Source organism: Acidovorax sp. (assembly GCF_034519795.1).
Classification (GTDB): domain Bacteria; phylum Pseudomonadota; class Gammaproteobacteria; order Burkholderiales; family Burkholderiaceae_C; genus Acidovorax.
This window is the reverse complement of sequence record NZ_JAXHOB010000030.1, coordinates 223084-278890: the sequence shown is the minus strand read 5'-3', so window position 1 is coordinate 278890 and position 55807 is coordinate 223084. Positions and strand designations below refer to the sequence as shown.

Genomic DNA, 55807 nt, shown 5'->3' with positions numbered 1-55807 from the left:
GCTGGGCGCCGACCACCTGTCGGACGTGGTCTTCGTGGACCAGTCCCCCATCGGCAAGACGGCCCGCTCCAACCCCGTGAGCTATGTCGGCGCCTGGGACAGCATCCGCGAGCTGTTCGCCGTGGCACCCTTGTCCAGGCAGCGCAGCTACACGGCGGCCAAGTTCAGCTTCAACAGCGGCGACGGGCGCTGCCCGACCTGCGGCGGCTCGGGCTTCGAGCATGTGGAGATGCAGTTCCTGTCCGACGTGTACCTGCGCTGCCCCGATTGCGATGGCAAGCGCTACCGCCCCGAGATCCTGGAGATCACCATCGAGCGTGGTGGCCGCGCGCTCAACGTGGCCGACGTGCTGGCCCTCACGGTGGCCGAGGCGGCCGAGCTCTTCGCCAGCGACCGCGACGTGATCCGCGCACTGCAGCCCATCGTGGACGTGGGGCTCGAATATGTGGCCCTGGGCCAGCCTGTGCCCACGCTCTCGGGTGGCGAGGCGCAGCGCCTCAAGCTCGCGGGCTTTCTGGCCGAGGCGGCGCGCACGGCCGCCAAGTCGCGCCAGGCCATTGCGCGCAAGGGCACGCTGTTCCTGTTCGACGAGCCCACCACGGGCCTGCACTTCGACGACATCGCCAAGCTCATGCGCGCGCTGCGCAAGCTCATCGACGCCGGCCATTCGCTGATCGTGATCGAGCACAACCTGGACGTGATCCGCGCCAGCGACTGGCTCATCGACCTGGGCCCCGAGGGCGGCGACGGCGGCGGCCTGCTGGTGGCCGAGGGCACGCCCGAGGACGTGCGCCAGCACGCCACGTCCCATACCGGGCAGGCGCTGCGCGACTATGAGCTGACGCTGGGCGCAGGCGGCCACTCGGTGCACGAGAAGGCGGCGGTGCTGCGCAAGCAGCAGCGCCTGGCCCATGCCGGCCAGGCCAATACCGCCAAGAACGCCATCGAGATCATCAACGCCAAGGAGCACAACCTCAAGAACCTGAGCGTGGACATCCCGCGCGGCCGTTTCAACGTGGTGACCGGGGTCAGCGGCTCAGGCAAGTCCACGCTGGCGTTCGACATTTTGTTCAACGAAGGGCAGCGCCGCTACCTCGAATCGCTCAACGCCTATGCGCGCAGCATCGTGCAGCCCGCGGGCCGACCCGAGGTGGACGCGGTCTACGGCATCCCGCCCACGGTGGCCATCGAGCAGCGCCTGTCGCGCGGGGGGCGCAAGTCCACGGTGGGAACCACCACCGAGGTCTGGCACTTTTTGCGCCTTTTGTACGTCAAGCTCGGCACGCAGCACTGCGTGAAGGACGGCGCCGCCGTGCAGCCGCAGACGCCCGAAAGCATTGCCGCGCAGCTGTTGCGCAACTTCCGCGGTCAGCACATCGGCCTTCTGGCGCCGCTGGTGATGAACCGCAAGGGCGTCTACACCGAACTGGCCGACTGGGCGCGCCCGCGCGGCTTCACGCACCTGCGGGTGGATGGCAACTTTTTGCCGACCACGGGCTTTCCGCGCATCGACCGCTTCAAGGAGCACACCATCGAGCTGCCGGTGGCCAGCATCGATGTGTCGGCTGACAACGAGGCGTTGCTGCGCGAATCGCTCGCGCAGGCGCTCACCCACGGCAAGGGCGTGGTGCATGTGCTCAGCAGCCTCGAAGGCCTGCGCGAGGCCATGCTCGCGGGCACGCCCACGGCAGCCATCGGCACGCTGCAGGCCTTCTCGACCAAGCGCGCCTGCCCGGTGTGTGCCACCTCGTATGCCGAGCTCGATCCGCGCCTGTTCAGCTACAACAGCAAGCATGGCTGGTGCCCCGACTGCGTGGGCACCGGCGTCAAGCTGACCAAAGACCAGCGCAAGGTGTTCGACGACTCGGTGCAGGACGACAAGGAAAAAGGCCGCGAGCAGACCTTTGCCGAGCCCGAGGTCGAGGACCTGGCCGACACCGCCTGCCCCGGCTGCCTGGGCACGCGCCTGAACGCCACGGCGCGCGCCGTGCGCTTTGCGGGCATCGGCATCACCGACATCGCCGCCCTGTCGGTCACCGATGTGCGCCGCTGGGTCGAGACCCTGCAGATCGAGGGCGGCATGACCCGGCGCGAAGGCGACATCGCGCGCGACCTGGTGCCCGAGATCAAGAGCCGGCTCGAATTCCTCGAAGAGGTGGGCCTCGGTTACCTCACGCTGGACCGCGGCGCACCCACGCTCTCGGGCGGCGAGGCACAGCGCATCCGCCTGGCGGCGCAGCTGGGCAGCAACCTGCAGGGCGTGTGCTATGTGCTCGACGAGCCCACCATCGGCCTGCATGCGCGCGACAACCAGATTTTGCTCAACGCCCTGCACAAGCTCGGCGACAAGGGCAACACCCTGGTGGTGGTGGAGCACGACGAGGACACCATCCGCCGTGCCGACCACATCATCGACATCGGCCCGAGCGCCGGCAAGCGCGGCGGGCGCCTGGTGGCGCAGGGCAGCGTGGCCGACATCACTGCCGCCGCAGATTCGCAGACCGGCCGCTACCTGCTGCATGCCATGAAGCACCCGCTGCAGTTGCGCCGCAGCATGCTGCCGAGCGAGCTGAGCGCAGCCGACGCTGCCTTGGGCGAGCCCGTGGACGCCCCCAAGGGGCGGCAGAGCGCAGCGGTCAAGAAACGCGCCGCGCAGGCCGCAGCGCTCACGGCACAGGCACTTGACGATGCCAAGGCGCGCGCCGCCATCCGCTGGCTCACCGTGCATGGCGCGCACCTGCACAACCTGCAGAACGTGACGGCCACCGTGCCGCTGCACCGCCTGGTGGCTGTGACGGGCGTGAGCGGCTCGGGCAAGTCCACGCTGGCGCGCGACGTGCTGCTGACCAATGTGCAGGCCTGGGTGCAGCAACGTTCCACCAAGGCCGGGCGCGATGCCATGGACGCCGGCAAGGCCCCGGCCCTGGTGGGTTGCACCGGCCTGGCGGGCTTCGAGTCGGTGGACCGGGTGCTGGAAGTGGACCAGACCCCCATCGGCAAGACGCCGCGCTCCTGCCCTGCGACCTACATCGGCTTCTGGGACACCATCCGCAAGCTGTTTGCCGAGACGCTGGAGGCCAAGGCACGCGGCTATGCCGCCGGGCGCTTCAGCTTCAACACCGGCGAGGGCCGCTGCCCGACCTGCGAAGGCCAGGGCATACGCACCATCGCCATGAGCTTTCTGCCCGACGTGAAGGTGCCTTGCGAGGCCTGCCACGGCGCGCGTTTCAACCCCGAGACGCTGGCCGTGACCTGGCGCGGCAAGAGCATCGGCGACGTGCTGCAGATGGAGGTCGACGAAGCCGTGGACTTCTTCGCCGCCATGCCCAGCATTGCGCACCCGCTGCAACTGCTCAAGGACGTGGGCCTGGGCTACCTCACGCTGGGCCAGCCCTCGCCCACGCTGTCGGGTGGCGAGGCGCAGCGCATCAAGCTCGTGACCGAGCTGACCAAGGTGCGCGACGAGGTGGGCCGCCGGGGCCAGAAGGCACCGCACACGCTCTACGTGCTCGACGAACCCACCGTGGGCCTGCACATGGCCGACGTGGACAAGCTGATCCGCGTGCTGCACCGCCTGGTCGATGGCGGGCACAGCGTGGTGGTGATCGAGCACGACCTGGACGTGATCGCCGAGGCCGACTGGATCATCGACCTGGGGCCCGAAGGGGGCAAGGAAGGAGGGCGCATCGTGGCCGCCGCAGCACCGGAAACGGTGGTGCAACTGGGCACGCACACCGGCGTGGCGCTGGCGCCGGTGCTGGCGCGCTGAAGGGGTTGGGGGGACAGGGAGCGGGTCTCGACAGCGGGGCCCGGGCGGGGACAGGCGGCAAGGGGCATGGCCCACGTGGGCGTTGGGCAGAGTCCTACGGGAGGCGCGGAACTCGGCGCACGTGGCGGAAGAGGGGAAAAACCTACTCTTCGTTTCATGGGTTACGGCGAGAAGGCGCCAAGCCCAAAAGCCCTGATCCACCCCTAACTACCCGCCTACTGCCATGACCTCACACACCCCAACCCTGACTGCACTGGCCCTCGTATCGGTACTGCTCACCGCCTGCGGCGGTGGTGGCGGTGGCGGTGGTAGCGGCAGTTTCAGCACCACCAGTGCCAGCGAAGTGGCCTTCGTTGCCGACCCCGATCCCAGCACCGAGCCTGGTGTTCTGACCGTGACCGATGCAACCATCCCCAGCCTCAACGGCGTCTACGGGAATGGTCAGCTCACGCTGACCGAGGTGTACTACCAGGAAGCCATGGGCGGCAAGCCCGCCACATGCGCCTACAAGTTCATGGGGGCCGACAAGGTGGACGCTACTGCCACTGCCGGCACCACCACGGGCACGGCAGACACCGCAACGGTCGGCGCGACGACCACGCCTGTGTCCATCGTCGGCGCGTCCACCACGCCAGCCGCTGTGGTGGGCAACCTGAGCGCACCGGTCTCGCTGACCGGCGCGACCCTTGATGCGGCTGCCCAGGCAGTTCCTACCGCATCCGGCAAGATCACCTACCGTCCTTCGGCCACCGGCCTGTATTTCGCGTTTCTCACCTTCAACGGCAAGGAATACGCCAGCCTGGACTCCGTGGACACCCTGGTGGACCGCAGTGGCAATCTGGTGCGCTTCACCAGCAAGACCATGGGCGCCACCGATGGATCGACCGACACCCTCAAGCTGACGGCCATCATTCCCCTGCACGCCACCCGCAATGCCAATTGCTGACCCCGGGGCGCACGCAGCTCCTGCGCGCACCGGCATTCGCCGTTTTCCCCCTCGGCCGGTCCTCAATTTCCGACCGGTTCTTCGGCCCGCTTCTCCCTGGGAATCGGGCTTTTTACGCATGGCGCGTGCGCCGCGGTCCTGTAGGCGTCGGTCCTACGCACAGCAGGGGTGTTGGCGCACGCCACCGGCGGGAGCCGGCTCCTACGATGCGGCTTACCCCCATACGAAGAAGCCCATCGCCATGAACTCCCTGCTCAAGACCTGTTCCGCCATTGCCGCCGCCAGCGCGTTGCTCGTCGCCTGCGGTGGGGGCAACAGCGACGACCCCACGCCCAGCAACGAGCCGGGCGTGCTCACGGTGACCAATGCCACCCTGCCTGGGCTCAACGGGGTGTACGGCAACGGGGCGCTCAACCTCACCGAGGTCGACAAGAAGAACCCCATTGGTTCCGTACCCGAGCTGTGCACCTTCCGTTTCGATGGCGCGAACAAGGTCGGCTCCAGCGAAACGGCCTTTGGCGATGTGCGCTACCGCCCCGATGCCACCGGCCTGCACCAGATCTTCGTGACCTTCGCCGGCAAGGAATACAGCAACGGCGACACGGTGGACACGGTGGTCGCGCGTGACAGCAACCAGGTGCGCCTGACCAGCAAGACGCTCACGGCCACCGACGAGTCCGGCAACACCCTGCGGGTCAGCGGCGTGATTCCCATGCGTCCCAACCGTCCCCTGGGCTGCTGACGTCCCCTCCTGGGGGGCGCACCGCTCTTCCTCCCACCTGTTTCCCCCTCGGCCGGCGAGTCCCCTCCCACCGGTCATTGGCCCCGTCCATCCTGGTGATGGGCGGGGTCTCTTTTTTGCTGCGGCGCCGTCACAATGGAGTGGTTTCACCTTCACCATCCATGTCGCCCTTGCCCCCTTCGCCGCCCCAGGTGGTGTGGCTGCAACCCGAGGCGCCGCCCAAGCCGGCGCAGGGCGCGCCCTGCAACGGCTGCGGCCTGTGCTGCCTGGCGGAGCCCTGTCCTCTGGGCGTGCTGGTGTCGCGCCGGCGCACCGGGGCGTGCGCCGCGTTGCGCTGGAGCGATGGCGAGGGCCGCTATCTGTGCGGCATGCTGGCCGACCCCGGCGGGGTGACCGGCTTCACGCACCCCTGGCTGGTGCGCGCCATGGCGACCTGGGCCCGGCGCTCGATTGCTGCGGGGGTGGGCTGTGACGCGCAACTGGACGCACAGCTTCCGCCGCGCTGAACAGGCCCCGGGCGCTACCAGCCTGCTCCGGGGACGTCCACCCTGGTGGTCCAGATCGCGGCTTCGCGCGCAGCCTTGCGCGCATGCTCGGCAAAGTCGGGGGCTGTGCACAGGAACAGGGTCTTGCCGTCCGGCCCGCCCAGCGTGCAGGCGTAGACGCCCATGCCGCCGGTGGAGATCTCGGCCAGCACCTTGCCACCTTCGGCCACGCGCAGCACGCGGTGGCCCAGGGCGTCCGCCGCCCAGACGGCACCCTCGGCATCGAGCGTGGCGCCGTCGGGTGCCACCTTGAGTTGCCCCATCACGGCGGCCAGGTCCTGGCCCTCGGGTGCCGGGGCAAACGTGGCCCAGTCGCGGCGCGGGCCCAGGCTGCCGTCGGCCGCAATCGTGAAGGCCGAGAGCCGGTTGCCCAGCGTTTCCGCCACGATCAGGGTGCCGCCGTCGGGCGTGATCATGGCGCCATTGGGGAAGAACAGGCCCTCGGCCACCGCGCTCACGGTGCCATCGGGCGCCACCCGCGCCAGGCGCGCGGTGCTGACTGCGGCACCGCTCATCAGATCGAAGCCGAAATTGCCCACATAGGCATTACCCTGGGGGTCCACCACCATGTCGTTGGTGTTGGCCGTGGCAATGCCCGACAGGTCCGCGTGCTGCACCAGCGTGCCATCCGGCTCCAGGCGCATCAGTTGGCGGTCGCGCATGGAGACCACCAGCAGGCGCCCATCCGGCAGCCAGCCCAGGCCGGAGGGCTGTCCGGGTACCTCGGTGATCTTCTCCACCTGGCCGGCCATGTCGGTGGCAAGGACCTGGTGGGTGTAGAAGTCCGACAGCCACAGGCGGCCGTCGCGCCAGCGCGGCGCCTCCAGAAAGCTGTAGCCCGATATCAGGGTGGAAAAAGCAGTGGCCATGGTGTCGTGTCTCCTGCGGTCGTTGCGGTTGGGGCCGCCGATCCAGCGGCGCCGTTTATCCTAGACCGCGCGGTGCGCGAAGGTGTCACCTGCGCGCCAGCATGCGGCGCACGGAGCAGTTCGGGAATCCTCCCGGTAGTCGGCGCTACGCAATGGTCATCCAACGGATCAAAAGGTGCTGAAAATTGTCGCGTTGATACTTCGTTGATCGCCGTGAGCAACCGCACTCCCGTGGCTGGAGGCCTTCGACGTGGCGCAGTGCCGCATCCGCCTCACGCCGGACATCGGCATTGCCGAGACCTGCATCCTGCTGTTTACCCACAAGGCGTGACCGGGACTGCAGGATGGAGTGCCACATGCGCGACACCAGCTAGGGGGTTTCCTGCATGCCCATACAGTCGGGACTGCAGTCCAATGCAGGGATCTATGTCTTCCAAGGATTCCACCATGCAACGCCGCCGCAAGATCATCCAGTGGGGTGCCGCCGCAGTGGCCGCGCCCGCTTCTTTGCTGGCCCGTGCCCAGAGCTTTCCGAACAGGCCGATCAAGCTCGTGATCGCCTTCCCTGCAGGCGGGCCCACCGACATCACCATGCGCTCGCTGGCCGACAGCGCCGGCAAGATCCTGGGCCAGCCCGTGATCGTGGAGAACAAGCCCGGCGCCGGTGGCACGCTGCCCGCGCAGCAATTGCAAAGCGCGGCGCCCGATGGCTACACCGTCGCGCAGATTCCGCTGGGCGTGTTCCGCCTGCCTTACACCACCAAGATCAACTGGGACCCGGTCAAGGACATCTCCTACGTCCTCAACGTGACGGGTTACGCCTTCGGCCTGGTGGTGCCCGCCGATTCGCAGCTCAAGAGCTGGACGCACTTCGTCGCCTGGGCCAAGGCCAATCCCGGCAAGCTCAGCTACGGCTCCACCGGCACCATGACCAGCCCGCACCTGACCATGGAACTCATTGCCCAGCAACTGGGACTGGAACTGCTGCATGTGCCTTACAAGGGCAGTGCCGATCTGATGCAGTCCATCCTGGGCGGGCAGATCATGGCGGCGGCCGATTCCACGGGCTTTGCGCCGCAGGTGGAGGCGGGCAAGCTGCGCGTGCTCAACACCTGGGGGGCCGAGCGCCTGGCCAAGTTCCCCGACGCGCCCACGCTCAAGGAGCTGGGGCTCAACCTGGTGCAGAACTCGCCGTTCGGCATTGGCGCGCCCAAGGGCACGCCGGATGCCGTGGTCAAGCGCCTGCACGACGCCTTCAAGAAGGCCATGGAGCAGGAAAGCTACCGCACGGCCCTGGCCCGCTACGACATGGTGCCCATGTACATGAGCACCTCGGCCTACCAGAAGTTTGCGCAGGAAACCTTCGCGCGCGAGAAGGCGCTGGTCGAGAAGCTGGGGCTGGCCAAGCCCTCGTAAGGCTGCGCCGCACCCGAGCAATGCGTACCAACGACACGATGCATTGCACTACTCGCAGCGCATGAAGCTGGCACGCCCAAGGCCAGCGCCCCCGTGCAAGGGCCGCCCCGCCGCACCGGGGGCGTCCCCCTCCCTACTCGCGCAGCGAGTCGAGAGAGGGGTGAAGGTGCGAAGCGACTCAGGGGGTTGTCGTGGTCAAGTCTTTTCGGACATTCCGATAGGGGATGTTGCCCTTCACAGCCAACCGGCCTTTCGAAACCGGTAGTACAGGTAGCCGCAGGCGCTGCCGATTGCGGCCAGCGCAGCGGCATAGCCATAGCGCCACTTGAGCTCGGGCATGTGCTCGAAGTTCATGCCCCAGATGCCGGCGAAGGCCGTGCACACCGCGAACAGGCTGGCCCAGGCCGCCAGGCGTTTGACGACCTCGCCGTCCTCGATGGTCACCATCGACAGGTTGACGTGGATGGCCGTGCCGATGGAGTCGCGGATCGAGTCGATGGAGGCGTTGATGCGGCCCAGGTGGTCCACCACGTCGCGGAAATAATCCTGCGAGGCGCTGCACAGCTGCGGCACGCGCCCGCCGTGCAGCCTGCCCGCGCTTTCCAGCAGCGGCGCCACCACGTGCTTGAGCACGGTGAGGCGCTGCTTGAGCGCGTACAGGCGCTGTACGCTGCCACGTGCCTGGCCCTGGGACGAGAAGATTTGCTGCTCGATGGTCTCCAGCTCGACTTCGAGCGCGTCGATGACGGGAAAGTAGCGGTCCACCACCGCATCCATCAGCGCGTAGAGCACGAAGCCGGGCCCGGTGGTCAGCAGTTCGGGTTCGCGCTCGCAGCGCTGGCGCACGCCGACAAAACCTTGCTCGCTGCGGTTGCGCACCGAGATCACGTAGTTTCTGCCCACGAAGACATTGAGCTCGCCGATGCGCGGCGGCGTGGCGTTCAGGCCATCGATCTCCAGCAGGTGCAGCACCACGAAGAGCGAGTCGCCGTACTCCTCCACCTTGGGCCGCTGGTGGCCATGCTGGGCGTCCTCGATGGCCAGCGGGTGCAGGTGGAAGGCCTGCTGCAGCTCGGCCAGTTCCTGCTCGGTAGCATCGTGGAGGGCCACCCAGACGAAGCAATTGGGCAAGGCGATGTGCTCGCCGATCTCGCCGACGGGAATGTCGGCAAGCTTGGTTCCGTTTTCGTAGACAACGCAGTTGATCAGCACGCAGACCTCCGGGCGCAGGGGGGATGGCAATGATCTTGCCATTCCATCGCGTGCCCCTGCATGCGCGCGGGCGCTTGGGCCGCATTTCTGGCAAAAGCTTTACGCCAGGTGCTGAAGTTTTTATGCGGTCTTTATGGATGACTGCCTACGCTCATGCCCCTGTCCATCTGCGTTTGATTGCAAGCCATGAAATTTCCCCGCACCCCTTTCGCTGTTGCCCTGCTGACCGCGTTTCCCCTGCTGGCCAGTGCCCAGCTCACCGCCAACGTCAGCCTGACCTCCAACTACAAGTTCCGTGGCCAGGACCAGGATGTCTCCAAGGCCCGGGCCGTCAAGCCCGCGATCCAGGGTGGCTTCGACTACGCCTTCGGCGAGTCCGGTTTCTATGTCGGCAACTGGAACTCCAGCGTCGACTGGCTGCCCCGCAACTCCATCGAATCCGACATCTATGGCGGCTACAAGTTCAAGGCCGGCGGCGCCGACCTGGACGTGGGCCTTCTGACCTACATCTACCCCGGCAACAGCAACGGCAACACCACCGAAGTCTATGGCGCCGCCACCTTCGGCCCCGTGACGGCCAAGTACTCGCACACGCTGTCCAAGGACTACTTCGCCTATGCCGGCACCGGCTTCCAGGGCCGCAACACCGGCTACCTGAACCTGGCGTTCGCGCAGGAAGTGATGCCCAAGGTCATGCTCAAGGCGGCCGTGGGCTACACGCGCTTTGGCGGCGACATCGCTGCTCCCAACTACATCGACTACAGCGTCGGCGGTGCCTATGACTTCGGTTCGGGCCTGTCCCTGGGTGCTGCCGTGGTCGGCGCCAACAAGAAGGACTACTTCGGCCCCGTCAACCAATCGCGCGTGATCGTCACGCTGAGCAAAACCCTGTAGATCTTCAGCGTCGCAAGAGGCGTGCCGGCATGTGGTTCAGCTTGAGCGCCATGTTGGCCCGGCCTTCGCCGAAGTGCACCAGCCAGGCGTGCGTGATGCGGCTGTTGGCCTGGCTCGCGCTCCAGAACCAGGTGGGGGGCGTGTCGGGAAACGCCTCGGTGTCGATGGCGGGGTGGCTGCGCGCCCCGTCCACCAGCGTGTGCAGTTCGCGCACCGTGGGCAGGCGCCAGCCCGCCTGTTGCGCGGCGTGTTCCCCCGCTTCGATCTGGGTAAAGGCCTGGGGCGCGCCTGTGCAGTTTGCGCCGGTCCACTGCATGCCCTCGGCGCAGCGGCGCCAGGTCAGGCCGGTGCTGCGGTCGTGCACCTCCTGGCCGCCCGCGCGCACGGAAAAGCGGGCCGGCGTGTACTGCGTCGTGAGCAGGTAGAGGCCCAAGGCGCCCACCCCCATGGCGAGCCATACCAGGGCGAAGGTGTTGCGCCGGGACATGTGCGCAGCGGCCTGGCCTGTCAGGCGGTGGCCGCCATCCCTGCGAGGATGCGTTGCGCCACCTCGGCAAAGCCGGCACCCCGCTCGCCCTCGGTCACATAGCGTGGCAGGTGCGCCAGTTGCGGCACGAAGCGCGCAATGTTGGCCACGCCCACGCTGTGCGCGAAGTGCTGGAACATGAGCTGGTCGTTGGTCGAATCACCCACGTAGACCCAGCGGTCGATCTCGGCATCGAGGTCGCGGCCGAACAGCTCGCGCACGATCCAGCGGGCCCCTTCGAGCTTGTTGTGTGCGCCAAACCAGCCATTGATGTGGATGCTGCTCACCGTCGCGTTCATGCCGGCCGCGCGCATGCGCTGCACGGCCGCGTCGATGGCGCCCTGCGGCAGCTGGGTGAACTCGCTGTGGTCGATGGCAATGTCGGTCTCGCGGCCAGGGGAGTCCGTGGCGCGGCCGGCCCCCGGCACCTCGCGCTCCACCTGTGCCAGGACCTCCTGCATGCGCGCATAGTTGGCCGTGCGGGTGGGGCCGTCTTGCTGGTAACTCTTGGCGAGTGTCGGACCCGCAGGGCCCTCCACGCGGCGCAGCGCCACGGCACCGTTCTCGGCCACGATGGCGTCGACAGGCCAGCTCAGCGCAAAGGGCTCGCTCCAGCCCACGGGGCGGCCGGTGATGGGGATGACGTGCAGGCCTGCGGCGCGCAGCGCGCCCAGCGCCTCCAGCGCATCGGGTGTGATGGCGCCGTCGGTGGTCAGGGTGTCGTCGATGTCGGTGAAGACACCGAGCAGAGGAGGGGTGGCTGCAATGTGCCAGTGGGTCAGGGGATGCATGAAGGCGGAAGCAAAAAATGGGACCGGCGTAGCCCGGTCAGAACAGCAGGTCCAGGATGCGGTCGATCAAGGCGATGGCGAGGACCGTGACCACGAAGTAGCCGATCGACAGAAGGGTCCGGCGGCGGTCCTGGCGGTTGGCAGCGGTGCGGTAGATCCAGGCCGCCACAGGCGGCAGCACGATGGGGACCAGGATGGCCAGGCCCATCATCGGGATCACGACAAAACCGCCCCAATTGTCCGCCGTGTTCATGGTCCGCGCCGATTGGAAGACCTGGTAGGCCGGGATGGCCAGCGCAATGAACAGGGCGACCGAGGCGGCCGCTACGCTGATGTAGCGGGCCATGGCGACATACACCGCCGCACCGGCGAGGAGGGCCCCCCACCATTGCAGGGCGGCCCAGCGCTCGCGCTCGCGGGCCTGGTTGGCGGTGGCTGCCTTGGCCGCGCGCGCCCGGGTCTCGCGGGCTTGCGCGGCGCAGGTTCCGCGTTGCTCGCACGACGCATTGGCGGCCAGGAAGCTGCGCAGCGCGTCCTGCCGGGGCTGCGCGAGCGCGGTAACGATCGCTTGCCGCTCGGATTCCCGGTCGAGCGCGTCGGACCGGATGCGCAGCCGCCCCTGTTGCTGGGCGGCGAGGAGCACCGCGCCCGCGTCCCCTGCGGCAGCTTGCAGCGCCGGACCGCGGCACAGGTAGGGCTGGGCCTGGTCGGGCACCAGGGGGGCTTTGGCCTGGTAGCGGGGGGTCTCGCAGGCCATCGACCAGGCGGGTGGGGCGGCTTGGGTCGCCGCCGGCCCCGGCAGCAGCTCGAGTTCGAACGGGCCCAGGGCCAGCGCCCTGCTGCCCGTGTTGCGCAGTTCCACCAGGGCGAAGACGCCGGGTGCTGGTGCCACGCCTGAGGTCGGGCTGGCGGTGGGTGCTCTGGCGTTGTCGCGCAATGCCCAGACGCCGGGGCGCAGGCTCACCAGGCGCTCCCGCAGGCTGCCGATCTCGTCAGGCAAGGGCACGCTGGCCTCGGGCAGTGCGATGCGCAGCTGGCGGGCGAGCAGGGCGTTCCACCAGGCCCTGGCATCACGGGCGCGGGCCGTGCTGTCTGGTGAACCGACGGACCCGATGGCCTGGCCCAGGGTTTCGGTCGCCGGGGCGAAGTTGCCTGCCGGTTGCAGGCTGGCCAGCCAGCGCAGCAGCAGGGCCTGGCGCAGGGCGGCAGCCTCGCGGGGACGGTTCAATGCCTCCAGCGCCTGGGGCCAGTGCATGGACTCGACGGGCGGGTCGCCGACCGGCATGTTCAGGATGTCCTGAACGAGCGGGATTTCCGCGCGTGGTGCGGCGGGCTGCCTGGCGCCGCTGCGGAGCGGGTCTGCCACGGCGATGGTGCAGCCCAGCCCCAGTGCGACCAGGAGCATGAACCGACGCAACAGCAGGCCTGCCGCCCGTCCACGGAGCGCCGGCCGTGCTATCGGGGGCTGGGCGTGCCGCATGGAGGGACGATGGCCGCGAGATGGTTGGGAGAAAGGGGCTCAGCCCGCGCTGCCCAGGCTCAGCCCGGCGTGTTCGCGCAGCGGGTGGAAGTGGATCTTGGGAAAGCGCTCCTGCGCCAGCCGCACGTCGTAGGGCGAGGTGCACAGGTAGGCCAGCGCATTGGCCGCGTCGTGCGACAGGCGCATGGGGTAGGCGTCGGTGAAGGCGCGCAGGTCGGCCGGGCTGTCGGCGGTGATCCAGCGGGCTCCGGTGTACTGGCAACCTTCCAGGCGCACGTCAGCGTCGTATTCGGCGCGCAGGCGGTGCTGCACCACTTCGAACTGCAGCTGGCCCACGGCGCCCAGCAGCATGGGGCCGCCCACGTCGGGCTTGAAGACCTGGATGGCGCCTTCCTCGCCCAGCTGGGCCAGGCCCTGCTGGAGCTGCTTGGTGCGCAGCGGGTTCTTGAGGATCACGGTCATGAACAGCTCGGGCGCGAAGAACGGCAGGCCGGTGAACTGCAGGTTGGCGCCATCGGTGATGGTGTCACCGAGCTGCACGCCGCCATGCGTGGTGAAGCCGATGATGTCGCCCGCATAGGCCTCTTCGACCGCCTCGCGGCGCTGGGACATGAAGGTCACGACCGAGGTGGGGCGCAGTTCCTTGGCGGTGCGCTGCACCTTGAGCTTCATGCCGGGTACGTATTTGCCCGAGGCCACGCGCACGAAGGCGATGCGGTCGCGGTGGTTGGCGTCCATGTTGGCCTGCACCTTGAAGACCACGCCGGCAAAGCCCTCGTCCTCGGGCTGGATGGTCTTGACCACGGGCTGCTTGTTGACCTGCAGCGTGCTTACGCGCGGGCCGGGGGGCGGCGCCATGTCCACCAGGGCGTCGAGCACCTCCATCACCCCGAAGTTGTTCACCCCGGAGCCGAAGAACACGGGCGTCAGCTTGCCAGCCAGGAAGGCCTCGTGGTCCCAGGCGGGCGATGCGCCCACGGCGAGTTCCATGCTTTCGAGCGCTGCATCGAACTCGGCGCCGAAGCGCGTGCGCAGCGTGGTTTCGTCCGACAGCGGGATGGCCTCGAAATCCTGCGGGCGGCGCTCGCTGCCGGATTCGAACACCGTCATGGTCTTGGTGCGCAGGTTGATGATGCCGCCGAAGGCCTTGCCCTGGCCCACCGGCCAGGTCATGGGGCAGCAGGGCATGCCCAGCTCGCGCTCCACTTCGTCCATGATGTCCAGCGGGTCGCGCACTTCGCGGTCCATCTTGTTCACGAAGGTGATGATGGGCGTATCGCGCTGGCGGCAGACCTCGATCAGGCGGCGCGTCTGCGCTTCCACACCGTTGGCCGCGTCGATCACCATCAGCGCCGAGTCCACGGCGGTGAGCACGCGGTAGGTGTCCTCCGAGAAGTCCTTGTGGCCGGGCGTGTCGAGCAGGTTGATCACGTGATCGCGGTACAGCATCTGCATGACCGAGGAGGCCACCGAGATGCCGCGCTGCTTTTCGATCTCCATCCAGTCGGAGGTAGCGTGGCGGCTGGCCTTGCGGCCCTTGACGGCACCGGCGATCTGGATGGCGCCCGAGAACAGCAGCAGCTTTTCGGTCAGCGTGGTCTTGCCCGCGTCGGGGTGGGAAATGATGGCAAAGGTGCGGCGGCGCCGGGTTTCGGGGGCGTAGGACACAGGGAATTCCAGGGAAGGGGGTGGGCAGCTCGCTGCGGCAGAGGCCTGCGGCAGTCGGCGCGGCAGGCGCTCACGCGCCCGGATCCGCCGATTTTACCGGGCGAGCGCTTCCCCGTCTTCGCAAGTGCCTCAACCGCCTGTCTGCGCCTGCGCGTGGCGCGCATACATCTTCTGCATGCCGCCCAGCCAGCGCTCGTAGTCCTGGCCCTTGTTGCGAAAGTACTGCGCCACCTCGGGGTGGGGCAGCACCAGGAAGCGCCCGTCCTGCATGGCGGCCAGCACGTCGCTCGCCACCTGCTCGGGCGGCAGGATGCCGTCGTGCGAGGCCGAGCCGCCATCGCCCGTGACCATGGCGGTCTGCACCGACTGCGGGCACAGGCAGGCGACGCCCACGCCCTTGCGGCCATAGGCGATGCGCAGCCACTCGGCAAAGGCTACGGCCGCATGCTTGGTGACGGCATAGGGGGCGGACTCGACGATGGTCAGCAGCCCGGCGGCCGAGGCCGTGACGAGGAAGAAGCCCTCGCCGCGCTCCACCATCTCGGGCACCACGGCGCGCGCCGCCCAGACATGGGCCATGCCGTGGATGTTCCACATCGCGTCCCACAGCGGGTCTTCGAGCTCGATGCCGCCCGGACGGCCCAGGATGCCGGCGTTCGAGATGTAGGCGTCCACGCGGCCGTAGCGCTCGCGCGTGGCGGCCACCAGGGCCTGGATGTCGGCCTCGCGCGCAACGTCGCAGCGCACCGCCAGGCCACCGATCTCGTCGGCCACGGCCTGGGCCGCCTCCAGGTGCAGGTCGGCCACGACCACGGCAAGGGCGCCCTCCTGTGCAAAACGCCGCGCGATGCTGCGGCCGATGCCGCTGGCGCCGCCGGTGACGATGATGACCTTGTCCTTCGGGTCCATGGGTGCTCCTTCTTCGGTGAGGGCGCCAGTGTGGAGTGCCACGCCAAGCGCAGCAGCCGCGCAGGTGACAGGTTCAGCGCGGCGGATTCGCCGCCTGCAGGATGGCCGCGCAGCACAACTGCTCCACGCCATCGGCCCATTGCCGCATGGCCGCCGGATCCAGCTGGAGCAGCAGCACATAGCGTCTTGCGCCCCAGGCCGACAGGTGCAGTGCCTGTGCAAGCTCCGGCGCCAATGGCTGGGGCAGGTCGGTACAGGCGGCCAGCACCCGGCCCCAGGCGGCGACCAGCTCCTCGTGCGCGCGGCGGTGGTGGTGCGGTTCGGCCATGGCGCCTTCCAGCGCCAGCATGTCGGGGTGGAAGGTCGGCAGCTCGGGCGCATCCACGCCGCAGACCAGGCGCACCAGGTGGTGGATGCGTTGCTCCCAGGGCAGGCCGGTGGGCTGCACGGCCTCGCGGTCGATGGCTGCGAGCAGGGTTTCGAGGCAGTGGCGCACATAGCCCGAGAGCAGGGCCGTCTTGTTGGGGAAATAGTCGTACAGCGTGCCCACGGCGATGCCGGTTTCCAGCGCCACGTTGCGCGTGGTGAGCCTGTCCCAGCCATCGCGCTGCCAAATCCGAACAAAGGCGTCGTAGATGGCCTGCACGGTGAAGCGGGCGCGGGCCTGGCGTGGCCTTTTCAATGGCCTGGCAGCCGCTGCGGGGCTGGCGGGCGGGGTCTTCATCGGTTTCCGAACCCGCTGCGGGGCCCGGCGCCATACAGTGATCGCAGCGCATTTTCACCACCGACCCAGAGACACACCATGACCATGCAGACCCGCCTGTTGACCGACAAGAACGCATTGAATCACACCCGCACCGATCAGTTGACCCTGGCGCCGCTGCAGCCCGGCGAGGCCCTGCTGCGCGTGGACCGTGTGGCCGTCACGACGAACAACATCACCTATGCCGCCTTCGGCGATGCCATGCAGTACTGGGAATTCTTTCCCACCGGCGAGGCGGGCTGGGGCCACATGCCGGTCTGGGGCTTTGCCGAGGTGGTGGCTTCCGACGTGGAGGGCGTGGCCGTGGGCGAGCGCTTCTACGGCTACTGGCCGATCGCCAGCCATCTGCGGATGCAGCCCGTGCGCGTGACGGCGCGGGGCTTCTACGACGGTGCGGAGCACCGCCAGGGCCTGACATCGGCCTACAACCAGTACACGCGCACCAGCGCCGATCCGGCCTACCGCGCCGCCGACGAGAACTGCCAGATGCTGGTGCGGCCGCTGTTCATCACTTCGTTCATGCTGGCGGACTTCCTGCAGGACAACGGCTTCTTCGGCGCGCGGCGCCTGCTCTTCTCCAGCGCATCGAGCAAGACGGCCTATGGCACAGCGTTCTGCCTGGGAGGGCAGGAGGGCATCGAGCAGGTGGGGCTCACCTCGGCGCGCAACAGTGCCTTCGTGCAGGGGCTGGGCTGCTACCAGGGCAGCGTGGCCTACGGCGAACTGGAGACACTGGACGCCAGCGTGCCCACGCTGTACGTGGATTTCTCGGGCGACGAGGACCTGCGCGCACGGGTGCACCGGCACTTCGGTGATGCGCTGGTCTACGACTGCTACGCGGGATCGGCCCAGAACACGAATTTCCTGCGCGACACCGCCTTGCCTGGGCCGGCGCCGGTGTTCTATTTCGCGCCGGTGCAGATCCGAAAGCGCAATGCCGACTGGGGCCCCGAGGTGGTGAACCAGAAGTTCAACGCCGCGCAGCGCGCCTTCATCGACCGCATCAGCGATGCCCGCCGGCCCTGGATGCAGGTGCGGGAGCACCAGGGATTTGCGGCGGCGCAGGCACTGGTTGAAGACCTGCATGCCGGTCGCATCGACCCGCAATTGGGCCACGTCGTCGTTCTGTAAGCGCCTGGGCCCGGGCCTTTTACTTATAATGCGCGCATCCGAGGAGCGTTGCAGCGTCCCCAGCACTGGCGGGGCGTGAGGCTCGGAGTCATCTAGCAACGACGCTCATCCACTTATCGTGTGGTGAGCCTTCCGTCTCATCCCCGCGCGGCAAGTGGTTTTTCAAACATGCTTTGGAGCACACCATCATGAACGCACGCGTCAACGCCCCGGTCAACACCGACTGCATCATTGCCGACATCGGCCTGGCCGCCTGGGGCCGCAAGGAAATCCGCATCGCCGAAACGGAGATGCCCGGCCTGATGGCCATCCGCGAGGAATTCGCCGCCCAGCAGGCCTTGAAGGGTGCCCGCATCACCGGCAGCCTGCACATGACGATCCAGACCGCCGTGCTGATCGAGACGCTGCAGGCCCTGGGCGCCGACGTGCGCTGGGCTTCGTGCAACATCTTCTCCACGCAGGACCACGCCGCCGCCGCCATCGCCGCCACCGGCACGCCGGTGTTCGCCATCAAGGGTGAAACCCTGGCCGAATACTGGGACTACACCCACCGCATCTTCGACTTCGGCCCCGCCGGCAGCGAAGGCGAAGGCCCCAACCTGATCCTGGACGACGGCGGCGACGCCACCTTGCTGATGCACCTGGGCCAGCGCGCCGAAAAGGACGCATCGCTGCTGGACAACCCCACCAGCGAAGAGGAAACCTGCCTGTACGCCTCCATCAAGGCCAAGCTGGCCGTGGACCCGACCTGGTACACCCGCAAGAGCGCCCAGATCATCGGCGTGACCGAAGAGACCACTACGGGCGTGCACCGCCTGAAGGAAATGTCGGCCAAGGGCAGCTTGCTGTTCCGCGCGATCAACGTCAATGACTCGGTGACCAAGAGCAAGTTCGACAACCTGTACGGTTGCCGCGAGTCGCTGGTGGACGGCATCAAGCGCGCCACCGACGTGATGATCGCCGGCAAAGTGGCCTGCGTGGCCGGCTACGGCGACGTGGGCAAGGGCAGCGCCCAGGCCCTGCGCGCGCTGTCGGCCCAGGTCTGGGTGACCGAGATCGACCCCATCAACGCCCTGCAGGCCGCGATGGAAGGCTACAAGGTCGTGACCATGGAATATGCCGCCGACAAGGCCGACATCTTCGTCACCACCACCGGCAACAAGGACGTGATCACCCACGATCACATGAAGGCCATGAAGGACCAGGCCATCGTCTGCAACATCGGCCACTTCGACAACGAGATCCAGGTCGCGTCGCTGGAGCAGTACGAGTGGGAAGAGATCAAGCCCCAGGTGGACCACGTGATCTTCCCGGACGGCAAGCGCATCATCCTGCTGGCCAAGGGCCGCCTGGTGAACCTGGGCTGCGGCACGGGCCACCCGAGCTTCGTGATGTCCAGCTCGTTCGCCAACCAGACCATCGCCCAGATCGAGCTGTTCATGCACAAGGACCGCTACGAGAACGGCCAGGTCTATGTGCTGCCCAAGCACCTCGACGAAAAGGTCGCACGCCTGCACCTGAAGAAGGTCGGCGCCATGCTGACCGAGCTGTCCGACGAGCAGGCCGCCTACATCGGCGTGTCCAAGCAAGGCCCTTACAAGCCCGACACCTACCGCTACTGATCGGCTGCCGTCGCCGGCCGCCCTTGCCCGAGAGGGCAGGGTGCCGGTGGCGGTGAATGCCTTCGTGCCCTCTAGGAGCCTGTCGGACTTGGAAATCGTCGGCTGCAAATCGGCCGCAGCGGCCCGTTTTTCACCGTCTTTTTGCCCCTTGGCCTGGCTATGGGGCTGCAAATCCGGCAAAAACTGTCCTCGCTGGGGCCGATTTTTGCTTTCGACGCTCCAAGTCCGACAGCCCTCCTAGGCCCTGAAATCCATTGCCCTCGGGTGAGAGAGTGACGCATGCGCGCAGATGTTTTTTTGGTGGAGTTCGGCCACGCGACCACGCGGTCGCAGGCGCAGCGCCTGATCGCGGCCGGGGTCGAATGGCGCCTGTCGCCGCTGGCGCCCTGGCAGAAGGTGGCCAAGAACGGTGACGACATCCCGTCGGTGGCCGAGGTGCGGCTGCTCGACGACGCCGAGGCGAAGTACATCTCGCGCGGCGGCCTCAAGCTCGAGGGCGCGCTTGCGGCCACGAAGCTGTCCGCGAAGGGGCTGCGCTGCCTGGACGTGGGCCAGAGCAGCGGTGGCTTCACCGACTGCCTGCTGCAGCAAGGCGCAGCCCAGGTGATCGGCGTGGATGTGGGGCACGGCCAGTTGCATGAGCAGCTGCGCAATGACCTGCGCGTGGTGGCGGTGGAAGGGCTCAATGCCCGCGCCATGACGGCCGAGACGCTTAAGGAAGCCTGCGAGGAAGCCTTGTCCGAGCAGGTGGAAACCGATATCGACGACAACGACACCCAGCCGGTGGCGCCCTATGCCTGGATGCGCAACGGTGGCGAGGTGGACGACGGCTACGACGACAGCGACGATGCCAGGGAGCAGGACGTGGAAGCCTTCAAGGCCGAGCGCGCCGCCAAGGCGCGCGCGCGGGCCGAAGGCACCGTGCGCACGGTGCGCCGCCGCAGGGCCGGGTTGGAACAGGTGGACATCACGCCCATGTTCGATCTGGTCACAGGCGACCTGTCCTTCATCTCGCTGACACTCGTCCTGCCCGCGCTGGTGCCGCTGCTGGCGCCGGATGGGCAGTTGCTGATGCTGGTCAAGCCGCAGTTCGAGCTGCAGCCCGGCCAGGTGGGCAAGGGCGGCATCGTGCGCGACGAATCCCTGTACGCAGTGGTCGAGCAGCGCATCCGTGACTGCTGCGCCGGCCTGGGCCTCACGGTGCAGGCCTGGCTGGACAGCCCCATCAGCGGTGGCGACGGCAACCGCGAATTCTTTGTTTTTGCGAGGAGGGCCGCATGAGTGCAGCCAAGGCGCAGGCCACCGGCTTTCCGGTGAGCCTCGAATTCTTTCCACCCAAGACGCCCGCGGGTGCCGACAAGCTGCGGGCCGAGCGCCAGCACCTGTATGCGCTGAGCCCCGAGTTCTGCTCCGTCACCTACGGTGCGGGCGGCTCCACACAGGAAGGCACTTTCGGCACGGTGCGCGAGATCCTGGCCGAAGGCGTGCCCGCAGCCTCGCATTTCTCGTGCATCGGCGCCACGCGCGAATCGGTGCGCGAGGAATTGGCTCAGCTCAGGGCCATGGGCGTCAAGCGCCTGGTGGCGCTGCGCGGTGACCTGCCCAGCGGCTACGGCGCGGGCGGCGAGTTCCAGTACGCCAGCGACCTGGTGGCCTTCATCCGGGCCGAGACCGGGCGCGACTTTCACATCGAAGTGGCCGCCTATCCCGAGGTGCATCCCCAGGCGCGCTCCCCCGAAGCCGATCTCAAGGCCTACCTGGCCAAGGTGCAGGCGGGCGCGGACGCGGCCATCACCCAGTACTTCTACAACGCCGATTCCTATTTCCGCTTCGTGGACGATGTGCAAGGACGGGGCGCCAGCATTCCGGTGGTGCCCGGCATCATGCCGATCACCAGCTCCACCCAGCTCATGCGTTTTTCGGATGCCTGCGGCGCCGAGATCCCGCGCTGGATCCGCCTGCGCCTGCAGGCTTTCGGGGACGATAGCGCAAGCATCAAGGCCTTCGGCCTCGATGTGGTGACGGATCTGTGCGACCGGCTGCGCAGTGCGGGCGTGCCGGCGCTGCACTTCTACACCATGAACCAGAGCGCTGCGACGCTCGAAATTTGCCGCCGCCTGGTGCTGTAACCGGCGTCCAACGCTAATATTCACACCCTTTGTTTCATTTTTCTGGTGCGCCATGAAGGTTGTATTTGCCGTGATGCTGGTCCTGCTGGGAGGGCTTGGGGCGTCGAGCGCGGGGGCGCAGACGCGCTACCACTGCCGCGATGCCAATGGGAACAACTACTCCCTGACCCGTCCCTGCCTGGCGGGCAGCACCACCCGGACCGTTGAAGCCGGCCCTGCGCAGCCGTCGTACTCCTACAGCCAGTCTTCGCGCTCCACGGTGGTGCGTACGGCGCCCGATGTGCCGGACCACTACAGCTACATGAGCGGGCGCTGCCGCGCGCTGGACGAAAACATCCGCAACGCCTATACGCGCAAGATCGCGCCCGACGTGGTGCAAGGCATGCGCAATGAATACCGCCGCGACTGCGCGCAGGAGGAGCGGGACGCTTCCGATCGCTTCTACCAGGAGCGGCGCGCCGGGGACCGGCAGCGCCGCGAGGAAGAAAGGTCCGCCCAGATGGCAGCCCAGTCGGCCCGTGAAATGGATGCCCGCCAGGCCCAGCAGTGCGCCGAATCGCAGCGCATCCTGAACAACAAGCGTGCCCGCACCGACCTCACGGAAGGCGAGCGCGCGGACCTCAAGCGTTTTGAAGAGGCGTTTCTTGCGCGCTGCAAGCGCTGATCTTGCGCGAGCAATCGCCTGTGCGCTGCTGGGCTGCCTGCTGTGGGGGCCCGCCGCATGGGGCGAGGAAGCCGGGCTGCGCCTGGATGGCGCCACGGGCAGTGGCCTGAAGGCAGCGGTCGACCCTGTCGAGGCCCTTCCATTTCCGGCGGGGCTGGTGGGGACGCAGGGGCCGTCCTACCCCGGCGTGCCGGCGGATGGGGTGGAAATGGACGATGGCGAAGACGACGGCGCCCCGGTGGAGGTGGACGAGGGTCCCCTGGAGACGGGGCTGGCCTCCTGGTACGGGCAGCGCTTTCATCGGCGGCGCACGGCCAGCGGCGAACTGTTCGACATGAATGCCATGACGGCGGCGCACCGCACCCTGGCCTTCGGCACCCGCATCTGCGTGCGGAACCGGGAAACGGGCAAGGGCGTGGTGGTGCGGGTCAATGACCGTGGCCCCCACGTGGCCAACCGCATCGTCGACCTGAGCCGCGGCGCCGCAATGGCCCTGGGGGTTCATGCCCTGGGGCTCAAGGCCGTGGATGTCTTCCCGGTGGGCGGCGATGCCGTCACCTGCCCATCCGTTCCCTTGGACAACCTGCCGCAACGCTTTTCGCTGCCTGCGGCCCAGGCAGCGCCAGCGGCCACCGGTCGCCGCACCCCTGGCGCCTCGCCGCGCCTGCTGCGGTCTCCCTGAGCCTTGTCGCGGCGCGCTGGGGCGTGCCTTCTACCCGCCGGACTCGAGTGTGTGGGTGGCGTTCCGGTCCTGTGCCAGCAGTTCGGTCATCTGGGGCAGCGCATCCTTGAGCGCGGCCTTGAGCGTGAAGGGCGGGTTGATCAGGAACATGCCGCTGGCCGGCAGGCCAGGGCGCTTGACATCGCCGGCGGCGGTTTCGGTCATCTTGCTGGACTTGACGGTCAGCGTGGCATGCAGCCAGCTTTTCCCCGCCTTGGTGGCCAGGGTCTTCAGGCGGCGCGGCAGGTCATGGGCCTCGGGGCGCGGGATGATCGGGTACCAGAAGGCATAGGTGCCGGTGGCGAAGCGCTTGAGCGAATCCGCCGCCATATCGAGCACCTTGCCGTAGTCGCTTTTCATCTCGTAGCTCGGGTCGCACAGCACCAGCGCGCGCCGGGCTGGCGGGGGCAGGAATTTCTTGATGCCCTCGAATCCGTCCTCGTGCAGCACCGCCACCTGGCGGCCGGCTTCGAGTTGGGCCACGTTGCCGGCCAGCGCGCGCAGGTCGGTCGGGTGCAGCTCGAACAGCTTGAGCTTGTCATGGTCGCGCAGCAGGCGCTGGATGATGAACGGCGAGCCCGGGTAGACGCGCGTGGCCGCGCCCTGGTTGAAGGCGCGCACCAGGTCCACATAGGCCTGCAGCGCGGGTTGGAGCGCAGGCGCCCCGGGTGCGACCAGCCGGGCGATGCCGTCGGCCGATTCGGCGCTGGTGTTGGCGTAGTCGCCATCGAGCCGGTACAGGCCTGCACCCGCATGGGTGTCCAGCACGGTCAGGGCCGCGTCTTTCTCGACAAGGTGTTGCAGGGCAGCAATCAGCACCGTGTGCTTGAGCACATCGGCGTGGTTGCCTGCATGGAAGGCGTGGCGGTAACTGAACATGCCCCAATGGTAACGAGTGTCGGCCCCCGGCCCGATATTTCGGAGGCTGCGGCCCGATCAGACGGCACCCCACCCGTCAATCAGGGCTTTCAGCCGCCACAGGTGGCACGGACAATGCAGGACAGGGCAGAATTGCGTGCTGGGAGGCTCCTGTGTGACGTTTTTGGCAGGTAAGTGGCTTTTTGTTTCATTGCCGCCGGCGGTCATGCATCATGATCGCTGGTGCCGCGGGACGGCCCCTCGCAGCAGTTTTCCGACCGCCGTCCCCCCGGCCACTCCGCCCAGCTTTTTCGCACAATGACCGAAACCTCTGTTCCTGCTCCTGCCAGTGCCGTCAGCCATGTGGACGCGCTGCCGCCTGGAACGCGGCTGGCCGAGTTCGAGATCCTGGCGCTGCTGGGCGTGGGCGGTTTCGGCATGGTCTACAAGGCCTTCGACCATTCGCTGCACCGTGCCGTGGCCATCAAGGAATACATGCCCTCGGCACTGGCCGGGCGTGCCCAGGGCCAGTCGCTGTGGGTGCGCTCATCGTCCGACCAGCAGACCTTCCACGCCGGCCTCGAATCGTTCGTGGGCGAAGCCCGCCTGCTGGCGCAGTTCGACCACCCCTCGCTGGTCAAGGTGTTCCGCTTCTGGGAGGCCAACAACACTGCCTACATGGTCATGCCCCTGTACTCGGGCATGACCTTCAAGCAGGCGCGCGCCCAGATGCGCACGCCGCCCACCGAGGAGTGGCTGCGCAAGCTGCTGTGGTCGGTGCTCGGGGCCTTGCGCGTGCTGCACGACGGCAAGACCCTGCACCGCGACATCTCGCCCGACAACATCTTTCTGCAGGACAGCGGCCCGCCCGTGCTGCTGGACCTGGGCGCCGCGCGCCACGCGATCAACGACAAGGACCACAAGCACACGGCCGTGCTCAAGGTGAACTACGCGCCCATCGAGCAGTATTCCGAAGGGGACGACGACCTGCGCCAAGGGCCCTGGAGCGACCTGTACTCGCTGGCAGCGGTAATGCATGGCTGCCTGTGCAACGACACGCCGCTGCCGGCCACGCTGCGCTCCATCAAGGACCGCATGGTGCCGTTCTCGCGCGTGGCCAAGACCGTCAAGAAGCAATTGGGCGTCGAGTATTCGCCGGCATTCGTTTCCGCAGTTTCGCAGGCGCTGTCGCTCAAGCCGGAAGACCGGCCCCAGAGCATCGACGCCTTCCTGCAATTGATGGAGATGACTGCCGCGCCGGAGGGCGTGGAGCATTTCGACTTCCGCGCCGATCTGGGTGACATCTGGGTGGAGCCTGCCGACCAACCCGGCCCGGGCCTGCTGGTTCCGACGGTGGATGTGACGGCAGCCCCCGCCATCGTGGCCGAAATAGCCGTCCAGACGAACAAGGCGCTGGAGGCCGCGGGCGGGGACGCTGCTGCCGACGGGTACCCCGATACGGTGCAGAGGGGCGTGGCCGACACCGTCTTCATGGACCCTGCGGACACAGAGGTCCTGGTGACTGCCGACCATGACCGCAAGGCGGCGCGCCATGGCCGCGGTGAGTCCAGCGGTGCCGCCGGCCGGGTGCGCGCGGCCCTCACCGAATCCGAGCGGGCCGCCGCTGCGCTGTCGGCGCGTGCCGAGCAACCCTCGCGGCGCTTGCCGGTGTGGATGGTGCTCGGCGTGTCCGGGCTGGCCGTGGCGGCTGCCGGGGTCTGGTGGTCGCAAGGCAATGGCCGTAAGGCCACGCCTGCAGACGACATCATCACCGAGATGGCCGAGCCAGCGTCCGTGGCGTCCGAGGCAGTGGCCGTGGTGGTGCCGGCATCGGAGCCTGCCGAGGTGGTGGCCAGCGCGTCTTCGGAGGCCACGCCGGGGACCATCGCCGACGCCGCGTCGGCTCCGGTGCTTGCCAAGCCGGCGCCGAGACCGAAGCGCGTCGTGGCCTCCGAGCCGCCGCCCGCCCCCGTCGTGGTCCAGGAGGAGCCACCACCGCCACCGCCACCACCGCCACCACCGGTGGAGCGCCCCCGTCCTGCGCCGGTGCGCGTGCCATCGCCCCAGGAGGCATGTGCCGACGCCAGCTTCCTGGCGCGCCCGATGTGCATCCACAACGAATGCCAGAAGCCGTCCCAGATGGGATCCGCCATTTGCGTGGAGAACAAGCGCCGCTACGAGGCCGAAGAGGCACGCCGTCGCCAGTCCCCCTGACGCGATGCGCCCGGCGTGCGGGGGGGACATGCGAGGTTTTTACCCGGCATGGCTTGCGCCCGATGCCCGGTAATTCGTATAATCGAGGGCTTCGCAGCGCTTTTGTGGTCCCGCGGCGAAGATCAAGTGCCACCTAAGAGGCTTCCTTCAGAGAAGCACCGACCGTGGAAAAGGACCCGCCAAACCCTCTTTCGAAGAGAAACTCATGACTACTACTTTCAGCGCCAAGCCCGCTGAGGTCGTGCACGAGTGGTTTGTGATTGACGCGACCGACAAGGTCCTCGGACGAGTAGCCAGCGAAGTTGCTCTCCGTTTGCGCGGCAAACACAAGGCCATTTACACGCCTCACGTCGATACCGGTGACTTCATCGTCATCATCAACGCCGCCCAGCTCAAGGTCACCGGCACCAAGTCCCTGGACAAGGTGTACTACCGCCACTCGGGTTACCCCGGCGGTATCACGGCCACGAACTTCCGCGACATGCAAGCCAAGCACCCCGGCCGCGCGCTGGAGAAGGCTGTCAAGGGCATGCTGCCCAAGGGTCCCCTTGGCTACGCGATGATCAAGAAACTCAAGGTGTATGGCGGTGCAGAGCATCCCCACACCGCCCAGCAGCCCAAGGCGCTGGAAATCTAAGGAGCCTTGAGATGATTGGTGAATGGAACAATGGCACCGGCCGTCGCAAGTCCAGCGTCGCCCGCGTGTTTCTGAAAAAAGGCACTGGCAAGATCACGGTGAACGGCAAGGACATCCAGTCCTACTTCGGCCGCGAAACCTCGATCATGATCGCCAAGCAACCGCTCGCACTGACCAACCATGTCGAAACCTTCGACATCCAGATCAATGTGCACGGTGGCGGTGAATCCGGCCAGGCCGGCGCTGCCCGCCACGGCATCACCCGCGCCCTGATCGACTACGACGCGACGCTCAAGCCCGCACTGAGCCAAGCCGGCTTCGTGACGCGCGACGCCCGCGAAGTGGAACGCAAGAAGGTCGGTCTGCACTCCGCACGCCGCGCCAAGCAGTTCTCCAAGCGTTAAGCCTGGGCTGCCTTGCAAAAAAACCGCCTTCGGGCGGTTTTTTCGTTTATGGTGCGCTCTTTGTTTTTGAGTACCGGATTCCCGCCTTTCCATGCGTTTGCGACTTCTTCGCCGCCGATTGACCATCAGTGCCCCGCGCGTGGCCATTCGCAGTGCCATGCCCTGGCCGGTGCGCTGGCTGCTGCTGGCGGTGGTCTTCGGGCTGTGTGCCGCCGTGGCGCTGTGGGCGTTCGAGTTCGGCAAATCCATTGCGGGGCTCGAATCCGGTGCGCGCGAGGAGCTGGTGCGGCTGCGCGGCGAGGTGGCTCGGCTGGTGGAGGAAACCCAGCGCCAGCATGCCGTCTCGCAGACGGCCGAGAGCCTTCTCACGGCCGACCGGGCCACGCTGCAGACCCTGATGGCCCAGGTGCGGCAGCTCGAGGCCGAGAACCGCACGCTGCGTGAAGACCTCGGATTCTTCGAGCGGCTCATACCGGCGGGCTCGACGGAAGGCGTGGCCATCCGCGGTCTGCATGCCGAAATCGTGGGGGGCATGCAGTTGCGCTGGCAGGTGCTGGTGATCCAGGCCGCGCGCAATGCCCCCGAGTTCAATGGCAAGCTGGAACTGGTGCTGGCCGGCACGCAGGACGGCAAGCCCTGGACCCAGGCATTCCCCCAGAGCGCAGCCCTGCAGCTGCGCCAGTACCGGCGGCTGGAGGGGATGTTGACCCTGCCGCCCGATGCCGTGGTAAAAACCGTGACCGCGCGGGTGCTGGACGGCAGCAACCTGCGCACCTCCCAGACCATGGCCCTGGCGGCTGAGTAGCCGCAGCCCGCCGCCACCTTGTGCGCGCTGCGGGCAGCAAGCCAGGGCCCTGCCTTTCTTTTTTGACGCGGATGGACCGCTTGCCGGCGCCCCTGGCGCGCGCGGACCGCCGTCCCTGACCCAGGAGTTTTGCCCATGTTTTCCCGAAAGAAGCAGCCCCCGATCAAAAGTCTGGTGGCCCATGGCACCCGCATCGACGGCAATGTGCTGTTCGGCGAGGGGATGCGTGTCGATGGCGAGGTGGTGGGTGACATCCGCTCCGGCACCGAGCAGCCCAGCATCCTGGTGATCTCCGAGTCGGCCCGGGTCGAGGGGGCGGTGCATGCCGACCACGTGATCGTCAACGGCTCGGTGACGGGCCCGGTGCATGCGGCGGAGTTGCTGGAACTGCAGCCCAAGGCGCGCATCACCGGCAACGTGCACTACAAGGCGCTGGAGATGCACCAGGGCGCCATGATCACCGGCCAGATGTGCCCGCTGGCGGTGGTGGCCGATGAAAAGCCCCCACTGCAGTTGCCGTCAAAGGCGGCAGCCCCTGAATCCCCGACTGCTTTGCAGTAGTATTGGTTCCAAACCTGATAACGGAGCCCCCCATGAGCGCAGTTGCCGAGAACATCCAGACCGAAATGCCCGCCCCCATCCTGTTCACCGACAGTGCGGCAGCGAAGGTGGCGGACCTGATCGCGGAAGAAGGCAATCCGGACCTCAAGCTGCGCGTCTTCGTGCAGGGCGGCGGCTGCTCGGGCTTCCAGTACGGCTTCACGTTCGACGAAATCACGAACGACGACGACACCACCATGACCAAGAATGGCGTCTCGCTGCTGATCGACGCCATGAGCTACCAGTACCTGGTCGGTGCCGAGATCGACTACAAGGAAGACCTGCAAGGCGCCCAGTTCGTGATCAAGAACCCGAACGCCACCACCACCTGCGGCTGCGGCTCCAGCTTCTCGGCCTGAAGAAGCCGGGCCGTGTCCACGGCCCCGGTTGATAGCGCAAGCCGCCTTCGGGCGGCTTTTCATTTGGGGCTCCCGATTTCTCCATAGTCTGGCAGCGCATGCAGCAAGAACAATCCCGCAAGGTCCTCCTGTGGCTGGTGGCCATCGGCTTCTTCATGCAGACGCTGGACGCCACCATCGTCAACACCGCGCTGCCGGCCATGGCGCGCAGCCTGGGCGAAAGCCCGCTGCAGATGCAGTCGGTGGTGGTGGCCTACTCGCTGGCCATGGCCATGTTGATCCCGGCTTCGGGTTGGTTGGCCGACCGTTTCGGTTCGCGCCGCGTCTTCCTTTCGGCCATCGTGCTGTTCGTGCTGGGCTCGGTGTGCTGCGCGATGGCCCAGAACCTTGCCCAACTGGTGACGGCGCGCGTGGTGCAGGGCCTGGGCGGGGCGCTGCTGATGCCCGTGGGCCGGCTGGTGGTGCTGCGCACCTTCCCGCGCGAGCAGTTCCTGCAGGCCATGAGCTTCGTGGCCATCCCGGGGCTCATCGGCCCGCTGATCGGCCCCACGCTGGGGGGCTGGCTGGTGGAGGCAGCCTCCTGGCACTGGATCTTCCTGATCAACGTACCGGTGGGGCTGGTGGGTTGCATCGCCACGCTGCGCTTCATGCCTGGCGAACCAGTGACCTTCGTGCCCCGTTTCGACCTGGCGGGGTATCTGATGCTGGCCTTCGGCATGGTGTCGCTCTCGCTGGCGCTGGACGGCCTGGCGAGCATGGGGCTGCGCCAGGCCAGTGTGCTGGTGCTCATGGTCTTCGGACTGGCCAGCCTGGTGGCCTACTGGCTGCACGCGGCCCGGCGTGCCGACCCGCTGTTCTCGCCGCAGCTGTTTTCCGTCGACACGCTGCGCATCGGCCTGCTGGGCAACCTGTTCTCGCGCCTGGGCAGTTCCTGCATGCCCTTCCTGATCCCGTTGCTGCTGCAGGTCACCATGGGCTATTCGCCCCTGCAGGCCGGCATGATGATGCTGCCCGTGGCGATTGCCGGCATGTCCATGAAGCGTTTCACCACGCCGCTGATCACCCGCTTCGGCTACCGGCAGGTGCTGGTGGGCAACACCCTGCTGGTGGGCCTGACCATGGCCAGCTTTGGCCTGGCCGATCCATCCCAGCCGCTGTGGGCACGTGTGCTGCAACTGGCGGTCTTCGGGGCCGTGAACTCCCTGCAGTTCACGGCCATGAACACGGTGACCCTCAAGGACCTGGGCCATGCCAATGCGAGCAGCGGCAACAGCCTGTTGTCCATGGTGCAGATGGTCGCCATGGGCATGGGCGTGGCGGCTGCGGGCGCGGTGCTGGCGGCGTTCACCGCCTTCTTCCAGCCGCCAGGCGCAGCGCACACGCTCTCGGCCTTCCAGGCCACGTTTGCCTGCATGGGGCTGATGACGGTGGCTTCGGCCGGCATCTTCTGGCAGCTTTCGCCCGAGGACCGGGCCAGCAGCAAGGCAGCGGCCACGGCCGACGCCGCCGACCACGGCTGACTGGGTGGCTCAGGCCGGGTGGATGGCACCCAGCACGCGGCCCCCGGCAGCGCCGGTGACACCGGGCAGGTTGCCTGGCTGGCCCAGCATGGCCTGGCGCGCCAGCCACGCGAAAGCCGCCGCCTCCACCTGCAGGGCGGGCAGGCCCAGGGCATCGGTGGCGATCACCTGCAGGGCAGGGCAGGCGGCCTGCAGCCGTGCCATCAGATGGGCATTGAGCGCGCCGCCACCGCAGACCGCCAGGGTCCTGGCGCCCGCAGCATGGCGCCTGGCATCGTCGGCGCATGCCAGCGCTGTGAACTCCGTGAGCGTGGCCTGCACGTCCTGGAGGGGGGCGCCCTGGAAGGCCTCCAGGCGGTTGGCCAGCCAGGCGGGGTTGAACAGGTCACGCCCCGTGCTCTTGGGTGGGGGCTTGTGCAGGAAGGGCTCCTGGCGCAACAGGGCCAGCAACTCGGGCAGCACCTGGCCGCTGGCAGCCCAGGCACCTGCGGCGTCGAACGCCTGGCCGGTGTGCAACTGGCACCAGTGGTCCATCAGCGCATTGCCGGGGCCGCAATCGAAGCCCCGGACCTGGCCGTCGGCACCCAGCACGCTCAGGTTGGAGATGCCGCCGATGTTGAGCACCAGCACGGTCTCGCCCTGGCGGCCGAACACGCCCTGGTGGAATGCGGGCACCAGGGGCGCGCCCTGGCCGCCCGCAGCCAGGTCGCGGCTGCGAAAGTCTGCCACCACGGCGATGCCGGTATGCTCGGTCAGCAGCGAGGGGTTGTTCAGCTGCAGCGTGTAGCCGGTGCCATCGAACTCCTGCGGGCGGTGGCGCACGGTCTGGCCGTGGGCGCCGATGGCGCGAATGGACTGGGACGCCAGCCCGCTGCTCTCCAGCAAGGTCTGCACCACGCCGGCATAGGCGCGGGCCAGGGCATTGCCCGCCAGGGCGGCGCGGTGCAGCTCATCGCTGCCGGGGGTGTTGAGGGCCAGAAGTTCCGCGCGCAGCGCGGGCGCGAAAGGCGCGCTGGCATGGTGGGTCACCGCCATGCGGCCATCGGTGAAATCCGCCAGCACCCCGTCGATGCCGTCGAGCGAGGTGCCTGACATCAGGCCGATGTACAGCTCGGACATGGCCGAGGGTTTATTCCGCGCTGGCCTGTTCGATCAGGGCGGCTGCGGACAGCTGGATGCGCATGGCGGAGGCCAGGCGCTCGAAGGCCGGGCGAGCGGCCTTGGACACCGGTGCTGCGGCTTCGCTCGCGGCCACGATGGTCTGAGGATCCTGGTGCTGGCCATTGACGCGGAATTCGAAGTGCAGGTGCGGGCCGGTGGCCCAGCCCGTGGAACCCACGGCACCCAGGGTCTGGCCCTGTTCCACCGACTGGCCCTGGCGCACGTCGATGCGGCTCAGGTGGGCGTACACGGTGACATGCTGGTTGCGGTGCTTGACGAAGACCACGTTGCCGAAACCGTTCTGCACGCCGGAGAACTCCACCACGCCGTCACCCACGGTGCGCACCGGCGTGCCCGTGGGGGCTGCGAAGTCGGTACCCAGGTGAGCGCGCCAGGTCTTCAGGATGGGGTGCATGCGCATCTTGAAGCCGCTGGTCACGCGGGAGAACTCCACGGGGGAGGTCAGGTAGGCGCGGCGCATGCTTTCGCCGTCCAGCGTGTAGTAGGCGCCCTTGGATGCGCCGGCTTCCTGGAACCAGATGGCCTGGTGGGTCTTTGTGTTGTTGACGAATTCGGCGCTCAGCACGCGGCCGCTGCTCAGTGGCTCGCCGTCGGCTTCGAGGGTTTCGTAGACCACCGAGAAACGGTCGCCCTTGCGCAGCGAGCGGCGAAAGTCGATGTTGCCCGAGAACAGCTCGGCCATCTGCACGGCCACGGCGTCGGGGATGTTGGAGGCGTCGGTCGCTGCGAACAGCGAGCTGTTGATCACGCCACCGGCCAGGCGGCTGCTGGTCGTCAGCTTGGCGGTCTCGATGCGCGAGCTGAATTTCTCGCCCGTGCGCTCCACGATCAGGCGGCGGAAGTTGCCGCTGTCGTCGGGCACCCAGCGGGCGGTCAGGCGCACCAGGCGGTGGTCATCGGTGGTCTCGGCCGACACGAAACGGCCGGTGCGGCCCAGCATGTTCTGGCGCACCATGTTGTCGCCGCGCAGGAAGGCGGCGGCGGCCGGGTCGGCCACGCCCATGCGCTGCAGCAGCGATTCAGGGGTGTCGCTGCTGCGCACCTGTTCGGAGCGGAACAGCGAGAAGCCGGGCGCATCGAACTGGCCCAGCACCAGGTTCTCGGCCAGCGACTCCACCGGGTAGTTCACCATGCGCACCGGCATGTCGGCGGGATCGGGAGCAAACGATGCGACCGCAAAAGCGCCGCCGCCGCCCGTGAGCAGCAATGCTGCAACGGCGGCGGTGACGCGTTTGGGGTGTTGTTGGATGCTCTGGGACAGTCGGTCTAGCAAAGCCGCGCTGGCGGTGGTCAAGCCGTGAATCAAAGGTCTATCCCCAGTGTGAGAGTGATCTCCTGGCACTTCCCCGGCGTGAATGCGGGGCAAGGCAAGGCGCACAGACTGTCTGTTTGCAGCGATTCGACAGGGCCCAGGGCGGGTCGAAACAGCGGGCCCATTAGAATCCGCCTCTGCAATGTGGGCTGGAGTATAGCGGTGCGCGCTGTATAGACATCCCAAAAAACCCTTATGAATCAATCTGCTGTTACAACGATGCCGGTTTCCGATGGTGTAGGACGGGCGCTTGAAATCTCGCTGCGCGGTGTGCAAGAGCTGCTGCCCCAGGACGAATGGGTCAAGAAACTGGCGCGCTCGGAGGCCACGGGCACGCCCTTGCGCATCAAGCTGGGCCTGGATCCCACAGCCCCGGACATCCACATCGGCCACACCGTGGTGCTCAACAAGATGCGGCAATTGCAAGATCTGGGCCACCAGGTGATCTTCCTGATCGGGGATTTCACCAGCCTGATCGGCGACCCCTCGGGCCGCAACAGCACGCGCCCGCCGCTCACGCCCGAGCAGATCAAGGCCAACGCAGAAACCTACTACCGCCAGGCCAGCCTGGTGCTGGACCCGGCCCGCACCGAGATCCGCTACAACAGCGAGTGGAGCGAGCCCCTGGGTGCCAGCGGCATGATCCAGCTGGCCGCCAAGTACACCGTGGCACGCATGATGGAGCGCGACGACTTCCACAAGCGCTTCACCACCGGCCAGTCCATTTCGGTGCACGAGTTCCTGTACCCGCTGATGCAGGGCTACGACTCCGTGGCCTTGAAGAGCGACCTCGAGCTCGGTGGCACGGACCAGAAGTTCAACCTGCTCATGGGTCGGCACCTGCAGCAGGAATATGGCCAGGAGCCGCAGTGCGTGCTCACCATGCCGCTGCTGGTGGGCCTGGACGGCGTGGACAAGATGTCCAAGTCCAAGAACAACTACATCGGCATCGCCGAAGAGCCCAACACCATGTTCGCCAAGGTGCTGTCGATCTCCGACACGCTGATGTGGGACTGGTACACCCTGCTGTCCTTTTTGTCGCTCGAACAGATCGCGGCGCTCAAGGCCGAAGTGGCGGGCGGGCGCAACCCCAAGGACGCCAAGGTCATGCTGGCCAAGGAGATCACCACGCGCTTTCACAGCGCGGCGGCGGCCGAGGCGGCCGAGCAGGACTTCCACAACCGCAGCAAGGGCGGCGTGCCCGATGAGATCCCGGACGTCAGCCTGTCCGGCGCCCCGCTGGGCATCGGTGCGTTGCTCAAGGGCGCCAACCTGGCCCCTTCCAGCAGCGAAGCCGGCCGCCTGATCGATGGCGGCGGCGTGCGCGTGGACGGCACCGTCATCAGCGACAAGGGCCTCAAGCTCGAAGCGGGCACCTATGTGGTGCAGGTGGGCAAGCGCAAGTTCGCGCGCGTCGTACTCGGCTGACTCTCTCAGCCTCTCAGTCAAAGTCGTCGACGGTGTCCGGGTCGGGCACGTCGCCCACCGCTTCGCGCGTGGCCTTGGCCTGGATCTCCAGCCAGGCGCAGAAGGCCTTGATCTCCGGGCGGTGCCCGCTGCGCGGCCCCACCAGCAGCCAGTAGGCCAGCGGGGAGTCGAGCCGGTGGTTGGGCAGCAGCTCCACCAGGTCGCCTGCGGCCAGTGCATCGGCGATCAGCGGCATGCGTGCCAGCGCCAGGCCCTGGCCGCTCAGGGCGGCCTGCACGATCTGGTGGGCGTAGTTGAAGTACAGCCAGCGCTGCGGCTGCAGCTTGGGCTGGCCCTGGTTCTCGAACCAGCGCTGCCAGCTGAGCCATTCCAGGTGCTGGCTGCGGTGCGCATCGCCGGCCTCGATCAGCGTGAATTGGGCCACGTCGGCCGGTGTGCGCACGGGCGGGCTGCTCTTGATGAGCCAGGGGCTGGCGACGATGGCCAGTTGCTCGCCGCACAGGCGCACGGCGCCGCGGGGCATGCTGCTGGGCAGGCTGTAGCGCAGGGCCAGGTCCACGTCCGAGGTTTCCAGGTCCACGGGCACGTCGGTGGCGTCGATGCGGATGTCGATGCCCGGGTTGTCGCGCTGGAACTCTTCCATGCGCGGAATCAGCCACATCGATGCAAAGCTGGCCCAGGTGGTGATGGCCACGCTGCGCCGCCCTGCGGTCTGGCGCACCAGGCGCACGGATGCATCCATGCGGTCCAGCGCCGGTGCGATGGCGCGCTGCAACTGCGCGCCGGCACTCGTGAGCTCCACCGCACGCGTGTGGCGCAGGAACAGGGGCACACCCACCTCGTCCTCCAGCGACTGGATCTGGCGGCTCACGGCCGATTGGGTGAGCGCCATTTCATCGGCTGCCGCGCGGAAGTTCAGGTGCCTGGCCACCGCCAGGAAGGCACGCCAGTGGCCCACGGAAACAGGGCGGGTGCGCGAGAGGGCGGGTGTGGGCTCGGCGTTGGGCATGGTGTCCGTTCAAATTAATTCATGCGCTGATGGCATCAATAGCGTACTGCGTTTTCATTGGACCGCAGGCCGCTCAAGGCGGATCATCCAGGCTCTACAACGTTTTTTCAAGCACCAAGGAGCCCACCATGCCGTCCCGTACCGTTCTGGAATCGCAACAATCCGCCATTGCCCCCACGGCCGGCCGCGTGTTGGCCGGAAGCTGGAAGCTGGACGCGGGCCGCGCCATCACGCTGAACCCGCGTGAGCGCAGTGTGCTGGAAATCTCGCAGGGCCGGGTGTGGTTGTCGGTGGGCGCAAGGCCCGGCCAACCCGACCAGGCCACCGAGGACATCGTGCTGCTCCAGGGGCAGGAGCTGGTCATCGAAGCTGGCCAGCGGGTGGTGATGGAGTCGTGGTACCTGCGTGGCGGGGCGCCCAGTGCGGTGGCCTTCTGCTGGGACCGTGCGCCCGTCGCCACCCTGGTGGCCGATGCGGCGGTGGATTGGGAACTGGGCGTGGCGCAACCGCTGCGTGACCTGGTCTGTGCGCTCGGCCAGGGCGGGCGTGCCGTGGGTGCGGCGGTGGCCGCGACCCTGGGTGCCAGCGGTCGGCTGGTCGCCGGCCTGGTGCGGTTTGCTCTGCATCGGATAGCACCCCAGCGAGTGCGCATGCACGCCTGAAAGCGATGGGGCCGTCACCGGTATCCGGCCATTTTTTGCATTGATGCCGAACTTGAATCAATGAGGGCCTTGCAATTCATTGGACGCACTGCAAGCACAGGTGCACCATAGAGGCCTATAGGGTTTACCAGGAGAAAACCATGACCGCATCGAATGTTCTGCCATTGCAAGCTTCCAGCGCCTTCCGCCGCGTTGCGGCCAAGGACATCTTCACGCTCCAGCCCGGCACGGCCGCCAGCCTCAAGCCGCGCACGGCCATGGCGCTGCGCGTGGCCGAAGGCCAGGCCTGGGTGACCCTGGACGATGGGCCGCACGGCGCCAGCCGCGACTGTGCAGGCGATGTCTTCCTGCAGGCTGGCCAGACGCTGTGGGTGGCTGCGGGCCAGCATGCCGTGGTGGAGACGCTGGGCAACCAGCGCCTGCAATACCGCTGGACCGCGCTGGCCTCGCGTTCGGCACCTGCCTGGTGGAAGCGTGCTGCGTTGGGCATGACCTCCGTGCCATCGGTGGACGGGACGCCCTGCTGCGCCTGAGGTGTACCCATCACCACGCACGTCGTGGTGACTGGCATGCAAGAAAAGAGCTGCTGCCGCCCGGTGTGCCGGGCGCCGCAGCTTTTTTTGCTGGTGGTGAAAGCTGTCGGTGCTGTAGGGCCCCGCTCTTCGCGAGAAGTATGGGCTGTTCGTTTTTGCCCTGCGTTCCTGGGTGAAAGCCGCTGTTCGCTGTTGCAATGAAAGACTTGGCACCCGCCCCCGACCTGGTCGTTGCCTATCCTGGCGCACTATGGCGAATTCAGGGCTATGGCTCCAGGTCCCCGCGCAGGACTTCAAAGGCTGCCAGGGCCGCCTCGCCGTCGAGTTGCTCCATGCGTGCCAGCGCATCGGGATCGTCCACCGAGGTGAAGGCCAGGCTGAACTGGCGAAAGCGCCGCTCGGCCAGCAGCCCATGGTGCAGCACCTCCACGCCGGTGTGGCGCGGGTCGTTGCGGATGCGCTCGGTGAGCTTGAGCACCTCCTTTTGCGTGCCCTCCAACTGCTGGCAAAAGCGCATGCCGTCGAAGACCAGCAGGCCGGTGATGCCCAGGCTGGCATTCTTCACACGGGCGCGGCCGGCGATCTCGGCGACAACGCTCGGGGGTTGATCGGGTGCCAGGGTACTCACGTACAGGGCTTCATAAAGGCTGTGGGCGGGCGTCATAGGTGCGGCGCAATGTAGGACGGCGCTGACAGGCGCGCAATGTCAAAAGACATAGCAGGATTGCGCGCGCCCCAAAGGCCGCAGGAACCATGGTGCGGGGCCAAGATCGACGCACAAAAATGCCTGTGGACAGGCGCGTCAAATGGCCACCGGCTCCCTAGAATGGCGCCACGATGAATACCACCCCGCCGCCCGATGCGTGCCCGCCGCACTGCCACGAATGCCGTTTGCGCAGGACGGGAGCCTTCACCCCGGTGGAGCCCCAGGTGCTGGATTTCATCGAAGGCTTTCGCTCGGCCACACTGGCGGTGCAGTCCGGCGGTGCGCTGGTCCACGAAAGCCAGGCCAACGCCCGCCTGTTCACCCTGTACTCGGGCTGGGCGTTTCGCTACAAGACGCTGAGCGATGGGCGCCGCCAGATCCTGAACTTCCTCCTGCCGGGCGATCTGGTGGGCTTGCAGCAGGAATTCGGCGACCTGTCGGCGCACGGGGTCGAGGCGCTCACGGACTGCACGCTGTGCGTGTTCCAGAACGACAGCCTGTGGGCCGTATTCGCCGAGCATCCGCGGCTGGGTTACGACGTCACCTGGCTGGCCGCCCACGAGGAGGGCCATGTGGACGACGGCCTGCTGACCGCCGGGCGGCGCAATGCCACCGAGCGCGTGGCCATGCTGCTCATGCACCTGTACCGGCGGCTCGAGCGCGTGGGCCTGGTGGATGCCGATGGCAGCGTGGCCTTCCCGCTCAACCAGCAGCACATTGCCGATGCGCTGGGCCTGTCGCTGGTGCACACCAACAAGACCCTGCGCCGGCTGGCCCTGCTGGGCCTGCACGAGCTCCGGAATGGGCGGCTGCGGCTGCTCAATACCCGCGCACTGGAAAGCATCGCCGAGTACTACGACAAGCAGCCGCGCCTGCTGCCTCTGTTGTAAGGCCCAAGCCCCGGTGCGGCGCAGCCGATAATCCCGGTGCCTGCGCGCCACCGGGTGCGCAGCCCCAATTTTCCATTTCCATGACGCAACTCGACATCCTCATCATGGCGGCCGGCAAGGGCACGCGCATGAAAAGCCGTATCCCCAAGGTGCTGCAGCGCCTGGGCGGGCGCCCGCTGCTGCAGCATGTGCTGGACCAGGCGGTCCGCCTGCAGGCGCGCAGTGCCACCGTGATCACCGGCCATGGGGCCGCCGAGGTGGAGGCCGCCACCCGCCAGGCCGGAGCGATCGGTTTGGAGCTGGCCTTCGTGCGGCAGGAGCCGCAACTGGGCACCGGCCATGCCGTGCAGCAGGCCGTGCCGCACCTGCGCGCGGACGGCACGGTGGTGGTGCTCTCGGGCGATGTGCCGCTCACCCAGGCCGATACCCTGCGTGCCCTGGTGGCCGCCGGTGGCAGCGATCAGCTGGCGCTGCTGACCGTCACGCTGCCCGACCCCACGGGTTACGGCCGCATCGTGCGCAACGCGGCGGGCGCAGTGCAGGGCATCGTCGAGCACAAGGATGCAAGCGAGGCGCAGCGCGCCATCGCCGAGGTCTACAGCGGCATCATGGCCGTGCCCGCGCGGCTGCTGGCCCCCTGGCTGGCGCGCCTGACCAATGACAACGCCCAGGGCGAGTACTACCTGACCGACATCGTCGCCATGGCCGTGGCCGATGGCGTGCCCGTGGTGGCCCACAGGATCACCGATGCCCTGCAGGTCGCCGGTGTGAACAGCCCCCTGCAGCTGGCAGAGCTCGAGCGCGCCCACCAGCAGCGCCAGGCGCGGGCCCTGCTGGAGCAGGGCGTGCGCCTGGCCGACCCGGCCCGCTTCGACCTGCGCGACGACGTGCGCACCGGCGTGCGCGGCGAATTGGTGTGCGGGCAGGACGTCGAGATCGACGCCAACTGCCTCTTCACCGGCCGCGTGGAGCTGGGCGAGGGCGTGCAGATCGGCGCCAACTGCTGCATTGCCAATGCGCGCATCGCCGCTGGCGCGGTGATCCACCCCTTTACGCACATCGATGGTGAAAAGCTGGGCGCGACGGTGGGCGAAGGCGCGCTGATCGGTCCCTTCGCGCGCCTGCGCCCGGGCGCCCAACTGGGCCGCGAGGTGCACATCGGCAACTTCGTGGAGGTGAAGAACTCCACCCTGGCCGACGGCGCCAAGGCCAACCACCTGGCCTACCTGGGCGATGCCACGGTGGGCGAGCGCGTGAACTATGGCGCCGGCGCCATCACCGCCAACTACGACGGTGCCAACAAGCACCGCACGGTGATCGAGGCCGACGTGCACATCGGCAGCAACTGCGTGCTGGTGGCACCCGTCACCATCGGTGCCGGTGCCACGGTGGGCGGCGGCTCGACCATTTCCAAGGACGTACCGCCCGGGTCTTTGGGCGTGGCCCGCGGCAAGCAGGTCGCCATTGCCAACTGGCAGCGCCCCGCGAAGCAACCCAAGCCATGAGCTGAGCAGGAGGCCCGCGCCATGAGCGACGACGACACCCGCCAGACCCTCGAAGAACTGCGCGCCGAACTGGCGCGCAGCCGCCAGCAGGTGGCCGACATGGCTGCCGCGCAGGAGGAGTTCCTGCGTGCCGTCTCGCACGACCTGCGCGCGCCGCTGCGCCATGTGACCTCGTACGGCACGCTGGTGCGCGAGGTGCTCGGCGACCTGCCGGCCGGTGTGGTGCAGGCGCCCGAATTGCAGGAGGCGCTGGGCTTTCTGGCCACCATGGACCAGTCGGCGCGGCGCATGGGGCTCATGATGGACGGCCTTCTGGCCCTGGTGCGCGCCGGGCGTGCGCCGCTGCGCTGTGAGGCCATCGCGCTGGCCGATGCAGTGGCCCAGGCCCGTGCCACGCTGGCGGCGGCCGAGGCAGGGCGCACGGTGCAGTGGCATCTGGACGCTGGCCTGCCCGTGCTGCAGGCCGATGCCAGCCTGTTGCAGGAATTGCTGGTGCAGGTGTTGGGCAATGCACTCAAATTCACGCGTGGCCAGGACCAAGCGCAGATCCGCATGGGTGCCGAACCGCTGGCCGATGGCCGCGTGGCGGTGACCGTGCGCGACAACGGCGTGGGCTTCGACCCCGCGCGCGCGGGATCGCTGTTCGGCGTGTTCCAGCGCCTGCACCGCGAGACGGAGTTCGAGGGTGTGGGCACCGGTCTGGCCCTGTGCCGGGTGATTGCGCAGCGCCATGGCGCGCAGCTCACGGCCGATGCAACGCCGGGCGCGGGCTGCCAGGTTCGCCTGGAGTGGCCTGCTTCGCCCTCAGGGCTCTGAGGCGGCCAGCGCGCCCTCGGTGGCGCTGCCCGTGCCGTCCCGGCTGCCGGTGACGCGGTTGCGCCCCGCATTCTTGGCCACGTACAGCGCGGCATCGGCCGCGTCCATCCAGGCGCGCAAGGTGGCGTGGCGAGGGTCTGCCGCCGCCACGCCGATGCTGGCGGTCATGCGCAGCGCTGGCATGTCGCGCAGGCGGATGGCCTCGGTCTGCGCGCGGATGCGCTCGGCCACGGCGACGGCTTCCTCCACGGCCATGCCGGTCAGCAAGATGGCGAACTCATCGCCTCCATAGCGGCCCGCGCAGTCCGTGGCGCGCACATGGCCGCGCACCACATGGGCCACCGCGCGGATCACCTCGTCGCCCACCGTGTGGCCGTGCTGGTCGTTGATCTGCTTGAAGCTGTCGATGTCCATCATCAGCATGCAGGCCGGCTCGCGGCTGGCATGGTGGCGGCGCAGCGCGGCCTCGGCCTGCTCCTGCCAGTGGCCGCGGCCGTACAGGCCGGTCAGCGTGTCCACGCGGCGCAATTCGTCGAGCAGCAGGTTCTGCTGCGACACCTTGCGGATCAGGCGGTAGCTCACCACGCTGACCGAGATGGTGTGCATGGCCATCACCGGCAGGCACGCGAGGATGATGGGCAGGGGGCTCTCAGGTGACCAGTGCAGTCCCGTGAGCAGGGCGCTGGCTGCTCCACCTGCGAGCATGGCCGGAATCGACCGCGCCCACAGGCCGCGGATGCCGGTGGTGATCTTGTCCACCAGGGTCAGCGTGCACAGCAGCACGCTGGGCAGCAGGCTGAAGTGCATCAGCGGCACCAGGGCCGCTGCCAGGGCCGAGTCGGCGAGCAGGTTGCGGATCTCGGCGCGGTAGGGGTCGGCGCTGCGCCGTGCGAGCTGGTACGCCACGTGCGGCCAGACGAAGCACGGCAGCACCATGCCCAGCCAGGCGAGCAGGGATGCCTGGCGCTGCCACAGCACCACCGCCACCACCACGCCGCCCAGGCCCATGCCGAGCACGCGCAGCGGGTACACGCGCCGAGGCATCTGTTGTTCGTAGGTGGCCATGGAGGGCAATGCAGGCGCTGGCGGATGGTGCCGCGAGAAGAGGAAGGCGCAGAGAGCTTACCTTTACCCGGCGGTAGAGGCCAGCGGCAAATGGCATGTCCCGCCAGCGCGCTGGGTCGATGGCGAGGGTGCCGTGGAAAGGCTCATGCCCCGTGCACCGGGATGGCCGTGCTGAACTTGGCGCGCTTGGTGCTGAAGAAAGCCTTCACGTTGCGCACGTTGGCATCGCCCGTGAACAACTGCTGCGACAGCGCCAGGTAGCCCGGCATGTCGCGCGTGTGCGCCACCAGGATGAAGTCCGGGCCGGGCGACACGCGCCAGCACTGCTGCACGGCGGGGTGCGCCACCGCGCGGGCCTCGAAGGCGTCGAGCGCCTGCGCATCCTGCCGGTCCAGCGACACCTCGACGATGCAGGCCAGGCCATGGCCCTGCACGGCGGCCAGGCGCTCGGGCTGCAGCAGGGCCACCTGCCGCTCGATCAGGCCCACCTCGTGCAGCCGCTTGACCCGGCGCAGGCAGGTGGGCGGCGAGACATGCACCCGCTCGGCAAGCGCCTGATTGCTCTGGCCCGCATCGGTCTGCAGCAGGTTCAGCAGCTGCAGATCGATGTGATCCAGTGTGATTGATTCCGAAGTTGCCATTGTTTTGGAATTTTATTTCATTCGCTGATTATGATGAAATTGAAGTTCATTTCTATTCAAATATCAATCACTTATTCCAATGGGCGCTGCCTACCATTGCAGCACTTATCCAACAGGAGCAGCAATCCATGTGCGGCATCGTCGGCGCGGTTTCCACGCGCAACATCGTTCCCATCCTCGTGCAGGGCCTGCAACGGCTCGAATACCGGGGCTATGACTCGTGCGGCGTAGCCGTGCACGCATCGAGCCTGGACGCCACGCGCCCGGCCGGTTTGCAGCGTGCCCGCAGCACGGCCCGCGTGGCCGAGCTGCTGGAGCAGGTGCAGACCGACCATGTCGACGGCGCCACCGGCATTGCCCACACGCGCTGGGCCACGCACGGCGCGCCGGCGGTGCACAATGCCCACCCGCATTTCAGCCACGGCACGGGCGATGCCGCCGGCACGCCCGGCCGCGTGGCGCTGGTGCACAACGGCATCATCGAGAACCACGAGGAGCTGCGCGCCGCCCTGCAGGCGCGTGGCTATGTGTTCGCCAGCCAGACCGATACCGAGGTCATCGCCCACCTGGTGGACAGCCACTACAGCGGCGATCTGTGCGAGGCCGTGCAGGCCGCCGTGGCCCAGCTGCATGGCGCCTATGCGATTGCGGTGATGCACAAGGACGAGCCGCACCGCGTGGTGGGCGCGCGGGCAGGCTCACCGCTGATCCTGGGCGTGGGCTCGGGCACCGGCAGCTCGGTGGCCGGCGAGCACTTTCTGGCCAGCGACGCCATGGCCCTGGCCGGGGTGACCGACCAGATCGTCTACCTCGAAGAGGGCGACCTGGTGGACCTGCAACTGGGCCGCTACTGGATCATGGGCAAGGGCCGCGAGGCGCTCACCCCTGCGCAGCGCCCGGTGCGCACGGTGCAGGCGCACAGCGGTGCGGCCGAGCTCGGCCCTTACCGCCACTACATGCAAAAAGAAATCTTCGAGCAGCCGCGCGCCATTGCCGACACCCTCGAAGGCCTGGAGGGCATCGTTCCCGAGCTGTTCGACGGCGCCGACGGCACGGCCGCCTGGCGCGTGTTCAAGGAGATCGACAGCGTCCTCATCCTGGCCTGCGGCACCAGCTACTACAGCGGTTGCGCCGCCAAGTACTGGCTCGAAGAGATCGCCGGCATCCCCACCCAGGTCGAAGTGGCCAGCGAGTACCGCTACCGCACCAGCGTGCCCAACCCGCGCAGCCTGGTGGTCACCATCACCCAGTCCGGTGAAACGGCCGATACCCTGGCCGCCCTGCGCCACGCGCAAAGCCTGGGCATGCAGCACACGCTGACCATCTGCAACGTGGCCACCAGCGCCATGGTGCGCGAGTGCAAGCTGGCCTACATCACGCGCGCCGGCGTGGAGATCGGCGTGGCCAGCACCAAGGCCTTCACCACCCAGCTGGCAGGGCTGTTTTTGCTCACGCTGGCGCTGGCCCAGTCCAAGGGCCGCCTCACGGCCGAGCAGGAGGCCGCGCACCTCAAGGCCATGCGCCACCTGCCCGTGGCGCTGCAGGCCGTGCTCGCGCTCGAACCCCAGGTCATCAGCTGGGCCGAGGACTTCGCTCGCATGGAAAACGCGCTGTTCCTGGGTCGTGGGCTGCATTACCCCATCGCGCTCGAAGGTGCCTTGAAGCTCAAGGAGATCAGCTACATCCACGCCGAGGCCTACCCCGCCGGCGAGCTCAAGCACGGCCCCCTGGCCCTGGTCACCAGCGCCATGCCCGTGGTCACCGTGGCGCCCAACGATGCGCTGCTGGAAAAGCTCAAGAGCAACATGCAGGAAGTGCGCGCCCGCGCCGGCGTGCTCTACGTGCTGGCCGATGCCGACACCCGCATCGAGAGCAGCGAAGGCATCCACGTGATCCGCATGCCCGAGCACTACGGCCCGCTGAGCCCGCTGCTGCACGTGGTGCCGCTGCAGCTGCTGGCCTACCACACGGCCTGCGCGCGCGGCACCGACGTGGACAAGCCACGCAACCTGGCCAAGAGCGTCACGGTGGAGTGAGGGCGCCTTGGTCGCTGCCGCCGGAAGCGAAGCGGTTCTGGCTGGGCGCTGCGTCGCAGGCAGTACGAGCAGTACGACAAGACGCAGCAACGACGCCGGAAGAGTTTTGTTAGCCGCTCCAAACCCGTGTCTGCCTCTGGTGCGTGTTTCGGTCGCTGCTGGACACCCGGTTCGGCTTTCTCCGCCCAAGTTGCTGCCAGCAGGCATCGGCTCTGGGTCGCTCAGTTGCCATGCAGGTGGACCGGGCAGGTGCGCGACCGGTTGGTCTTCCGCAATCGCCCGAGGCTGTGAGCCGTCACTGCACATTGGGCATAGCGATCCCGTCGAGCCGCTTGGAGCGATTCACATCCTCAAAGCCCCCGGCTTTGCCGGGGGCCGGTTGCTGGTTCGGTGTGTGTGAAGTCACGCTCCATGGAAGATGGCGAAGAGCTGCGGGGCCTCACCTTCAGCGGCGACCCATCACCCCATCCACTTCAGCAAGGCGCTGCGTCAGGCGGGGCGTTGCGAAGTCCAGAAATGCCTGCAGCTTCAGCGGAATCAGGCGCTTGCTCGGATAGACGAGGCTCACGGGGTACGTATCGCTGTCATGGGCGACCAGCACCGGCACGAGTCGCCCCGCCGCGACGTGTGGTGCGACCTGGTAGCTGGTGGCCTGCACCAGGCCGAGCCCGGCGATCGAGGCTTGCAATGCCGACTCCGGCGTGGTCGTCGAGCTTCGCACGTTGACCGGCACCTGCTGCTCCGTCGACTTGTCGCCATCGCGCACTGTCAGCGCCCAGGTCTTGTAGGGCCCCAGGCCGGTCCAGCTGATGCAGTCGTGGTCGGTCAAAGCCTCCAGGTCCAGGGGCGTGCCGCGCGTCTCCAAATAGCCTGGAGCCGCGCAGACGACGATTCTGATGGTCCCCACTTCGCGCGCCACCAAACTGCTGTCGGCCAGCGCGCCGATGCGCACCGCGCAGTCCACATGCTCTTCCACGAGCGGCAAGACACGGTCGGTCAGTTGCATGTGGACATTGACCTGCGCGTATGCACGCAGAAACTCATGTACCACCGGCTGTAGGTGTTGCTGGCCGAAGCCCAGTGGCGCGGTGATGGTCAGATCGCCCTTGGGCTGACGGTATTCGCCAGTCACTTCCTCGTCAGCGTCGCGCAGGGCGTCAAGGACACGGCTGCAGGCCAGGAAGTATCGCTGCCCGCCTTCGGTCAACGCCACGTGCCGCGTAGTCCGAACGAAAAGTCGTACCCCCAGGGTTTCTTCGAGCAAGGCGACCTTGCGGCTGACATTGGCGACCGGCGTGCCCAAAGCACGACTCGCGGCAGAGAAGCCGCCGCTGCGCGCCACGGCCACGAAGGCTGTGACGGCGTCGAATCTGTCCATATTGTTCCAGTTTGTGAGAAGGTGATTCGTGAATTTATCTGATTATCAAACGTGATCGTGCAAAAGAGAATTCATTCCACGCCAACACCGCGTACATCCCAACCCCCTGGAGCACCTCATGTCCCGTCTCAACACCCCCGCCACAATCGACGCCGCGCCGGCTGCCGCTCAAACCTCGCTCAAGGCCGTGGAGAAGCAACTGGGCCTCGTCCCGAACATGTTTCGCGTCGTCGCCAACAGTCCTGCCGCGCTGACCGGCTACCTGCAACTGAGTGCCGCGTCCGCGCAGGGCGGCCTGGATGCCGCCACGCGTGAACGCATCGCATTGGCCGTGGCGGAACTCAACGGCTGCGGCTACTGCCTGGCAGCCCACTCATTCCTGGGCCGCAAGTTGGCCAAGCGTCGACGACGCCGAAATTGCGGCCAACCGCAACGGCGCGTCCAACGACCCGAAGGCCGACGCGGCTGTGCGCTTTGCTGCCGCCGTGGTCCGCCAACGCGGTCGTGTCAGCAACGACCAGATCCACGCGGTGCTCAGTGCCGGCTACAGCGACGCGCAGGTGCTGGACATCCTGCTGGCAGTCGCTTTGAACACCTTCACCAACTACGTCAACGAAGTAGCACAGACCGAAGTCGACTTCCCATCCGTCCAACCGCTGCGTCTTGCTGCGTGATTCCACTAACCCACTCCAAAGGATCATGATGAACACAACCTCCGCAAGCTCCCCCGCCAGCGTTGAGCACCGTCAGGTAGAGATTGACGGGCTGAGCACCTTCTACCGCGCAGCAGGCAGCCCCGCCCATCCAGTGATCGTGCTGCTGCATGGCTTCCCGTCGTCGTCGCACATGTTTCGTGACCTCATCCCGCTGCTGGCGGATCGCTTCCGTGTCATTGCGCCCGACTACATCGGCTTCGGCCATTCCGCCGCGCCAGCGGTCGACCAGTTCGAGTACAGCTTCGACAAGCTGACTGCGCACGTGCGGGCGTTGCTTGACCACATCGGCGTGACGGACGCGATCTACTACATGCAGGATTACGGCGGTCCCATCGGGCTGCGCTTGGCCACGGGCAAGCCGGAGCATGTGCGCGGGATCGTGATCCAGAACGCCAATGCCTACATGGAAGGACTGACTCCGGCGGTCGCTGGCGTGTTCATGCCGCTGTGGGAGAAGGGTGATGAGACTGGGGCACGGCAGATGTTGTTGGCCGAGACCACGAAGATGCAGTACACCGCCGGTGCTCGCCAGCCCGAAGCGTTGAATCCCGACGCATGGACGCTGGATCAGGCGCTGCTGGACCGCCCTGGGAGTGCCGAGCGTCAACTGGCACTGTTCAATGACTACCGTCACAACGTGCCTTTGTTCGACGTGTGGCAGGCCTACTTTCGTGCGCACCAGCCCAAGACGCTGGTCGCATGGGGACGCGGCGACCCGTTCTTCGGCGTCCCGGGGGCTGAAGCGTTCCGGCGCGACATCAAAGACGTTCGCGTGGAATTGTTGGACAGCGGGCACTTCGCTCTTGAAGAGGATGCGGCGCGTGTGGCCGACCTGATCAAGCAGACGTTCTAGCCAAGGTTGATAGCTCCGTCATGACTCTGTTGGGACTGTCGCACGGAGTAGGTCACTGGCTTGCAACAAGGAGGTAACACGCAGTGGCCCAGGTCAAGTTGGGCGGCAATGCGCAGGTTCTCATGCGCACAACGGGCAGACCCCGGTGCTTCAACCCGTGATGTTGAACTACATCAACGGGAAGCTGGGGTGCATCTTGTCTGGTTCGAGGGTCTTGGAATCAGGCGGGGTGCCGGTCGACCGCCGCTGGGCGCTGGGGCAGCGTGTTCCAGGTGACGGGCTGCCACAGCGCCAGTTGCGCCAGCGCCGGGCTGGTGTTGACCAGGTCGGCGATCGAGTATCGGTCCAGCTCGCGCAGGAAGACCTCGGTGGCCAGCTTCAGGGCCACCTCCAGGCCGCAGCCACCGGTCAGCACGCAGTGGTTGTCCTCGCCCATGCATTCGACCAGTGCGAAGTCGGCCTCCAGCCGGCGCACCACCTCGCCAAGCGAGAGCCTGCGCGGGTCCACCGCCAGGCGCATGCCGCCGTTGCGGCCGCGCACCGTGTCCACCCAGCCCGTCTTGCCCAGCGCATGGGTGACCTTCATCAGGTGGGCCTGCGAGATGCCGAAGGCCTCGGTGATGTCGGCAATGGTGACCAGGGCCTCGGTGCGCGAGGCCAGTACCAGCAGAACGCGCAGGGAGTAGTCGGTGAACAGGGTCAGGCGCATGGGGCTGGGCAGGAGGGCGTTGCGCTGGATTGTCTCAGCTGGCGTGTTGTGCGGCGGCCGAGCCGGCCAACGCATCGGCAAAGCCGTGGTTCACGTCGCGGTGGCCCGCCTCGTCGGCACGCACGGCCAGCACCACGTCGCGCAGGCGGGCACCGGCGGGCAGCTTCCAGTAGCCGATGGCGATGGCGGGTGCCGGCACGTTCTCGACCCGGCCTGCGTCGATCTCTGCCAGGTACAGCGTGTAGCTGACCACGGCCTGCTCTTCGAAGTAGCCTACCAGGCGGTGTGCCGTGCGCGAAGAGACCAGGTACAGCGCGAAGAAGCACACGAAGAAAACGGCCTGGGTGAACAGGATCACCGCACGCTCGAACCAGTTGGGCCGGGCGATCTCGATGAAGGTCATGAGGTGCATGCGCTCGTTCTCGGCTTCGTCGAGCAGGGTGCGGATCCAGCCTTCGTCGTCCACCATCCAGCGCAGGCAGCGCAGGTGCACGAGCATGCCGCCCACCATGCCGGGGACGGCCGCCACCGTCTCGAGGACGATGGCGCGGTTGCCATAGCGCTTGGCAAAGAAGGTATCGGCAAAAAAGCGCAGCGCCAGGGTGATGGACAGGGCCACGCGGTCGGAGAAGCCGGCGGCGGGGTGGTGCGCATCGAGGCTGTGGTCGGTGTGGGGGGCTTGGGTGCCGTGGGTGTCGGTGGTCATGGGTGCATTCCAGTAAAGGCGCTGGGATCGGATGGCCGGGGTCCTGGATGGCTTGCTGTCTACCGCGCCGCGTAAACATTGATTTAATGTATATCTTTAAGCGCCAGGCGTCAAGGGCGTCGCCCCCTCACGGTGACGGCGCCCTGCGTTACGGGCGTGCCGGCATCAGGCTTTCCACTGCAGCCGCAGGCGTGCCAGCAGCGGGGCCCCGAAAAGATTCACGAACAGGCCGACCATGAGCAAGGCTCCGCCGATGAAATGCACCGGCTGCAGTGTCTCGCCAAAGGCCAGCCAGCCGGTGGTCAGCCCCACCAGCGGCACCAGCAGCGTGAAGGGCGCCACGCGGTTGATGGGATAGCGCGAGAGCAGGAAGGTCCACACCCCATAGCCGAACAGCGTGGCCGCCCAGGCCAGGTAGGCCACCGAGGCGAAGGACGCCAGGCCGAAGCCTTGCAGCGCCGCAGAGATGGCGGCAGGCCCCTCGATCAGGAGCGAGAGCGCCAGCAGCGGCAGCGGTGGCACCAGGCTGGCCCAGACCACGAAGGCCAACTGGTTCATGGGCCCGTGCCGGCCCACGGCGCGGCTCACGATGTTGCCGCAGGCCCACATGGCGGCGGCGGCCACCGTGAGCAGAAAGCCCAGCAGCGGCATCGAGGCGCCATGCGCGCTGCCGATCAGCACCAGCCCCCCGGCCGCCAGCAGCAGGCCGGCCAGCTGGTTGCCCTGCCAGCGCTCGCGCAGCCACAGGGCCGTGAGCACCAGCGTGAAGAACGATTGCGACTGCAGCACCAGCGAGGCCAGGCCCGAGGGCATGCCCACGTGGATGGCGCTGAACAAAAAGGCGAACTGCCCCACCGACATGGTCAGCCCGAAGGCCAGGTACAGCCGCAGCGGCACCTTGGGCGCCTTGAAGAACAGCAGCGCCGGAAAGGCCGCGAGCATGAAGCGCAGCGCCCCCAGCAGCAGCGGCGGCACGCCGACCAGGCCGACCTTGATCACGGCGAAGTTGACACCCCAGACAAGGATCACGAGCAGCGCGAGCACCAGGTCGCGCGGGCGCAGGGCGGCGGGCGCGCTCATGCGGCGGACCTTGGACAGGCTGAACAGAGGGGGCGGGGCAGGGGAGTGATTCGGCGGGGCATCGCCGAATCTTAGGCCTTGCGCGTGTTCGGCTCCATGCGCGCGGTGGACAACCGGGTATCAGAATCGGACATTCCCGCGCCGCCTGGTACCCGCGCTTTCATGGCGCATCGATCACGATGGCGCGAAAGTCGTTCACATTGGTCAGCGTGGGCCCGGTCACCACCGCGTCGCCGAGCGCGCCGAAAAATCCATGGCCGTCGTTGCGCGCCAGCGCGTCGGCGGGCCGGATCCCCAGGGCCAGCGCGCGCTGCAGCGTGGTGGGCGTGAGCTGCGCGCCCGCGATCTCCTCCTGGCCGTCCACGCCGTCGGTATCGCCCGCGAGGGCGTGGATGCGCGGATGCCCCTGCAGCGCCAGCGCCATGGACAGCAGGCATTCCACATTGCGCCCGCCGCGCCCGTCGCCGCGTACCGTCACCGTGGTCTCGCCGCCCGAGAGCAGCACGCAGGGCGCGGCAAACGGCTGCTGGCGCTCCGCCACCTGCAGCGCCATGCCGCCCAGCACCCGGCCCATGTCGCGCGCCTCGCCCTCCAGCGCATCGCCCAGGATGTACGGGGTGTACCCGGCCTGGCGCGCCACCTCGGCAGCAGCCTTCAGCGCCATCTGTGGCGTGGCGACCATGCGCACCTCGCTGCGGGCCAGGTGGGGGTGGCCCGGCCTGGGCGATTCGCCCTGGCCCGATTCCAGCACCTCGCGCACGGCGGGTGGCAGCACGATGCCGTGGCGGCGCACGATGTCCAGCGCATCGGCACAGGTCGTGACGTCGCCCACGGTGGGGCCTGAGGCGATGTCGGTGGGCGCGTCACCGGGCACGTCCGACAGCAGCAGCGTGAGCACGCGCGCCGGGTGGCAGGCCAGCGCCAGCCGCCCGCCCTTGATGGCCGAAAGGTGGCGGCGCAGGCAGTTCATCTCGGCGATGGTGGCGCCCGACTGCAGCAGGGCGCGGTTCACCTGCTGCTTCATGGCCAGGGTGATGCCCGGCAGCGGCAAGGGCAGCAGGGCCGAGCCGCCGCCCGAGATGAGGCACAACACCAGATCGTCCTCGCACAGCCCCGCGACAAGTTCGAGCATGCGCTGTGCAGCCGCCATACCGGCCGCGTCGGGTACGGGGTGGGCGGCTTCCACGATCTCGATGCGCTGACAGGGAACGGCATGGCCGTAGCGCGTGACCACCAGGCCCGATAGTGGCCCGTGCCAATGGTCCTCCACCGCCCGCGCCATCGCGGCCGAGGCCTTGCCTGCGCCGATCACGACCAGGCGGCCCGTGCCCAGGGACGATGGGGAAGGCAGATGCGGCGGCACGCACAGCGCCGGCTGGGCGCTGGCGATGGCCGCATCGAACATGCGGCGCAGCAGGCGCTGCTGCGGCGTTGAGGGTGGCTGTACTGCCATCAGCGGGCCGGCGCCTGGCCGATCTCGAAATGCGCCAGGGTCTCCAGTGCGCGCACCAGGGCCGAATGGTCCCAGGCCGCACCGCCCTGCGCCACGCAGCTGTTGAACAGCTCCTGCGCGGTGGCGGTGTTGGGCAGGGCCACGCCCAGGGCGCGCGCGCTGGCCAGGGCCAGGTTCAGGTCCTTCTGGTGCAGCTCGATGCGAAAGCCGGGCTCGAACGTGCGGCGCAGCATGCGCTCGCCATGCACTTCGAGGATCTTCGACGAGGCGAAGCCGCCCATCAGCGCCTGGCGCACCCGCGCCGGGTCGGCACCGGCCTTGGCGGCGAAAACCAGGGCCTCCGCCACGGCCTCGATGTTCAGCGCCACGATGATCTGGTTGGCCACCTTGGCGGTCTGCCCGTCGCCGTTGCCGCCCACCAGGGTGATGTTCTTGCCCATTAACTCGAACAGCGGCTTGACGCGCGCGAACGCCGAGTCCGGCCCGCCGACCATGATGGACAACGTGGCGTTCTTCGCCCCCACCTCGCCGCCCGAGACCGGCGCGTCGAGGTAGTCGCAGCCCAGAGCGTTGATGCGCTGCGCGAAGTCCTTGGTGGCGATGGGCGAGATCGAGCTCATGTCCACCACGGTCTTGCCCTTGCTGAGGCCGGCGGCCACGCCGCTCTCGCTGAACAGCGCGTCCTCGACATGCGGGGTGTCGGGCACCATGGTGAAAATGATGTCGGCGCGTTCGGCCACGCCGCGCGCCGTGACGCACTGGGTGGCCCGGCTCTCGGCAATGGCCGGCGGCACGCGCCCGCGGGTGTGCACGAAGAGCTGGTGCCCAGCCTGGATCAGGTGCTGCGCCATGGGCGTGCCCATGGTGCCCAGGCCGATGAAACCGATCTTGAGGGAAGTGGTGGTCATTGGAAGATGTCCTTGAAAATCATGCTTGGGTCAGGGCCGTGCGCCAGCCCAGGCCGGATTCGGTGGTGGTGGCGGGCTTGTATTCGCAGCCGATCCAGCCCGCGTAGCCGATGGCGTCGATGTGCTTGAACAGCCAGGGGTAATTGATCTCCCCGGTGCCCGGCTCGTTGCGGCCCGGGTTGTCGGCCAGTTGGATGTGGCCGATGCGCGCCAGGTGCTTGGCTAAAGTGGCGGCCAGCTCGCCCTCCATGCGCTGGGCGTGGTAGATGTCGTATTGCACGAAGGCGTTGCCTGCGTCCACCTCTTCCAGCAGGCTGAGCGCCTGGGCCGTGGTATTCACGAAGAAGCCCGGAATGTCATGGGTGTTGATGGGCTCGACCAGCAGGCGCAGCCCGGCCTGGCGCAGCGCCTGCGCGGCAAAGCGCAGGTTTTCCACCAGCGTGCGGCGCAGCAGCTCGGGCGGAACGCCTTCGGGCGCCTTGCCGGCCAGGCAATTGAGCTGCGCCACGCCCAGGGCCTGGGCATAGGCGATGGCCTGGGCCACGCCGGCGCGGAACTCGGCCTCGCGCCCTGGCAGGCAGGCGATGCCGCGCTCGCCCGCGGCCCAGTCGCCTGCGGGCAGGTTGTGCAACACCAGCTGCAGGCCGTGGGCGTCGAGCTGGGCCCGGATCTCCTCGGCCGGCCAGGCGTAGGGGAAGAGGAATTCGACGGCGGTGAAGCCCGCGCGCGCAGCGGCACCGAAGCGGTCGATGAAGGGCAGCTCGGTGAAGAGCATGGTCAGGTTGGCGGCAAATTGGGGCATGTCGTCTCTCGTTGAATGTTCAATCCAGCAGGCCGGCGAGTTCCAGGCCGGCCCGCCCGCCGGGGTGGCGGCAGTCGATGGCCTCGAACTCGTTGACCCTGTCGATCTCGGTGCCCATGGCGATGTTGGTGACCTTCTCCAGGATCACTTCCACGACCACTGGCACCCGGTGCTCGCGCGCCAGGGCCAGGGCCTCGGTGAGGGCTCCGGCGATCTTCTCGGGGTCGGTCACGCGCAGCGAGCGGCAGCCCAGGCCCTGCACCACGGCCTGGTGGTCCACGCCGTAGCTGCGCAGGTCGCCCTCGCCCGGGGCCACGTTCTGGTTCTCGAAGGCCAACTGCACGCAGTAGTCCATGTCGAAGCCGCGCTGCGCCTGGCGGATCAGGCCCAGGTAGCTGTTGTTGACCAGCACCTGCACATAGGGCAGGTTGAACTGCGCGCCCACGGCCAGCTCTTCCATCAGGAACTGGAAGTCGTAGTCGCCAGAGAGGCCCACCACTGTGCGCGTCGGATCGGCCGCCACCACGCCCAGCGCGGCGGGAATGGTCCAGCCCAGCGGCCCGGCCTGGCCGCAGTTGATCCACTGGCGCGGGCCGTAGACCTTGAGGAACTGCGCGCCCGCGATCTGGCTCAGGCCGATGGTGCTCACGTAGATGGTGTCGCGCGGCAGCACGGCGTTCATCTCCTCGTACACGCGCATGGGCTTGATGGGGGTCTCGGTGAAATGCGACTTGCGGTGCATCAGCGCCTTGCGCTCGGCGCAGCGGCCGGCCCAGTCGCGGCGGTCGGGCAGGCCCCGGGCGTCCTTGCGCTCGCGCGCCACCTGCACCAGCAGTTGCAGCGCGGCGCGCGCATCGCTCACGATGCCGAAGTCGGGGTTGAAGACCCTGCCGATCTGCGTGGGCTCGATGTCGATGTGCACGAACGTGCGGCCCTTGCAGTACACCTCGGGCGAGCCGGTGTGCCGGTTGGCCCAGCGGTTGCCGATGCCCATCACGAAGTCGCTGGCCAGCAAGGTGGCATTGCCATAGCGGTGGCTGGTCTGCAGGCCGCACATGCCGGCCATCAGTGGGTGGTCGTCGGGCAGGCTGCCCCAGCCCATCAGTGTGGGGATCACGGGCACGCCGGTCAGCTCGGCAAACTCCACCAGCAGGTCCGAGGCATCGGCGTTGATGATGCCGCCGCCGGCCACGATGAGCGGGCGCTCGGCGGCTTCGAGCATGTCCAGCGCCTTCTCCACCTGCCGGCGGGTGGCGGCGGGCTTGTAGACCGGCAGCGGCTCGTAGGTGTCGATGTCGAACTCGATCTCGGCCATCTGCACGTCGAAGGGCAGGTCGATCAGCACCGGCCCGGGCCGGCCCGAGCGCATCAGGTGGAAGGCCTGCTGGAAGGCGCGCGGCACCAGGGCCGGCTCGCGCACCGTCACGCTCCACTTGGTCACCGGCTTGGAGATGGACTCGATATCCACCGCCTGGAAATCCTCCTTGTACAGCCGGGCACGCGGCGCCTGGCCGGTGATGCACAGGATGGGAATGCTGTCGGCGATGGCCGAGTACAGCCCTGTGATCATGTCGGTGCCCGCCGGCCCGCTGGTGCCCACGCACACGCCGATGTTGCCGGCCCGGGCCCTGGTATAGCCCTCGGCCATGTGCGAGGCGGCCTCCACGTGGCGGGCCAGGATGTGGGTGAGCGACTGGCGTTCGCGCACTGCGGCATAGAACGGGTTGATCGCTGCGCCGGGCACGCCGAACAGCTGCGTGATGCCCTCTTTCTCCATCACCAACACGGCGGCCATGGCGGCCTTCATTGTTGCCATCGGGGTCTCCTGTCAAGGGGTTTGAAAACTGATGGACTGGATGCTCCCCGGATTGGCCGAAGCCCGGAACCCGCATCCAGGGCATTAGCGTTATTCCCTTTTGGAATGCAATCGGCCGCCGGGCGCTGCCGATAATCGTTTCCATGGATCGCCTTCTCGGAGTCAAACTGTTCGTGCGCGTGGTCGACCTGGGCTCGTTCAGCAAGGCCGCAGCCGAGATGGGCGTGGGCCAGCCCTCGGCCACCAAGCTTGTGGCCCAGCTCGAAAAGCAGCTGGGCTCGCGCCTGCTGCACCGCAGCACGCGCGGCGTGTCGCCCACCGAGATCGGCCGCCTGTACTACGACAAGTGCAAGCTCATCACCCACCACGTCGAAGAGGCCGAGACCGTGGCCGCGCTGCTGCAGTCCCAGGTGCAGGGCGGGCTGCGCATCAGCACCTCGGTGGCCTTCGGGCGGCGCGTGCTGGTGCCGCTGGTCATGCGCTTCATGCGCGAGAACCCGCGCCTGCAGATCGAGCTGGTCTTCGAGGACCGCTACGTGAACCTGGTGGAGCAGGGCATCGACGTCGCCATCCGCATGGGGCGTCTGGCCGATTCGACACTGGGCGCGCGCTACCTGGGGCTCAACCCCTGGGTGCTGGTGGCGTCCGGCGACTACCTGGCGCAGCGCGGCACGCCCGCGGAGCCGGCCGACCTTGCGCGCCACGATGCGCTGGTCTACAGCACCGCGCAAGGCGATGCGCGCTGGCACCTGGGCAATGGCTCGGGCGCAGCGCTCACGGTGCCGGTGGCGGGGCCGCTGCGCTCCAACAACCTCTCGGCCCTGCTCGCAGCCGCGCGCGGGGGCATGGGCATCGCGGCGCTGCCGACCTATGTGGCGCATGGCTCGCTGGCAGGCGGTGCGGTCGTGTCGCTGCTGCCCGGCTGGACCCTGCCGCCGCAGGAGATCCATGCCGTCTACCCCTCGCCGCGCATGGTGCCGGCCAAGGTGGTGAGCTTCATCGAGTGGCTGCAGCGGCAGATGGGCGAACACTGGTGGGAAATGCAGGGCGGCGATCAATCGCCCTGAAGGGCCCTGGAAAAAGCGCTACGCTTGCAGTCCCTTCACCGATTTGCTGCGGGCCACCGCCGTTTTCCGACCATGCGCGAGACCATCCAGACCCTCGAACCCTCCATGATCCGCGAGGTCGCCAACGCCGGCCTGGGGCGCGACGATGTGCTGGCCTTCTGGTTCGGCGAGAGCGACGAGGTCACGCCCGAGGTGGTGCGCAACGCCGCCATCGCATCGCTGCAGCGCGGCGAGACCTTCTACAGCCACAACCTGGGCCTGCCCGCGCTGCGCGAGGCCGTGGCGGCCTACACCAGCGCCCTGCACCCGGCGGTGGATGTGGGCCGCATCGCCATCACCT

At 67.6% G+C, this 55807-nt stretch carries 52 protein-coding genes, 1 pseudogene and 1 riboswitch (2 of these 54 running past the window's edge); of the genes and pseudogenes, 30 read left to right on the top strand and 23 right to left on the bottom strand.

From position 1 onward, the window contains the following. From uvrA to U5N23_RS30115, 4 genes are all read left to right on the top strand, one after another. On the top strand, positions 1 to 3769 hold the 3' portion of the coding sequence (uvrA, locus tag U5N23_RS30130) for an excinuclease ABC subunit UvrA (protein WP_322596363.1). The gene continues 2108 nt to the left of window position 1, outside the view; only the last 3769 of its 5877 coding nucleotides appear in the window; its start codon lies beyond the left edge, outside the window; the stop codon is at positions 3767 to 3769. A gap of 223 nt (positions 3770 to 3992) precedes the next feature. Then, entirely contained in the window at positions 3993 to 4715 is a 723-nt protein-coding gene (locus tag U5N23_RS30125; RefSeq protein ID WP_322596362.1) for a hypothetical protein, read from the top strand. 241 nt (positions 4716 to 4956) lie between these two features. Then, on the top strand, positions 4957 to 5457 hold the full coding sequence (locus tag U5N23_RS30120) for a hypothetical protein (RefSeq protein WP_322596361.1): 501 nt from the start codon (positions 4957 to 4959) through the stop codon (positions 5455 to 5457). A gap of 161 nt (positions 5458 to 5618) precedes the next feature. Then, positions 5619 to 5963, top strand: a complete 345-nt coding sequence (locus U5N23_RS30115) for a hypothetical protein (protein ID WP_322596360.1) — start codon at positions 5619 to 5621, stop codon at positions 5961 to 5963. Positions 5964 to 5977: 14 nt separating this feature from the next. On the opposite strand, the gene U5N23_RS30110 is transcribed toward U5N23_RS30115, so the two are convergent. Continuing rightward, positions 5978 to 6871: an SMP-30/gluconolactonase/LRE family protein gene (locus U5N23_RS30110; protein ID WP_322596359.1), complete on the bottom strand. Its 894-nt coding sequence runs from the start codon at positions 6869 to 6871 to the stop codon at positions 5978 to 5980. A gap of 447 nt (positions 6872 to 7318) precedes the next feature. Between U5N23_RS30110 and U5N23_RS30105 the strand changes: the two genes are divergently transcribed. Beyond that, positions 7319 to 8287 (top strand): tripartite tricarboxylate transporter substrate binding protein, encoded by a 969-nt coding sequence (locus U5N23_RS30105; protein ID WP_322596358.1) that lies wholly within the window; start codon positions 7319 to 7321, stop codon positions 8285 to 8287. Positions 8288 to 8521: 234 nt separating this feature from the next. Here U5N23_RS30105 and U5N23_RS30100 read toward each other — a convergent pair whose 3' ends face one another. Then, complete coding sequence (locus tag U5N23_RS30100; protein WP_322596357.1) at positions 8522 to 9499, bottom strand: magnesium and cobalt transport protein CorA; 978 nt, start codon at positions 9497 to 9499, stop codon at positions 8522 to 8524. Positions 9500 to 9685: 186 nt separating this feature from the next. Between U5N23_RS30100 and U5N23_RS30095 the strand changes: the two genes are divergently transcribed. Next, complete coding sequence (locus U5N23_RS30095) at positions 9686 to 10393, top strand: TorF family putative porin (RefSeq protein WP_322596356.1); 708 nt, start codon at positions 9686 to 9688, stop codon at positions 10391 to 10393. Between the two features lie 4 nt (positions 10394 to 10397). Here the strand turns inward: U5N23_RS30095 and U5N23_RS30090 are convergent, their stop codons facing one another. The 6 genes from U5N23_RS30090 to U5N23_RS30065 form a co-directional block, all read right to left on the bottom strand. Continuing rightward, positions 10398 to 10880, bottom strand: a complete 483-nt coding sequence (locus tag U5N23_RS30090) for a DUF1566 domain-containing protein (RefSeq protein WP_322596355.1) — start codon at positions 10878 to 10880, stop codon at positions 10398 to 10400. A gap of 20 nt (positions 10881 to 10900) precedes the next feature. After that, the gene (locus tag U5N23_RS30085; protein ID WP_322596354.1) at positions 10901 to 11710 is read right to left on the bottom strand and encodes an HAD-IIB family hydrolase; all 810 of its coding nucleotides are present in this window, start codon (positions 11708 to 11710) and stop codon (positions 10901 to 10903) included. Positions 11711 to 11747: 37 nt separating this feature from the next. Beyond that, positions 11748 to 13115 carry a hypothetical protein gene (locus U5N23_RS30080; protein ID WP_322596353.1) on the bottom strand — a complete coding sequence of 456 codons (1368 nt, stop codon included), beginning with the start codon at positions 13113 to 13115 and terminating at the stop codon, positions 11748 to 11750. 114 nt (positions 13116 to 13229) lie between these two features. After that, positions 13230 to 14858 (bottom strand): peptide chain release factor 3, encoded by a 1629-nt coding sequence (locus U5N23_RS30075; protein WP_322596352.1) that lies wholly within the window; start codon positions 14856 to 14858, stop codon positions 13230 to 13232. A 129-nt stretch (positions 14859 to 14987) separates the two neighbouring features. Beyond that, positions 14988 to 15767: an SDR family oxidoreductase gene (locus U5N23_RS30070; protein WP_322596351.1), complete on the bottom strand. Its 780-nt coding sequence runs from the start codon at positions 15765 to 15767 to the stop codon at positions 14988 to 14990. Positions 15768 to 15840: 73 nt separating this feature from the next. After that, positions 15841 to 16491 (bottom strand): TetR/AcrR family transcriptional regulator, encoded by a 651-nt coding sequence (locus U5N23_RS30065; protein WP_322596350.1) that lies wholly within the window; start codon positions 16489 to 16491, stop codon positions 15841 to 15843. Between the two features lie 78 nt (positions 16492 to 16569). Here U5N23_RS30065 and U5N23_RS30060 point away from each other — a divergent pair, with 78 nt between their 5' ends. The 6 genes from U5N23_RS30060 (at position 16570) to U5N23_RS30035 (ending at position 22758) form a co-directional block, all read left to right on the top strand. Then, on the top strand, positions 16570 to 17661 hold the full coding sequence (locus U5N23_RS30060; protein WP_322596349.1) for a DUF2855 family protein: 1092 nt from the start codon (positions 16570 to 16572) through the stop codon (positions 17659 to 17661). 35 nt (positions 17662 to 17696) lie between these two features. Further along, positions 17697 to 17775: riboswitch (S-adenosyl-L-homocysteine riboswitch) on the top strand. 74 nt (positions 17776 to 17849) lie between these two features. Then, on the top strand, positions 17850 to 19283 hold the full coding sequence (gene ahcY, locus U5N23_RS30055; protein ID WP_322596348.1) for an adenosylhomocysteinase: 1434 nt from the start codon (positions 17850 to 17852) through the stop codon (positions 19281 to 19283). 279 nt (positions 19284 to 19562) lie between these two features. Further along, complete coding sequence (locus U5N23_RS30050) at positions 19563 to 20564, top strand: TlyA family RNA methyltransferase (RefSeq protein WP_322596347.1); 1002 nt, start codon at positions 19563 to 19565, stop codon at positions 20562 to 20564. Beyond that, entirely contained in the window at positions 20561 to 21412 is an 852-nt protein-coding gene (gene metF, locus U5N23_RS30045; RefSeq protein WP_322596346.1) for a methylenetetrahydrofolate reductase [NAD(P)H], read from the top strand. Before U5N23_RS30050 ends, metF begins: the two co-directional genes overlap by 4 nt. A 52-nt stretch (positions 21413 to 21464) precedes the next feature. Then, on the top strand, positions 21465 to 22076 hold the full coding sequence (locus tag U5N23_RS30040) for a hypothetical protein (protein ID WP_322596345.1): 612 nt from the start codon (positions 21465 to 21467) through the stop codon (positions 22074 to 22076). After that, positions 22057 to 22758, top strand: coding sequence for a septal ring lytic transglycosylase RlpA family protein (locus U5N23_RS30035; RefSeq protein WP_322596344.1), 702 nt, complete (start codon positions 22057 to 22059; stop codon positions 22756 to 22758). Before U5N23_RS30040 ends, U5N23_RS30035 begins: the two co-directional genes overlap by 20 nt. A 30-nt stretch (positions 22759 to 22788) precedes the next feature. Here U5N23_RS30035 and U5N23_RS30030 read toward each other — a convergent pair whose 3' ends face one another. After that, positions 22789 to 23676 carry a 23S rRNA (adenine(2030)-N(6))-methyltransferase RlmJ gene (locus tag U5N23_RS30030; protein ID WP_322596343.1) on the bottom strand — a complete coding sequence of 296 codons (888 nt, stop codon included), beginning with the start codon at positions 23674 to 23676 and terminating at the stop codon, positions 22789 to 22791. 297 nt (positions 23677 to 23973) lie between these two features. On the opposite strand from U5N23_RS30030, the gene U5N23_RS30025 reads away from it, so the two are divergent. The 7 genes from U5N23_RS30025 to mdtD all read left to right on the top strand — a co-directional run bounded on the left by U5N23_RS30025 (position 23974) and on the right by mdtD (position 30194). Next, a complete protein-coding gene (locus tag U5N23_RS30025; protein WP_322596342.1) occupies positions 23974 to 25869 on the top strand; it encodes a serine/threonine-protein kinase in 1896 nt (631 codons plus the stop codon). A 205-nt stretch (positions 25870 to 26074) separates the two neighbouring features. Beyond that, positions 26075 to 26506, top strand: a complete 432-nt coding sequence (rplM, locus tag U5N23_RS30020) for a 50S ribosomal protein L13 (RefSeq protein ID WP_056414298.1) — start codon at positions 26075 to 26077, stop codon at positions 26504 to 26506. A gap of 11 nt (positions 26507 to 26517) precedes the next feature. Further along, positions 26518 to 26910, top strand: a complete 393-nt coding sequence (gene rpsI, locus U5N23_RS30015) for a 30S ribosomal protein S9 (protein WP_007856955.1) — start codon at positions 26518 to 26520, stop codon at positions 26908 to 26910. Positions 26911 to 27001: 91 nt separating this feature from the next. Further along, on the top strand, positions 27002 to 27715 hold the full coding sequence (locus U5N23_RS30010) for a DUF6776 family protein (protein WP_322596341.1): 714 nt from the start codon (positions 27002 to 27004) through the stop codon (positions 27713 to 27715). A gap of 135 nt (positions 27716 to 27850) precedes the next feature. After that, positions 27851 to 28276 carry a polymer-forming cytoskeletal protein gene (locus tag U5N23_RS30005; RefSeq protein WP_322596340.1) on the top strand — a complete coding sequence of 142 codons (426 nt, stop codon included), beginning with the start codon at positions 27851 to 27853 and terminating at the stop codon, positions 28274 to 28276. 32 nt (positions 28277 to 28308) lie between these two features. Further along, positions 28309 to 28674, top strand: a complete 366-nt coding sequence (gene erpA / locus U5N23_RS30000; protein WP_007856958.1) for an iron-sulfur cluster insertion protein ErpA — start codon at positions 28309 to 28311, stop codon at positions 28672 to 28674. A 98-nt stretch (positions 28675 to 28772) separates the two neighbouring features. Beyond that, a complete protein-coding gene (gene mdtD, locus U5N23_RS29995) occupies positions 28773 to 30194 on the top strand; it encodes a multidrug transporter subunit MdtD (protein ID WP_322596339.1) in 1422 nt (473 codons plus the stop codon). Between the two features lie 9 nt (positions 30195 to 30203). Here mdtD and U5N23_RS29990 read toward each other — a convergent pair whose 3' ends face one another. Next, complete coding sequence (locus tag U5N23_RS29990) at positions 30204 to 31313, bottom strand: anhydro-N-acetylmuramic acid kinase (RefSeq protein WP_322596338.1); 1110 nt, start codon at positions 31311 to 31313, stop codon at positions 30204 to 30206. A 10-nt stretch (positions 31314 to 31323) separates the two neighbouring features. Then, complete coding sequence (locus U5N23_RS29985) at positions 31324 to 32682, bottom strand: peptidoglycan DD-metalloendopeptidase family protein (RefSeq protein WP_322596337.1); 1359 nt, start codon at positions 32680 to 32682, stop codon at positions 31324 to 31326. A gap of 201 nt (positions 32683 to 32883) precedes the next feature. Here U5N23_RS29985 and tyrS point away from each other — a divergent pair, with 201 nt between their 5' ends. Beyond that, positions 32884 to 34116 carry a tyrosine--tRNA ligase gene (tyrS, locus tag U5N23_RS29980; protein WP_322596336.1) on the top strand — a complete coding sequence of 411 codons (1233 nt, stop codon included), beginning with the start codon at positions 32884 to 32886 and terminating at the stop codon, positions 34114 to 34116. 13 nt (positions 34117 to 34129) lie between these two features. On the opposite strand, the gene U5N23_RS29975 is transcribed toward tyrS, so the two are convergent. Further along, entirely contained in the window at positions 34130 to 35125 is a 996-nt protein-coding gene (locus U5N23_RS29975) for a LysR substrate-binding domain-containing protein (RefSeq protein WP_322596335.1), read from the bottom strand. 128 nt (positions 35126 to 35253) lie between these two features. On the opposite strand from U5N23_RS29975, the gene U5N23_RS29970 reads away from it, so the two are divergent. Then, entirely contained in the window at positions 35254 to 35787 is a 534-nt protein-coding gene (locus tag U5N23_RS29970) for a DUF2917 domain-containing protein (protein WP_322596334.1), read from the top strand. 140 nt (positions 35788 to 35927) lie between these two features. Continuing rightward, positions 35928 to 36320, top strand: coding sequence for a DUF2917 domain-containing protein (locus U5N23_RS29965; protein ID WP_322596333.1), 393 nt, complete (start codon positions 35928 to 35930; stop codon positions 36318 to 36320). Positions 36321 to 36585: 265 nt separating this feature from the next. Here U5N23_RS29965 and U5N23_RS29960 read toward each other — a convergent pair whose 3' ends face one another. Then, positions 36586 to 36984, bottom strand: a complete 399-nt coding sequence (locus tag U5N23_RS29960; RefSeq protein WP_322596332.1) for a BLUF domain-containing protein — start codon at positions 36982 to 36984, stop codon at positions 36586 to 36588. Positions 36985 to 37157: 173 nt separating this feature from the next. Between U5N23_RS29960 and U5N23_RS29955 the strand changes: the two genes are divergently transcribed. The 3 genes from U5N23_RS29955 (at position 37158) to U5N23_RS29945 (ending at position 40237) form a co-directional block, all read left to right on the top strand. Continuing rightward, on the top strand, positions 37158 to 37916 hold the full coding sequence (locus tag U5N23_RS29955; RefSeq protein WP_322596331.1) for a Crp/Fnr family transcriptional regulator: 759 nt from the start codon (positions 37158 to 37160) through the stop codon (positions 37914 to 37916). Between the two features lie 80 nt (positions 37917 to 37996). Next, complete coding sequence (gene glmU / locus U5N23_RS29950; protein WP_322596330.1) at positions 37997 to 39421, top strand: bifunctional UDP-N-acetylglucosamine diphosphorylase/glucosamine-1-phosphate N-acetyltransferase GlmU; 1425 nt, start codon at positions 37997 to 37999, stop codon at positions 39419 to 39421. A gap of 21 nt (positions 39422 to 39442) precedes the next feature. Further along, positions 39443 to 40237 carry a sensor histidine kinase gene (locus U5N23_RS29945; RefSeq protein WP_322596329.1) on the top strand — a complete coding sequence of 265 codons (795 nt, stop codon included), beginning with the start codon at positions 39443 to 39445 and terminating at the stop codon, positions 40235 to 40237. Here the strand turns inward: U5N23_RS29945 and U5N23_RS29940 are convergent. Together U5N23_RS29940 and U5N23_RS29935 are read right to left on the bottom strand one after the other, a co-directional pair. Then, complete coding sequence (locus U5N23_RS29940; RefSeq protein WP_322596328.1) at positions 40226 to 41302, bottom strand: diguanylate cyclase; 1077 nt, start codon at positions 41300 to 41302, stop codon at positions 40226 to 40228. The genes U5N23_RS29945 and U5N23_RS29940 overlap by 12 nt on opposite strands. Positions 41303 to 41445: 143 nt before the next feature. Further along, positions 41446 to 41943 carry an Lrp/AsnC family transcriptional regulator gene (locus tag U5N23_RS29935; RefSeq protein WP_322596327.1) on the bottom strand — a complete coding sequence of 166 codons (498 nt, stop codon included), beginning with the start codon at positions 41941 to 41943 and terminating at the stop codon, positions 41446 to 41448. Between the two features lie 128 nt (positions 41944 to 42071). On the opposite strand from U5N23_RS29935, the gene glmS reads away from it, so the two are divergent. Beyond that, positions 42072 to 43979, top strand: a complete 1908-nt coding sequence (gene glmS, locus U5N23_RS29930) for a glutamine--fructose-6-phosphate transaminase (isomerizing) (protein WP_305742391.1) — start codon at positions 42072 to 42074, stop codon at positions 43977 to 43979. Between the two features lie 445 nt (positions 43980 to 44424). Here the strand turns inward: glmS and U5N23_RS29925 are convergent, their stop codons facing one another. Beyond that, complete coding sequence (locus U5N23_RS29925) at positions 44425 to 45357, bottom strand: LysR family transcriptional regulator (protein WP_322596326.1); 933 nt, start codon at positions 45355 to 45357, stop codon at positions 44425 to 44427. A gap of 118 nt (positions 45358 to 45475) precedes the next feature. Here U5N23_RS29925 and U5N23_RS29920 point away from each other — a divergent pair. Beyond that, positions 45476 to 46031, top strand: a pseudogene (locus tag U5N23_RS29920) (carboxymuconolactone decarboxylase family protein). Positions 46032 to 46059: 28 nt separating this feature from the next. Beyond that, a complete protein-coding gene (locus tag U5N23_RS29915; RefSeq protein WP_322596324.1) occupies positions 46060 to 46926 on the top strand; it encodes an alpha/beta hydrolase in 867 nt (288 codons plus the stop codon). Between the two features lie 220 nt (positions 46927 to 47146). Here U5N23_RS29915 and U5N23_RS29910 read toward each other — a convergent pair whose 3' ends face one another. The 7 genes from U5N23_RS29910 to gcl form a co-directional block, all read right to left on the bottom strand. Then, complete coding sequence (locus U5N23_RS29910; RefSeq protein WP_322596323.1) at positions 47147 to 47635, bottom strand: Rrf2 family transcriptional regulator; 489 nt, start codon at positions 47633 to 47635, stop codon at positions 47147 to 47149. A gap of 34 nt (positions 47636 to 47669) precedes the next feature. After that, positions 47670 to 48341 carry an alternative oxidase gene (locus U5N23_RS29905; RefSeq protein WP_322596322.1) on the bottom strand — a complete coding sequence of 224 codons (672 nt, stop codon included), beginning with the start codon at positions 48339 to 48341 and terminating at the stop codon, positions 47670 to 47672. Between the two features lie 165 nt (positions 48342 to 48506). Beyond that, complete coding sequence (locus U5N23_RS29900) at positions 48507 to 49421, bottom strand: EamA family transporter (RefSeq protein ID WP_322596321.1); 915 nt, start codon at positions 49419 to 49421, stop codon at positions 48507 to 48509. Positions 49422 to 49581: 160 nt separating this feature from the next. Continuing rightward, positions 49582 to 50874, bottom strand: a complete 1293-nt coding sequence (locus U5N23_RS29895) for a glycerate kinase (protein ID WP_322596320.1) — start codon at positions 50872 to 50874, stop codon at positions 49582 to 49584. Next, entirely contained in the window at positions 50874 to 51782 is a 909-nt protein-coding gene (gene glxR / locus U5N23_RS29890; RefSeq protein ID WP_322596319.1) for a 2-hydroxy-3-oxopropionate reductase, read from the bottom strand. Before glxR ends, U5N23_RS29895 begins: the two co-directional genes overlap by 1 nt. Before the next feature lie 19 nt (positions 51783 to 51801). Next, complete coding sequence (gene hyi, locus U5N23_RS29885) at positions 51802 to 52584, bottom strand: hydroxypyruvate isomerase (protein ID WP_322596318.1); 783 nt, start codon at positions 52582 to 52584, stop codon at positions 51802 to 51804. A 19-nt stretch (positions 52585 to 52603) separates the two neighbouring features. Beyond that, positions 52604 to 54400 carry a glyoxylate carboligase gene (gene gcl, locus U5N23_RS29880; RefSeq protein WP_322596317.1) on the bottom strand — a complete coding sequence of 599 codons (1797 nt, stop codon included), beginning with the start codon at positions 54398 to 54400 and terminating at the stop codon, positions 52604 to 52606. A 143-nt stretch (positions 54401 to 54543) separates the two neighbouring features. On the opposite strand from gcl, the gene U5N23_RS29875 reads away from it, so the two are divergent. Together U5N23_RS29875 and U5N23_RS29870 are read left to right on the top strand one after the other, a co-directional pair. Beyond that, positions 54544 to 55467, top strand: a complete 924-nt coding sequence (locus tag U5N23_RS29875) for a LysR family transcriptional regulator (protein ID WP_322596316.1) — start codon at positions 54544 to 54546, stop codon at positions 55465 to 55467. Positions 55468 to 55539: 72 nt separating this feature from the next. Beyond that, positions 55540 to 55807, top strand: the 5' end (the start) of a protein-coding gene (locus U5N23_RS29870) for a pyridoxal phosphate-dependent aminotransferase (protein WP_322596315.1). Its footprint extends 899 nt past the window's final position; 268 of the gene's 1167 nt are visible here — the first part of the coding sequence; the start codon lies at positions 55540 to 55542; its stop codon lies off the right edge, out of view.

Excerpts from the sequence above, each read along its gene's own strand:
- U5N23_RS29975 (WP_322596335.1), bottom strand. The coding sequence starts at position 35,125 with ATGCCCAACGCCGAGCCCACACCCGCCCTCTCGCGCACCCGCCCTGTT.
- U5N23_RS30025 (WP_322596342.1), top strand. The coding sequence starts at position 23,974 with ATGACCGAAACCTCTGTTCCTGCTCCTGCCAGTGCCGTCAGCCATGTG.
- U5N23_RS29945 (WP_322596329.1), top strand. The coding sequence starts at position 39,443 with ATGAGCGACGACGACACCCGCCAGACCCTCGAAGAACTGCGCGCCGAA.
- U5N23_RS29990 (WP_322596338.1), bottom strand. The coding sequence starts at position 31,313 with ATGTCCGAGCTGTACATCGGCCTGATGTCAGGCACCTCGCTCGACGGC.
- U5N23_RS29875 (WP_322596316.1), top strand. The coding sequence starts at position 54,544 with ATGGATCGCCTTCTCGGAGTCAAACTGTTCGTGCGCGTGGTCGACCTG.
- U5N23_RS30010 (WP_322596341.1), top strand. The coding sequence starts at position 27,002 with ATGCGTTTGCGACTTCTTCGCCGCCGATTGACCATCAGTGCCCCGCGC.
- U5N23_RS29970 (WP_322596334.1), top strand. The coding sequence starts at position 35,254 with ATGCCGTCCCGTACCGTTCTGGAATCGCAACAATCCGCCATTGCCCCC.
- hyi (WP_322596318.1), bottom strand. The coding sequence starts at position 52,584 with ATGCCCCAATTTGCCGCCAACCTGACCATGCTCTTCACCGAGCTGCCC.
- U5N23_RS30005 (WP_322596340.1), top strand. The coding sequence starts at position 27,851 with ATGTTTTCCCGAAAGAAGCAGCCCCCGATCAAAAGTCTGGTGGCCCAT.
- glmU (WP_322596330.1), top strand. The coding sequence starts at position 37,997 with ATGACGCAACTCGACATCCTCATCATGGCGGCCGGCAAGGGCACGCGC.
- U5N23_RS30065 (WP_322596350.1), bottom strand. The coding sequence starts at position 16,491 with ATGAAGACCCCGCCCGCCAGCCCCGCAGCGGCTGCCAGGCCATTGAAA.
- U5N23_RS29965 (WP_322596333.1), top strand. The coding sequence starts at position 35,928 with ATGACCGCATCGAATGTTCTGCCATTGCAAGCTTCCAGCGCCTTCCGC.
- U5N23_RS29915 (WP_322596324.1), top strand. The coding sequence starts at position 46,060 with ATGAACACAACCTCCGCAAGCTCCCCCGCCAGCGTTGAGCACCGTCAG.
- U5N23_RS29910 (WP_322596323.1), bottom strand. The coding sequence starts at position 47,635 with ATGCGCCTGACCCTGTTCACCGACTACTCCCTGCGCGTTCTGCTGGTA.
- U5N23_RS30080 (WP_322596353.1), bottom strand. The coding sequence starts at position 13,115 with ATGCTCCTGGTCGCACTGGGGCTGGGCTGCACCATCGCCGTGGCAGAC.
- U5N23_RS30070 (WP_322596351.1), bottom strand. The coding sequence starts at position 15,767 with ATGGACCCGAAGGACAAGGTCATCATCGTCACCGGCGGCGCCAGCGGC.
- U5N23_RS30085 (WP_322596354.1), bottom strand. The coding sequence starts at position 11,710 with ATGCATCCCCTGACCCACTGGCACATTGCAGCCACCCCTCCTCTGCTC.
- U5N23_RS30090 (WP_322596355.1), bottom strand. The coding sequence starts at position 10,880 with ATGTCCCGGCGCAACACCTTCGCCCTGGTATGGCTCGCCATGGGGGTG.
- glmS (WP_305742391.1), top strand. The coding sequence starts at position 42,072 with ATGTGCGGCATCGTCGGCGCGGTTTCCACGCGCAACATCGTTCCCATC.
- U5N23_RS29925 (WP_322596326.1), bottom strand. The coding sequence starts at position 45,357 with ATGGACAGATTCGACGCCGTCACAGCCTTCGTGGCCGTGGCGCGCAGC.
- U5N23_RS30040 (WP_322596345.1), top strand. The coding sequence starts at position 21,465 with ATGAAGGTTGTATTTGCCGTGATGCTGGTCCTGCTGGGAGGGCTTGGG.
- U5N23_RS29900 (WP_322596321.1), bottom strand. The coding sequence starts at position 49,421 with ATGAGCGCGCCCGCCGCCCTGCGCCCGCGCGACCTGGTGCTCGCGCTG.
- U5N23_RS29940 (WP_322596328.1), bottom strand. The coding sequence starts at position 41,302 with ATGGCCACCTACGAACAACAGATGCCTCGGCGCGTGTACCCGCTGCGC.
- U5N23_RS30105 (WP_322596358.1), top strand. The coding sequence starts at position 7,319 with ATGCAACGCCGCCGCAAGATCATCCAGTGGGGTGCCGCCGCAGTGGCC.
- U5N23_RS30030 (WP_322596343.1), bottom strand. The coding sequence starts at position 23,676 with ATGTTCAGTTACCGCCACGCCTTCCATGCAGGCAACCACGCCGATGTG.
- gcl (WP_322596317.1), bottom strand. The coding sequence starts at position 54,400 with ATGGCAACAATGAAGGCCGCCATGGCCGCCGTGTTGGTGATGGAGAAA.
- U5N23_RS29955 (WP_322596331.1), top strand. The coding sequence starts at position 37,158 with ATGAATACCACCCCGCCGCCCGATGCGTGCCCGCCGCACTGCCACGAA.
- U5N23_RS29905 (WP_322596322.1), bottom strand. The coding sequence starts at position 48,341 with ATGACCACCGACACCCACGGCACCCAAGCCCCCCACACCGACCACAGC.
- U5N23_RS29960 (WP_322596332.1), bottom strand. The coding sequence starts at position 36,984 with ATGACGCCCGCCCACAGCCTTTATGAAGCCCTGTACGTGAGTACCCTG.
- ahcY (WP_322596348.1), top strand. The coding sequence starts at position 17,850 with ATGAACGCACGCGTCAACGCCCCGGTCAACACCGACTGCATCATTGCC.
- U5N23_RS30095 (WP_322596356.1), top strand. The coding sequence starts at position 9,686 with ATGAAATTTCCCCGCACCCCTTTCGCTGTTGCCCTGCTGACCGCGTTT.
- U5N23_RS30060 (WP_322596349.1), top strand. The coding sequence starts at position 16,570 with ATGACCATGCAGACCCGCCTGTTGACCGACAAGAACGCATTGAATCAC.
- mdtD (WP_322596339.1), top strand. The coding sequence starts at position 28,773 with ATGCAGCAAGAACAATCCCGCAAGGTCCTCCTGTGGCTGGTGGCCATC.
- rpsI (WP_007856955.1), top strand. The coding sequence starts at position 26,518 with ATGATTGGTGAATGGAACAATGGCACCGGCCGTCGCAAGTCCAGCGTC.
- U5N23_RS30110 (WP_322596359.1), bottom strand. The coding sequence starts at position 6,871 with ATGGCCACTGCTTTTTCCACCCTGATATCGGGCTACAGCTTTCTGGAG.
- U5N23_RS30120 (WP_322596361.1), top strand. The coding sequence starts at position 4,957 with ATGAACTCCCTGCTCAAGACCTGTTCCGCCATTGCCGCCGCCAGCGCG.
- metF (WP_322596346.1), top strand. The coding sequence starts at position 20,561 with ATGAGTGCAGCCAAGGCGCAGGCCACCGGCTTTCCGGTGAGCCTCGAA.
- glxR (WP_322596319.1), bottom strand. The coding sequence starts at position 51,782 with ATGACCACCACTTCCCTCAAGATCGGTTTCATCGGCCTGGGCACCATG.
- tyrS (WP_322596336.1), top strand. The coding sequence starts at position 32,884 with ATGAATCAATCTGCTGTTACAACGATGCCGGTTTCCGATGGTGTAGGA.
- U5N23_RS30125 (WP_322596362.1), top strand. The coding sequence starts at position 3,993 with ATGACCTCACACACCCCAACCCTGACTGCACTGGCCCTCGTATCGGTA.
- rplM (WP_056414298.1), top strand. The coding sequence starts at position 26,075 with ATGACTACTACTTTCAGCGCCAAGCCCGCTGAGGTCGTGCACGAGTGG.
- U5N23_RS29935 (WP_322596327.1), bottom strand. The coding sequence starts at position 41,943 with ATGGCAACTTCGGAATCAATCACACTGGATCACATCGATCTGCAGCTG.
- U5N23_RS30050 (WP_322596347.1), top strand. The coding sequence starts at position 19,563 with ATGCGCGCAGATGTTTTTTTGGTGGAGTTCGGCCACGCGACCACGCGG.
- U5N23_RS29895 (WP_322596320.1), bottom strand. The coding sequence starts at position 50,874 with ATGGCAGTACAGCCACCCTCAACGCCGCAGCAGCGCCTGCTGCGCCGC.
- erpA (WP_007856958.1), top strand. The coding sequence starts at position 28,309 with ATGAGCGCAGTTGCCGAGAACATCCAGACCGAAATGCCCGCCCCCATC.
- U5N23_RS30115 (WP_322596360.1), top strand. The coding sequence starts at position 5,619 with ATGTCGCCCTTGCCCCCTTCGCCGCCCCAGGTGGTGTGGCTGCAACCC.